This window comes from Cupriavidus sp. 01L46 (genome assembly GCF_056399905.1).
Genome location: NZ_JBFTSF010000018.1, coordinates 1 through 43,259 on the forward strand (window position 1 = coordinate 1; position 43,259 = coordinate 43,259).

Annotated in this window: 40 protein-coding genes and 1 pseudogene; 13 read left to right on the forward strand and 28 right to left on the reverse strand. The window is 63.8% G+C overall.

Features of this window, described 5'->3' with window-relative positions:
- The 10 genes from AC1DS3_RS05240 to AC1DS3_RS05285 all read right to left on the reverse strand — a co-directional run.
- A partial coding sequence (locus AC1DS3_RS05240) for an AMP-binding protein (RefSeq protein WP_477126787.1) occupies positions 1–1,267 on the reverse strand: 1,267 nt, incomplete at its 3' end.
- On the reverse strand, positions 1,260–1,808 hold the full coding sequence (locus AC1DS3_RS05245; protein ID WP_043355718.1) for a COG4648 family protein: 549 nt from the start codon (positions 1,806–1,808) through the stop codon (positions 1,260–1,262). The genes AC1DS3_RS05240 and AC1DS3_RS05245, both read right to left, overlap by 8 nt.
- Before the next feature lie 6 nt (positions 1,809–1,814).
- Positions 1,815–2,072, reverse strand: a complete 258-nt coding sequence (locus AC1DS3_RS05250; protein ID WP_477126788.1) for an acyl carrier protein — start codon at positions 2,070–2,072, stop codon at positions 1,815–1,817.
- A gap of 87 nt (positions 2,073–2,159) precedes the next feature.
- Positions 2,160–2,432 carry a phosphopantetheine-binding protein gene (locus tag AC1DS3_RS05255; protein ID WP_441637605.1) on the reverse strand — a complete coding sequence of 91 codons (273 nt, stop codon included), beginning with the start codon at positions 2,430–2,432 and terminating at the stop codon, positions 2,160–2,162.
- A complete protein-coding gene (locus AC1DS3_RS05260; RefSeq protein ID WP_477126789.1) occupies positions 2,419–3,195 on the reverse strand; it encodes a lysophospholipid acyltransferase family protein in 777 nt (258 codons plus the stop codon). The genes AC1DS3_RS05255 and AC1DS3_RS05260 overlap by 14 nt, the downstream gene beginning before the upstream one ends.
- Positions 3,188–3,916 carry a beta-ketoacyl synthase chain length factor gene (locus tag AC1DS3_RS05265; protein ID WP_441637601.1) on the reverse strand — a complete coding sequence of 243 codons (729 nt, stop codon included), beginning with the start codon at positions 3,914–3,916 and terminating at the stop codon, positions 3,188–3,190. The genes AC1DS3_RS05260 and AC1DS3_RS05265 overlap by 8 nt, the downstream gene beginning before the upstream one ends.
- 623 nt (positions 3,917–4,539) lie before the next feature.
- Positions 4,540–5,802, reverse strand: a complete 1,263-nt coding sequence (fahA, locus tag AC1DS3_RS05270; protein WP_477126790.1) for a fumarylacetoacetase — start codon at positions 5,800–5,802, stop codon at positions 4,540–4,542.
- A gap of 105 nt (positions 5,803–5,907) precedes the next feature.
- A complete protein-coding gene (gene hmgA, locus AC1DS3_RS05275; RefSeq protein ID WP_477126791.1) occupies positions 5,908–7,257 on the reverse strand; it encodes a homogentisate 1,2-dioxygenase in 1,350 nt (449 codons plus the stop codon).
- 16 nt (positions 7,258–7,273) lie between these two features.
- Positions 7,274–7,495, reverse strand: coding sequence for a DUF2783 domain-containing protein (locus AC1DS3_RS05280; protein ID WP_441637595.1), 222 nt, complete (start codon positions 7,493–7,495; stop codon positions 7,274–7,276).
- Positions 7,496–8,032: 537 nt separating this feature from the next.
- Positions 8,033–8,425, reverse strand: coding sequence for a helix-turn-helix domain-containing protein (locus tag AC1DS3_RS05285; protein ID WP_441637593.1), 393 nt, complete (start codon positions 8,423–8,425; stop codon positions 8,033–8,035).
- A gap of 343 nt (positions 8,426–8,768) precedes the next feature.
- On the opposite strand from AC1DS3_RS05285, the gene AC1DS3_RS05290 reads away from it, so the two are divergent.
- Entirely contained in the window at positions 8,769–9,299 is a 531-nt protein-coding gene (locus AC1DS3_RS05290; protein WP_441637591.1) for a TetR/AcrR family transcriptional regulator, read from the forward strand.
- A gap of 188 nt (positions 9,300–9,487) precedes the next feature.
- A complete protein-coding gene (locus tag AC1DS3_RS05295; RefSeq protein ID WP_477109288.1) occupies positions 9,488–10,459 on the forward strand; it encodes an alpha/beta fold hydrolase in 972 nt (323 codons plus the stop codon).
- Positions 10,460–10,626: 167 nt separating this feature from the next.
- On the opposite strand, the gene AC1DS3_RS05300 is transcribed toward AC1DS3_RS05295, so the two are convergent.
- From AC1DS3_RS05300 to oxlT (AC1DS3_RS05330), 7 genes are all read right to left on the reverse strand, one after another.
- Positions 10,627–11,643, reverse strand: a complete 1,017-nt coding sequence (locus AC1DS3_RS05300) for a zinc-binding alcohol dehydrogenase family protein (RefSeq protein ID WP_477126792.1) — start codon at positions 11,641–11,643, stop codon at positions 10,627–10,629.
- Positions 11,644–11,773: 130 nt separating this feature from the next.
- Positions 11,774–14,611 carry a formate dehydrogenase subunit alpha gene (gene fdhF, locus AC1DS3_RS05305; RefSeq protein ID WP_441637585.1) on the reverse strand — a complete coding sequence of 946 codons (2,838 nt, stop codon included), beginning with the start codon at positions 14,609–14,611 and terminating at the stop codon, positions 11,774–11,776.
- Entirely contained in the window at positions 14,608–16,335 is a 1,728-nt protein-coding gene (locus AC1DS3_RS05310; protein WP_477126793.1) for an NADH-ubiquinone oxidoreductase-F iron-sulfur binding region domain-containing protein, read from the reverse strand. Before AC1DS3_RS05310 ends, fdhF begins: the two co-directional genes overlap by 4 nt.
- A 242-nt stretch (positions 16,336–16,577) precedes the next feature.
- Entirely contained in the window at positions 16,578–17,894 is a 1,317-nt protein-coding gene (gene oxlT / locus AC1DS3_RS05315; RefSeq protein WP_477126794.1) for an oxalate/formate MFS antiporter, read from the reverse strand.
- Between the two features lie 673 nt (positions 17,895–18,567).
- Complete coding sequence (locus tag AC1DS3_RS05320) at positions 18,568–18,789, reverse strand: hypothetical protein (protein ID WP_441637579.1); 222 nt, start codon at positions 18,787–18,789, stop codon at positions 18,568–18,570.
- 133 nt (positions 18,790–18,922) lie between these two features.
- A complete protein-coding gene (locus AC1DS3_RS05325) occupies positions 18,923–19,834 on the reverse strand; it encodes a LysR family transcriptional regulator (protein WP_477126795.1) in 912 nt (303 codons plus the stop codon).
- A gap of 118 nt (positions 19,835–19,952) precedes the next feature.
- Positions 19,953–21,293 carry an oxalate/formate MFS antiporter gene (gene oxlT, locus AC1DS3_RS05330; protein WP_441637575.1) on the reverse strand — a complete coding sequence of 447 codons (1,341 nt, stop codon included), beginning with the start codon at positions 21,291–21,293 and terminating at the stop codon, positions 19,953–19,955.
- A gap of 211 nt (positions 21,294–21,504) precedes the next feature.
- Here oxlT (AC1DS3_RS05330) and AC1DS3_RS05335 point away from each other — a divergent pair, with 211 nt between their 5' ends.
- The 3 genes from AC1DS3_RS05335 to AC1DS3_RS05345 all read left to right on the forward strand — a co-directional run bounded on the left by AC1DS3_RS05335 (position 21,505) and on the right by AC1DS3_RS05345 (position 23,596).
- Entirely contained in the window at positions 21,505–22,446 is a 942-nt protein-coding gene (locus AC1DS3_RS05335) for a LysR family transcriptional regulator (RefSeq protein ID WP_441637573.1), read from the forward strand.
- A 115-nt stretch (positions 22,447–22,561) separates the two neighbouring features.
- Positions 22,562–22,873 (forward strand): LysR family transcriptional regulator, encoded by a 312-nt coding sequence (locus AC1DS3_RS05340; RefSeq protein WP_441637571.1) that lies wholly within the window; start codon positions 22,562–22,564, stop codon positions 22,871–22,873.
- Between the two features lie 153 nt (positions 22,874–23,026).
- Positions 23,027–23,596, forward strand: a complete 570-nt coding sequence (locus tag AC1DS3_RS05345) for a cupin domain-containing protein (protein WP_441637569.1) — start codon at positions 23,027–23,029, stop codon at positions 23,594–23,596.
- 104 nt (positions 23,597–23,700) lie between these two features.
- Here AC1DS3_RS05345 and AC1DS3_RS05350 read toward each other — a convergent pair whose 3' ends face one another.
- The 4 genes from AC1DS3_RS05350 to AC1DS3_RS05365 all read right to left on the reverse strand — a co-directional run bounded on the left by AC1DS3_RS05350 (position 23,701) and on the right by AC1DS3_RS05365 (position 29,888).
- Positions 23,701–24,474, reverse strand: coding sequence for a fumarylacetoacetate hydrolase family protein (locus AC1DS3_RS05350; RefSeq protein ID WP_477126796.1), 774 nt, complete (start codon positions 24,472–24,474; stop codon positions 23,701–23,703).
- Between the two features lie 139 nt (positions 24,475–24,613).
- Entirely contained in the window at positions 24,614–26,743 is a 2,130-nt protein-coding gene (locus AC1DS3_RS05355) for an acetate--CoA ligase family protein (RefSeq protein ID WP_477126797.1), read from the reverse strand.
- Positions 26,744–26,880: 137 nt separating this feature from the next.
- Positions 26,881–28,110 carry a formyl-CoA transferase gene (frc, locus tag AC1DS3_RS05360; protein ID WP_441637563.1) on the reverse strand — a complete coding sequence of 410 codons (1,230 nt, stop codon included), beginning with the start codon at positions 28,108–28,110 and terminating at the stop codon, positions 26,881–26,883.
- A gap of 23 nt (positions 28,111–28,133) precedes the next feature.
- Positions 28,134–29,888 carry a thiamine pyrophosphate-binding protein gene (locus AC1DS3_RS05365; protein ID WP_441637561.1) on the reverse strand — a complete coding sequence of 585 codons (1,755 nt, stop codon included), beginning with the start codon at positions 29,886–29,888 and terminating at the stop codon, positions 28,134–28,136.
- 465 nt (positions 29,889–30,353) lie between these two features.
- On the opposite strand from AC1DS3_RS05365, the gene sucC reads away from it, so the two are divergent.
- Positions 30,354–31,577, forward strand: a complete 1,224-nt coding sequence (gene sucC, locus AC1DS3_RS05370) for an ADP-forming succinate--CoA ligase subunit beta (RefSeq protein ID WP_477126798.1) — start codon at positions 30,354–30,356, stop codon at positions 31,575–31,577.
- Position 31,578: 1 nt separating this feature from the next.
- A complete protein-coding gene (gene sucD / locus AC1DS3_RS05375) occupies positions 31,579–32,463 on the forward strand; it encodes a succinate--CoA ligase subunit alpha (RefSeq protein ID WP_441637557.1) in 885 nt (294 codons plus the stop codon).
- Positions 32,464–32,798: 335 nt separating this feature from the next.
- On the opposite strand, the gene AC1DS3_RS05380 is transcribed toward sucD, so the two are convergent.
- Both AC1DS3_RS05380 and AC1DS3_RS05385 read right to left on the reverse strand, forming a co-directional pair.
- Positions 32,799–33,194 (reverse strand): VOC family protein, encoded by a 396-nt coding sequence (locus AC1DS3_RS05380; RefSeq protein ID WP_477126799.1) that lies wholly within the window; start codon positions 33,192–33,194, stop codon positions 32,799–32,801.
- Positions 33,195–33,271: 77 nt separating this feature from the next.
- Positions 33,272–33,688 carry a 4-oxalocrotonate tautomerase gene (locus AC1DS3_RS05385; protein WP_441637556.1) on the reverse strand — a complete coding sequence of 139 codons (417 nt, stop codon included), beginning with the start codon at positions 33,686–33,688 and terminating at the stop codon, positions 33,272–33,274.
- 147 nt (positions 33,689–33,835) lie between these two features.
- Between AC1DS3_RS05385 and AC1DS3_RS05390 the strand changes: the two genes are divergently transcribed.
- Entirely contained in the window at positions 33,836–34,435 is a 600-nt protein-coding gene (locus AC1DS3_RS05390) for a TetR/AcrR family transcriptional regulator (RefSeq protein WP_441637554.1), read from the forward strand.
- A gap of 260 nt (positions 34,436–34,695) precedes the next feature.
- On the opposite strand, the gene AC1DS3_RS05395 is transcribed toward AC1DS3_RS05390, so the two are convergent.
- Positions 34,696–35,034 carry a winged helix-turn-helix transcriptional regulator gene (locus AC1DS3_RS05395; protein WP_441635627.1) on the reverse strand — a complete coding sequence of 113 codons (339 nt, stop codon included), beginning with the start codon at positions 35,032–35,034 and terminating at the stop codon, positions 34,696–34,698.
- Positions 35,035–35,124: 90 nt separating this feature from the next.
- Here AC1DS3_RS05395 and AC1DS3_RS05400 point away from each other — a divergent pair, with 90 nt between their 5' ends.
- The 3 genes from AC1DS3_RS05400 (at position 35,125) to AC1DS3_RS05410 (ending at position 37,200) form a co-directional block, all read left to right on the forward strand.
- Positions 35,125–35,451 carry a nuclear transport factor 2 family protein gene (locus AC1DS3_RS05400; protein WP_441635629.1) on the forward strand — a complete coding sequence of 109 codons (327 nt, stop codon included), beginning with the start codon at positions 35,125–35,127 and terminating at the stop codon, positions 35,449–35,451.
- Entirely contained in the window at positions 35,451–36,230 is a 780-nt protein-coding gene (locus AC1DS3_RS05405; protein WP_477126800.1) for an SDR family oxidoreductase, read from the forward strand. Before AC1DS3_RS05400 ends, AC1DS3_RS05405 begins: the two co-directional genes overlap by 1 nt.
- A gap of 490 nt (positions 36,231–36,720) precedes the next feature.
- The gene (locus AC1DS3_RS05410; RefSeq protein WP_441635632.1) at positions 36,721–37,200 is read left to right on the forward strand and encodes a hypothetical protein; all 480 of its coding nucleotides are present in this window, start codon (positions 36,721–36,723) and stop codon (positions 37,198–37,200) included.
- A gap of 399 nt (positions 37,201–37,599) precedes the next feature.
- Here AC1DS3_RS05410 and AC1DS3_RS05415 read toward each other — a convergent pair whose 3' ends face one another.
- Positions 37,600–38,517 (reverse strand): LysR family transcriptional regulator, encoded by a 918-nt coding sequence (locus AC1DS3_RS05415; protein ID WP_441635634.1) that lies wholly within the window; start codon positions 38,515–38,517, stop codon positions 37,600–37,602.
- 139 nt (positions 38,518–38,656) lie between these two features.
- On the opposite strand from AC1DS3_RS05415, the gene AC1DS3_RS05420 reads away from it, so the two are divergent.
- Positions 38,657–39,883: an FAD-dependent monooxygenase gene (locus tag AC1DS3_RS05420; RefSeq protein ID WP_441635636.1), complete on the forward strand. Its 1,227-nt coding sequence runs from the start codon at positions 38,657–38,659 to the stop codon at positions 39,881–39,883.
- Positions 39,884–40,001: 118 nt separating this feature from the next.
- Here the strand turns inward: AC1DS3_RS05420 and AC1DS3_RS05425 are convergent.
- From AC1DS3_RS05425 to AC1DS3_RS05435, 3 genes and pseudogenes are all read right to left on the reverse strand, one after another.
- Positions 40,002–40,190: pseudogene (locus tag AC1DS3_RS05425) on the reverse strand (integrase); the annotation flags it as partial.
- 716 nt (positions 40,191–40,906) lie between these two features.
- Positions 40,907–41,338: an SMI1/KNR4 family protein gene (locus AC1DS3_RS05430; protein WP_441635638.1), complete on the reverse strand. Its 432-nt coding sequence runs from the start codon at positions 41,336–41,338 to the stop codon at positions 40,907–40,909.
- 181 nt (positions 41,339–41,519) lie between these two features.
- Positions 41,520–41,666, reverse strand: coding sequence for a hypothetical protein (locus AC1DS3_RS05435; protein ID WP_441635640.1), 147 nt, complete (start codon positions 41,664–41,666; stop codon positions 41,520–41,522).
- A 486-nt stretch (positions 41,667–42,152) separates the two neighbouring features.
- On the opposite strand from AC1DS3_RS05435, the gene AC1DS3_RS05440 reads away from it, so the two are divergent.
- Positions 42,153–43,208: a hypothetical protein gene (locus tag AC1DS3_RS05440; RefSeq protein ID WP_477126801.1), complete on the forward strand. Its 1,056-nt coding sequence runs from the start codon at positions 42,153–42,155 to the stop codon at positions 43,206–43,208.
- Positions 43,209–43,259 lie beyond the last annotated feature (51 nt).

Genomic DNA, 43,259 nt, shown 5'->3' on the forward strand with positions numbered 1-43,259 from the left:
CCACCACCGCGTCCACGGCATCCGCAAGGCGGGCGCGCAACGCGGCAAGCAGCGCCACGCGGCCCTGCCCGGCCAGCATGGCCGCGCCGCTCTCGCTGGGCACCAGCACGGCGCCAAGGCGCGTGCCGACATCCAGCTCCAGCAGTACCACACGCGCCTCCCGCACCAGCGGCGACGCGGCCAGCGCCTGCTCGACCTGGGTCAGCGATACGCGCTTTTCCTCGATCTTGACGATGCGGTCGGCCCGGCCCGCCAGGGTGAAGCCACCATCCGCGGCGGGCAGCACATGGTCCGCGCACAGAAACCAGCCGTCGTCCGGAAGGTGCGCGGAGCGCACCGCCAGGAAGCCGTCCTGCAAGCGCCATTGCACGCCCGGCAGCGGAGTCCAGCGGTCTTCGTGGCGGGCACGCTGCCGCCAGGCGATGCCGCCGGTTTCCGAGCTGCCGAACACTTCAATGGGGGCTTGTCCCAGGTGGCGCAGCGCGTCGGCCGCGGCCTCCGGCGGCAAAGGCCCGCCCGATGAAAACACGGCGCGCAGCACGCCGCGGGCGGCAGACCAGTCGAGCGCTTGCGGCATGCGCCGCAGGTGCGCCGGGCTGGTGACCAGCAGCACCGGGGCATCCCCGCACGCGCGCACGATTTCCTCATGGAACGCGAGCCGGTCCGCCGGCATGGCGCGCGCTGCCGCGAGCGGCCACAACACGCAGAACAACAGGCCGTAGATATGCTGGTGCGACACCGTTGCGAGCACTCTCAGCTGCGCCGGCAGCCCCGCGCCGAACGCGGCCTGCAACGCCTGCACTTCCGCGTCGAGCTGCGACAGGTGCTTGACGATGGCGCCGGGCGCGCCGGTGGAGCCTGAGGTGAACATCGTCACCAGCGTGTCGCTTGGCGCCAGCGCAGGCCAGTCCATGCTGCCGTTGGCCGGCTCGATCGATGCTTGCGGCCACAGGCCATCGGGCAACTCGCCGGCGCAGCCATCGGCGCGCTCGCGCAATGCCGCCAGCGTTTCGGCGCGCGTGTCGCCGGGCAGCACCACGTGCTTGCCCGCGTGCCAGGCGCCGAACAGCGCCGCCGCGAACTCGGCGGTCGATTCGATGTAGAGCGCCCAGGATTTCCCCGGCGCGGCAGCAAACGCTTGCCGCCAGGCGGCCACGCGCCGCACAAACTCCGGTGCGGTGGTAGCGCCGGCCGCGCCATGCGCGACCACGTGCGAGCGCTGGGCCAGCGCCGCCATCAACCCGCTTACGCCCAGCCACTCAGCCATGCCGCCCCCTTGCCATCACACGCTGGCGCACCAGCCATTCGCCGGCGAACATGGCGCCGATCAACCCGTAGGCGATACCGCCGTTATAGAGTGCCCAGATGCGGTCGCTGGCCAGCACGGCGGTCAGCGCGGCTACCGTGCCGTTGCACACGAAGAACACGCACCAGGCTTGCGTCACGCGGCGCGTGTACGCCACGCCCGAGGGCGGCAGGTCCGGCTCGCGCAGCCGCGCCAGCCGCTCCACCAGGCTGGGCGGGTGCCGCAGGCTCCAGCCAAACAAGCCCAGCATCGCGGCATTGACCAGCACGGGATACAGCTTGAGGGGCAATGCGTGGTTGGACGCGGCCACGATCGCGGCCAGCACGGCGGCGGCCACGGCAAGCAGGCGCCAGCCGGCCTGGCGGCTGGTCAGGGCGCGCAGCAGCGCCAATGCCACCAGCGCCAGCGCCATCACGCGCGGCGACCAATGCTGCAGGCCGAAGTAGATCGCCACCGGATAGCACAGCGTCAACACGCCGAGCAGCAATTTACGCACGGGCATGGGCGCTCAGGCSGTGGCSGGCGAGTCGATCAGCWRSGCCAGCGCCTGCACCACGTCCTGCACGGTGCGCACGGCCTTGAACTGCTCCGGCTTGATCGGCTTGTTCAGCATCGGCTTGAGCTTCACCAGCAGGTCGACCGCGTCGATGCTGTCGATGTCCAGGTCGTCGTAGAGACGGGCTTCGGGACGAATGCGGGCCGGGTCGATCTCGAAGGTTTCCTCGAGCACCGCGGCCACCCGCGCAAAGATTTCGTCATGGGTCATGATGGGCTTCCCCCTGTTCGGCTATGACCGGCTGTGGTTGCCGGCCTGGCAAGTGGTATGTGGATCCTTGGTGTGTCGCGCACGGGTTCAGGCAGAAGCCTGGCCAGCGCGCTGAGATGCKACGAACGTTGCCAGCGCTGTCACGCTGGCAAAGCGCGCGCGCATGTCTTCCTTGTCGCCGTTCATGGTGACGCCGTAGCGCTTTTGCAGCGCCAGCCCGAGTTCGAGCGCATCGATCGAATCCAGGCCCAGCCCTTCGATGAACAGCGGTGCGTCGGCGTCGATATCGTCCACGCCGATATCCTCCAGCGACAACGATGAAATGATCAGTTCCTTGATTTCTTGCTCAAGCGCCGTCACGGCGGACCTCCCAGGAAAAAAACTCAGATAGCGATTGGGTCAGGTGCCGTACCGCAAGCGCGTCGTCCAGTCCGGACGGCACCATCTGGGCGACACTGACATCCTCTCGCACGTCAATGATGAAACGAGGCCTGCGGGCCGGCACGCGATACCACTTCTCACCCTTGGTGAGCGTGGGCGGCTCGCACCGGATCACCACAGGCGTAAGCGCAAAGCCGCCGCGCACCGCGACATTGGCCGCACCCCGTTGCAGGCGCAGCGGGCCTTGCAGCGGCGTGCGCGTGCCCTCGGGGAAGATGACGAGATTATTACCMGCGCGMAGCGAGGCAATGCAGTCATCCACCATGCCTGCACCGGAGTCATTGCAGACGTAGCCGGTGGCGCGCACCGGGCCACGGGTAAACGGGTTGTGGGCCAGGCCGGAGCGCACCACGCAATCGGCCTGGCGCGTCAGCGCGATCAGAAAGACGACATCGATCAGCGACGGATGGTTGGCCACGATCAGCAAGCCCTGGCGACGCAGCCGCTCGGGATGCAGCACCTCGTAGCGGATCACCCCGACCGAGCGCATCAGCCACAGGAAAAGCCGGAACGCGTAATGCACCACGTTCTTGCAGACCCGCTGCCGGCGCGYCGAAGACCACAGCAAGACGGCAAGCAACGGGAACACCAGCACCCGCAGCACAAGCCCGCCGACGCCGAAGCTGGAGAAGCACAGCCCGGTCGCGCAGACGCGCCAGGCCCGGTCCAGGCGCTCAACCATGTCGCTGCCACCTCCAGCCGGCACGCTCCCCGGCGTGGCGCAACTCGGCGTCGCCCGACAGCATGAAGCGCAGCACCTCCAGCCCATGCGGCAGCGTCGCGCCGGCGGCGGCCGGCAGGGCCTCCCCCATCACCTCAAGGCTGAACACCGGTTGCCCCGCCCGCGGCATGCCGACCCGCCACGCCCAGCCGAACAGGCACTCCGGTTCGTCCGCGAAGACGGCATAGGCCTCGGGCAGCGGCGCCTCGTAGTGCACCAGCAAGACTTCCGGGGCGCCGTCGGCCAGCAGGCCGCACGCTTCCACCACTGCGGCCTCTACCGTATCGCGGCCCGCGGCCAGGGCTTGCAGGTTGCCCGGATCGCCCCGGTCGATCGAATACAGCGCGCCGATGGCGTTATGCACGGACAGGCCGAAGGCCGTGGGCGACAAGGGCTCGCCGCCGGCAAGGTCGCCAAGCATTTGCAGCGGGCGCAGGGTGTCGCCGTGGCGCGATGCAAAGATGACGGGAATGCCATCCACGCCCGGCTGGCAGGCATAGGCGGGGTGCAGGGCCGCGCGGCCCAGCGCGGTGATCCTGCGGCGCAGCATCGGAGCCATGGCGGCCAGCGTGGGCAATGCGTCGCCTTTAGGCAGCCAGGGCGCGCGGCTCCAGGCCTGCCAGGCTTGCTGCGTTTCTAGTTGTGCTGCACATGCCGCCCATGCGCGAATACCAAATTCCATTGCCGTGCCGTTCGCGTAGGGTGGATGAAAAGGCGGGTCGCCGCCGGCGCGCGGGTGATGCACACCGGCGCCAGCAGACACGCAGGCGTTTCGCACACATCACGAATCACACCCGTTGCCGAATTTTGTGGGCAGATACCGCCTGTTTGCCCGGGTTTTCCGCTTGATTGCTACTCGAATACTTGTCTTGCATTGACTCCGGGGCCGCTGCCGTGKCGGACATGGCTGCCTGCCGGCAAATGACGTTGCCCGTCTGCGAGTCGGGATTAAGTTGGTATTAAATCGGTGTTAACGACCGAAAACCCGCAAAACTGACCCCAGGCGACCCATCGGCGTCAGCCGTGGGACAATCAAAACATCATTTTTGGCAGGAATGCCGAACTTTGACTCGCCCATTTTGTCAGGGCCGAATTCTCGCACAAAGGCGCGGCAACAGGGGATGCAAGAAGGTTAAGAAGGTTGTCAATTGTAACGGCGCGCGCCAGCCGGCCATGCGGTGGCATAGCCATGCCTGTCAAGGCCGGGAGGGAAACGGGGGGATGAGAGTGAGGGGGCGTGCGAGCGGACTATCCCCCGCCTGGCGTAGCGGGCGGGGGTCCTTGGCAAAACGAGCCTGATGCGGCTTACAGCGCGGGCAGGATCTTTCCTCCCACCTCGCCAAAGCCGACGCGATAGCCGTCGCCCTGGCACCAGCCAGCCATGACCACTTCGTCGCCGTCCTCCAGGAAGCCGCGCTTGCCGCCGTCCGCCAGCGTCAAAGGTTCGGCACCGTTACGGGTCAGTTCCAGCAGGCTGCCATAGGAATCCGGCGTGGTGCCGCTGATGGTGCCGGAGCCCATCAGGTCGCCCACACGGACATTGCAGCCGGACACGGTGTGGTGCGCCAGTTGCTGGACCATGGTCCAGTACATGGCCTTGAAGTTGGTGCGGCAGACGGTGGTGGCCTGCGCCGCGCCTTCGGGGCGTAGCGAGACTTCCAGTGCGATGTCATAGGCATTGCGCTCGGGCTGCTGCAGATACGCCAGCGGCTCGGGCGATTGCACCGGATTGTCGCGGCGGAACGGCTCGAGCGCGTCCATGGTGACCACCCACGGGGAGATCGAGGTGCCGAAGCCCTTGCTGTTGAACGGGCCCAGCGGCACGTACTCCCACTGCTGGATATCGCGCGCGCTCCAGTCGTTGAGGATCACCATGCCGAACATGTGCCCGGCCGCCGCAGCGGTGCTGACCGGCTCGCCCAGGGTCGACGGCTTGCCGACGATGAAGGCCATTTCCAGTTCGTAGTCGAGCTTCTGGCAAGCCGTAAAGACCGGGCGCGGCGCGTTCGGCAGCTTGATCTGCCCCTTTGGGCGACGCAGTTCCGTGCCGCTCACCACCACCGAGCTGGCGCGGCCGTTGTAGCCGATGGGAATCTCCAGCCAGTTGGGCAGCAGCGCATTGTCCGGATCGCGGAACATGCGGCCGACGTTGGTGGCGTGCTCGCGCGAGGAGTAGAAATCGGTGTAGCCGGGGATGTCCACCGGCAGGTGCATGGTAGCCCAGGCCATCGGCACCAGGGCCTGCTCATGCAGGGCCGACTTGGGATGCAAGGTGGTGTCGTCCGCTGCCAGCAAGGACGTCAGGCGCTGGCGGGTTTCGGTCCATGCCGGCTTGCCGAGCGCGATGAAGGCATTGAGCGTGGCGCCGCCAAACACGCCTTTGACGGAAGCAGGCAGCAGGCCGGCCTCGTCCAGCACGGACAGGTCGAGAATGAAGTCGCCGATGGYGACGCCTACGCGCGGGCCCTGCCCGTTCGGGGAAAAGATGCCATAGGGCAGGTTCTGCAGCGGGAAATGCGTAACGCCATCATTGGCGGATTCGATCCAACTCTGCTGGACAGTGGTCATCGGGGGCTCCGGAGGGGAATGACAAGGGTGCCGGCGACATGCGCCGCGCGCGCACCCTGGAATCATGATGGTTGGCCGGACGAAGCCGGCCCTGGGACTTGAGGATCAGCGCTCGTTGGGGTTGAAATGCTTCTTCAAGCCTTGCCAGCACCTGTAGTAGTCGTCCTGCAACTGCGCCGACTCTGCTGCATACGGTGTCGGCCGGATCACGGCCGGCGTCTCGAACATGAACGCCATGGTATCGCTGATGCGGTGCGGCTGCGAGGTATCCGCGGCGGTGGCCTTGGCGAACGTCTCGGCATCCGGGCCGTGGCCGCTCATGCAGTTGTGCAGGCTGGCGCCGCCAGGCGAGAAGCCATCGGCCTTGGCATCGTAGACTCCGTCGATCAGACCCATGAACTCGCTGGCGATATTGCGGTGGAACCAGGGCGGGCGGAAGGAGTTCTGCATCGCCAGCCAGCGCGGGCCAAAGATGACGAAATCGATGCTGTCCACGCCCGGGGTGTCGGACGGGCTTTGCAGCACCAGGAAAATCGAGGGGTCCGGGTGATCGAAGCTGATCGAGCCGATGGTATTGAAGCGGCGCAGGTCGTACTTGTACGGCGCGTAATTGCCATGCCAGGCCACCACATCCAGCGGTGAGTGCCCGATCGCGGCACGCCACAGGTTGCCCTGGAACTTCGCCACCAGCTCGAAATCGCCCTCGCGATCCTCGTACCATGCATGCGGCGTGAGGAAGTCACGCGGATTGGCCAGGCCATTGGAGCCGATGACGCCCAGGTCGGGCAAGCGGAACAAGGCGCCGTAGTTTTCGCAGATATAGCCGCGCGCCTCGCCATCCGGCAGCTCCACGCGAAAACGCACGCCGCGCGGGATCACCACGATCTCCTGCGGCTCGACGTCCAGCAGGCCCATCTCGGTCGCCACGCGCAGCCTGCCCTGCTGCGGCACGATCAGCATCTCGCCGTCGGCGTTGTAGAAGAAGCGGTCCGTCATCGACCGGTTGGCCAGGTACAGGTGAATGCCGCAGCCCGACATGGCTTCCGGGCCGCCGTTGCCGGCCATGGTGACGATGCCGTCGACAAAGTCGGTGGGCTCCTTGGGCATCGCCGGCGGGCTCCAGCGCATCTGGTTGGGCGATGGCGGCACCGCATCGAAATGGCTGACGATGCGCGACTGCTCGACCCGCGTGAACGGCTCATGCATCGCCGCCGGGCGAATGCGATAGCACCAGCTGCGCCGGTTGTGCGCGCGCGGCGCGGTAAACGCCGTACCGGAAATCTGCTCGGCATACAGGCCATACGGCGCGCGCTGGGGCGAGTTCTGCCCCACCGGCAACGCAYCGGGCAGTGCCTCGGTGGCGAACTCGTTGGCAAAACCGGATTGGTAGCCTGGCGTGCCGTGGTCGGGCGCCTGCCCTTGCACGTTCACAACGTTCAATTGCGTCTGCGTCATATCTTGGGTCTTCCTCTTACGCTTGCGATTTCGCTTTCGATGAATCGAGCACGCCCGCGCGGGCTAGCTCCATGGCTTCCTGCAGAACAGCAAGATCGCCGATGTGATTGGCCAGCAGCAGGATCAGTTGCGCGTTGGCGGCCTGGCTCTGCGCGTCGGAGAGATCGCGATGCATGTCGATCAGCGCCTCGTAGAAGTCGTCCGGACGGGCAAGGTTGGGTTCGGTACTCAGCGGCATTGGCTTGTCTCCCTACGCCTCGGGCCACTGCCGCAGCGGGCATAGTGGCCGAGTGATCACACTAGCGGTGTCTTTTTGAACGCTGGATCGTGAATTTCCCAATCCGTAATTGATTTACCATATCGTAATCTCAGGTCTCGGACGTGTCAAACCMGTATCGGCCCTTATTTCGCCGTGGACGGCGAAAACCGGTGGACACTACGTTTGTAGGTTTGTAGGTTAGGCGCGAAGGACAGGCTGAGACAAAGACGTGACGCCAGACGGCACACAAGCGCAGGCAGCCCGAGCAAAGTCAGGCAGACAAGAGAGGCAAGACGAACTGGGAGAAAGCGACAGGCTCGACAGGCAAACGAACGACCCGGCCTCGGCACGGGGCCGAGGCCGTCAAAGACAGGCGCATGCCGCTAGGCGCGGCATCCGGCCATCCATGTAAAGCAGGCAAAACCCCAGCAGCAGGCACGTGGGGGCGTGCCCGCTGCCGGTATGACAAGCGCGCGCCAGTCCGGCCGCAGACCCGGCCGGAACCAGCACGAGTGCTCAGGCTGGCTTGTGACCTTCGCCCGGGCTCGACGCGAAGCCTGTGCCGACCGGGGTGGCCGGTGCAGGGCTTGCGGCGGTAGGCGTTGCGGCAGGCGGCTGCCCGGCCATGGAAGCGGCCGTGACGCCGCCATTGCGGCTGGCAATAAACGCGTTGACGTCGGCAGCAAGATGCTGGGGTGCCAGCACCACTTCCAGGCCTAGCGCCTCGCAAGCCGCTAGGAAAGTCGACATGCGGGGGTCGGCTTGACCCGATTCTGCCCGCAAGTAAGCTTCCCGGGAGATCCCGGCCTTACGGGCGACGTCTTCCTGCTTGAGCTTTCGCGCTCGGCGCAACGCCCGCAGTTGCCGGAACGGTTCGCTAGCGCCTCTAGGCACGGCTGTACTGTTCATGTCGGTCTCCAGTCACCAATGAAAAAAAAGTGCGCGGACGTGCATTCGAGTATAGAGCACGCAAAGCGTTCCGTATGTAATCAGGGCAACACTTTGTGCAGATTTCTTGTTGGCACCCTGCGCAGGCTAATCCTAGCCTGTCAATAGGTCCGATACAGCACAATTATCTGCCTCCGTGGTGACATAACGGGCGGCAGTGAAATAGGTTGACGAAAACGCACAAGCGCGAAGTTGACAATACGACCGGTCGTGCTATTCTTTCGACATGCAGAAAGGACAACTTACCCGCGCAGCCATCATCGAGCAGGCCCTGGACACCGCCGCCCAGGTCGGGTTCGAGCAATTGTCGCTCGCCACCTTGGCCGCCGACACCAGCATGTCCAAGAGCGGGCTCTACGCGCACTTCAAGTCAAAAGAAGCCTTGCAGCAAGCCGTTTTGGCGCTCGCCCTGGAACGCTTTTCGGACATCGTCTTCAGGCCGGCCATGCGCCTGCCGCGCGGCACGCGCCGGGTGCAAGCTCTCTTCGATGGGTACATGCTCTGGCTCGGTGGGTCCGTCAATAAAGGCCGCTGCCTGTTCATGGCGCTAGGCCAGGAATACCGCGACCGCCCTGGCGCCGTCAGGGATCAGGTGGTGCAATCGCTGAAAGACTGGCATAGCCTCATCGCCAGGGCCGTGACCGACGCGATCGAAGAAGGCGATCTTTCGCCGGCACAAGACGCGCGGCAGTTCGCCTTCGAGATGGTTGGCATCGGTATGTCCTTTCAACAGTCTTACAAGCTGCTGGGCCGTGAAGATGCCGAGACCATGGCCCGCCGGGCGTTCGAGGCACTGCTCCGCCGCGCCGAGCTTGCGCAGCCCGTGCGCAAGTAGCCAAGGATGAGGAGGCACCTGCGCGAGACGCCTCCCGCGAGACAGATCGGGCTGAATTTCAAGACGGCAGGATGTTGTCTTTTTTTGAAATAAAAAATAGCACGACTGGTCGGTCTTACCGGAGGGGTATCGCCCCTCCCCGAGGCCCCGGCCTGGAATGCCAGAAGTCTTCGCTAGAGGTGACCGCCGTGACGCAAGCGATTTACTCATCCACCAGAACCCGCCAGGCCGCGCCGGAATCCAGGGCGCCAATGCGCTTGGGGCGCCTTGGCTGGCAATTGGCCGAGCTGTTTTATCCGGCCGGCGTAGCGCGCGCGCTCGAGCACGCATGGTTCCGTCCACCCCATGGCAACGGCCCGGATGGCGCTGGCCGCGATCTGCTTGACCGTGCGCGCGCGGACTGGGCGCTCGTGACCGGCCAGGGAGCAAGCCGGCGTGTGCGCGTCTATCGTTGGGGCAATACCGGGCCGGCCGTCTTGCTGGCCCACGGTTGGGGTGGCCATGCCGCCCAGTGGCAGCCACTGGTTGCACCGCTGCTGGCGGCTGGCATGCGCGTGGTCGCGTTTGATGCACTCTCGCACGGCGGCTCCGACGCAGGTGCGCGCGGCGCGGGCCAGACTTCTGTTGTGGAAATGTCACATTCGCTGTTGGCCACGGCGTGGCACGCCGGCCCGGTCCACGCGGTGATTGCGCATTCGCTCGGCAGCGCCGCCCTGGCGCTGGCCGTGCGCGAAGGCTTGCATCTGCAGGCTGCCGTGATGATCGGCCCGCCGGCCGACATGCACACTGCCGCCGCTGCATTGGCCTGGCGGCTCGGCATTGGCCCCGGCGTACTGGCCCGCATGCAGCGCAACAGCGAGCGCTGGCTGGGCATGCCGTGGTCTGCCTTCAACGTCCCGGCCATCGGGCGCGCCCGCCCGGTGCCGCCCACGCTGGTGATCCACGACCGGCAAGACAAGGAAGTGGGCTGGGAGAGCGGCGCGGCCATTGCTGGTGCATGGCCTGGCGCGCAGTTGATGGCCACGGACGGGCTGGGCCATCGCCGTGTCCTGTACGACGCACAGGTCATTGCACGGACGGTATCGTTCATCCGCAGCGCTGCGGACGCACCCGGGCTTGCCGAGGCCACTCGCAGGATGCAAGCCCAGGCCAATGCCTGAGTCACGCCCAAACCCTGCTTGCGGCAGCGATGTTGTGGCATGCCACAACATCGCCGCTGGCGGTTGGGGTCGGGTCTTGGCGGTTAATTGCTGATTAAACGAGAAAGGAAGGCCGGCTGGCACCTCACCCGCCGGCCTCCTCCTTGGAGACGCGTCAGAACGCTGCGTTAGAACCCTTCCAGCACCAGCTTGCCGATGGTCCGCCCGCTCTCCAGCATGGCATGGGCGCGGCGCAGGTTGGCCGCGTCGATCCGCCCGAGGTTCTCGCCCAGCGTGGTCCGCAGCCGGCCGGCATCGACCAGCCGTGCCACCTCGTTGAGCAAGAGATACTGCTCGATCATGTCCGGCGTGCCGAACATCGAGCGGGTGAACATGAACTCCCACACAAAGGTGGCGCTCTTGCTCTTCAGGTCGCCCACGGCCAGCGGGCCGCTGTTCKCCACGATCGAGCAGATCTTGCCTTGCGGCGCAATCACGCTCGCCATGGCAGCAAAGTGGCGGTCCGTGTCGTTAAAACACAGGATGTAGTCGACCTCGGCAAACCCGAGCTTGCGCAACTGGGCCGGCATGTCGCCACGGTGATCGATGGTGTGGTCAGCGCCCAGCTCGCGGCACCAGGCAGCCGACTCCGGCCGTGACGCGGTGGCGATGACCGTCAGCCCCGCCAGCGTCTTGGCCAGCTGGATGCCGATGGAGCCCACGCCCCCTGCCCCGCCGATGACCAGCACGGAGCGCCCGGCATGCTCGCCCTGCGGCGAGACGCCCAGGCGATCGAACAAGGCTTCCCACGCCGTAATGGCGGTCAGCGGCAACGCAGCCGCCTGGGCAAAATCGAGCAATGCGGGCTTATGGCCGACAATGCGCTCATCCACCAGGTGGAACTCGCTATTGGCCCCAGGCCGGGTAATGCTGCCAGCGTAGAAGACCGGGTCGCCCACCTTGAACAGGGTGACATCCGGGCCCACCGCGGCCACGGTGCCTGCCGCATCCCATCCGAGCACGCGCGTGGCAGGCTCGACCTTGTCCTTGGGCGCGCGCACCTTGGCATCCACGGGGTTGACCGAGATGGCCGCCACCTTGACCAGCAGGTCGCGGCCTTCAGGCACAGGGGTGGCGATGTCCACGTCGACCAGCGATTGCGGGTCGTCGATCGGCAGGTAACGGGTCAGGCCAACGGCTTTCATTGCGGGTTCCACCAAGTCAATCAAGCAGGTTCTGCGGCACGGGATTGCGCCATGGCCACAGCGTAGTCCCGTTGCCGTACATTGATTAGCCGGAAAATCCAACAATCAATTTCCTGATTTTCCGGAAGATCTAGCCGTCTGCTTGTTTGCTGCCTGACGCAAGGATCTGTCCGCCGCCAAAACTAGACTGCCGCGGCACCTCGCCACCCAGCGCGATGCGGATCGCGCAGTACTTGAACTCCGGAATCTTGCCGAAGGGGTCCAGCGCCGCGTTCGTCAGCTTGTTGATGGCGGCCTCGTAGTAGCAGAACGGCACGAACACCGCGCCGCGCGGCGTGCCGTCGTCCACCCGGGCAAACAGCGATACCTGGCCCCGGCGCGATGCGAGCGTTACCACGTCGCCCGGCTGGCCGCCGATGGCGGCAAGGTCGAGCGGATGCACCAGCGCCACCGGCTCCGGTTCGATGGCATCCAGCACGCCCGCGCGCCGGGTCATGCTGCCGGTATGCCAGTGCTCGAGCTGCCGGCCGGTGATGAGCACGACCGGGTACTCCTGGTCGGGGCGCTCGGCCGCGGGAATGATGTCGGCCGGGACGAAGCGGGCCCGGCCAGAAGCCGTCGGAAACACATCCGTAAAGATGACCGGCTCCCCCGGGTCGCCTTCAGCGCGGCAGGGATAGGTCACCGCGTCCTCCCGCTGCAAGCGCTCCCAGGTAATGCCGGCGATGCTGGGCATGGCATGGCGCATTTCGTCGAACACGTCGGCCACGCTTGCGTATGACCAGTCCAGCCCCAGCCTGGCGGCCATCTGCTGGATAATCCACAGGTCCTGCCGCGCCTGCCCGGGCGGATCGATCGCCTGGCGGCCAAGCTGCACCGTGCGGTCCGTGTTGGTAAAGGTGCCCGTCTTCTCAGGGAACGCCGAAGCCGGCAGCACCACATCGGCGAGGTAGGCGGTCTCCGTCAGGAAGATATCCTGCACCACCAGGTGGTCCAGCGCCGCCAGCGCCTCGCGCGCATGCTGGGCATCGGGATCCGACATGGCGGGGTTCTCGCCCATGATGTACATCCCGCGCACTTCGCCCCGCTCGATGGCCTGCATCACTTCGACCACGGTCAGCCCCGGCTGGCGATCCAGCGGCATGCCCCACAACGACTCGAAGCGCGCAACAGCCTCGGGATCGTCGACACGATGGTAGTCCGGATACATCATCGGGATCAGTCCGGCGTCGGAGGCGCCCTGCACGTTGTTCTGGCCGCGCAGCGGGTGCAGCCCCGTGCCCGGCCGGCCGATCTGCCCCGTCATCAGCGCCAGGGCGATCAGGCAGCGGGCATTGTCGGTGCCGTGGATATGCTGGGAGATCCCCATGCCCCAGAGGATCATCGAAGCTTTGGAACTGGCATACAGCCGGGCCACATAGCGGATGGTGTCGGCATCGATGCCGCAAACCGGCGCCATCAACTCCGGGCTGTAGGCCGCCACATTGCGCTGCAGTTCCTCATAGCCGATGGTGCGGCTGGCGATGAAATCCTGATCGACCAGTCCTTCGGCCACGATCACATGCATCATGGCGTTGAGCAGCGCCACGTCGGTATCGGGCTCGAACTGCAGGAAGCGATGGGCGAAGCGCGCCAGGTCGGAGCGGCGTGGATCGGCCACGATCAGCTTGGTGCCATTTTTTACCGCGTTCTTGATCCAGGTTGCCGCCACCGGATGGTTCACCGTTGGATTGGCGCCGATCACGATCACCACCTGCGCGCGCGCCACATCCATTACCGGGTTGGAAACCGCGCCCGAGCCGATGCCTTCGAGCAGCGCCGCTACCGACGACGCGTGGCAAAGCCGCGTGCAATGGTCCACGTTATTGCTGCCGAAGCCGGTGCGCACGAGCTTTTGAAACAGGTAGGCCTCTTCGTTGCTCCCCTTGGCGGAGCCAAAGCCGGCCAGCGCGCGCTTGCCGTACGTGTCGCGGATGGCCGACAGGCTGGTGCCCGCCAGCGCAAGGGCCTCATCCCAGCTGGCTTCGCGGAACACGTCCATCACGCGCGCGGGATCCATCACGAAATCGCCACGCTTGGGGGCGCCTTCGCGCCGCACCAGCGGCACCGTCAGGCGGTGCGGATGCTGGGCGTAATCGAAGCCATAGCGGCCTTTCACGCACAGGCGCATCTGGTTGGCCGGCCCATCACGCCCTTCGACAAACAGGATGCGGTTGTCCTTGACGTTGTAGGTGAGCTGGCAGCCCACCCCGCAGTATGGGCAGACCGATTGCACCTGGCGATCCGGCACCGGCAACGCGGCGTCGCGGGCCGGCATCAGCGCGCCGGTCGGGCAGGCCTGCACGCACTCGCCGCAGGCTACGCAGGTGGAGGCGCCCATCGGGTCGCCCATGTCGAACACGATCGCGGCCTGGTCGCCACGAAAGGCCAGCCCGATCACATCGTTGACCTGCTCCTCGCGGCAAGCGCGCACGCAGCGGGTGCACTGGATGCAGGCATCGAGATTGACGGCGATGGCCGGATGGGACAAATCGGCTGGCACGGCGGCGCGCGGCGCAAAGCGCGGCTTGCCGACGCCCAGCCGGGCGGACCACTGGTCCAGCGCATTGTTGCGCGTGTAATGCGCCTCGGGCATATCGGACTGCAGCAGCGCCAGCACCATGCGCTGCGAGCGCAGCGCGCGCTCGGAGCCGGTCTGCACCTCCATGCCCTGCGCAGGGTAGCGGCAGCACGACGGCGCCAGCACGCGCTCGCCCTTGATCTCCACCATGCAGGCGCGGCAGTTGCCGGCGGTGTCCAGGCTGTCCTTGTAGCACAGGTGCGGGATGTCGAACCCCTCGCGCTGGGCCACCTTGAGCAAGCTCTCGCCCGGCCCGGCGCACACGTCCCGGCCATTCAGGCGGAACGTCACCGTGGTATCCGAGGAGGCCTCCACTTGCGCGCGCTCGGCGCGGGTCAGTGCACTCATATCGTCCTCGCGGCGCAGGCCAGTTCCTGGGGAAAGTACTTGATCACGCAATCCACCGGGTTGGGCGCGGCCTGCCCCAGCCCGCAGATCGACGCATCCCGCATCACCGCAGACAAGTCCGCCAGCGCGGCCAGGTCCCATGCCGGCTGCGCGATCACATCCAGCGCCTTGGCCGTGCCCACGCGGCACGGTGTGCACTGCCCGCAGGACTCATGCTTGAAGAAGTGCATCAGGTTGCGCGCCACGGCCACCGCACTGTCCTGCTCCGAAAACACCACGATGGCGGCTGACCCGATAAAGCAACCGTAGGGCTGCAGCGTATCGAAATCCAACGGAACATCGCCCAGGGACGCCGGCAGGATGCCACCCGAAGCGCCGCCCGGCAGGTAGCCATAGAAGCGATGGCCGTCCTGCATGCCGCCGCAGTATTCCTCGATCAGCTCACTCACGGTGATCCCCGCTGGCGCCACGTGCACGCCGGGCAGCTTCACGCGCCCCGACACCGAGAACGAGCGCAGCCCATGCCGGCCGTGGCGTCCCTGCGCGGCGAACCAGCTCGCGCCCTTTTCAAGGATCTCGCGGACCCAGTAAAGCGTCTCGAAGTTGTGCTCCAGCGTGGGCCGGCCGAACAAGCCGACCTGCGCCACATAGGGCGGGCGCAGCCTGGGCATGCCGCGCTTGCCTTCAATCGATTCGATCATGGCGGACTCTTCGCCGCAGATATACGCGCCGGCGCCACGCCGCAACTGGATCTGCGGCATGSCCGGGATCGGCGGGTCGGCCTGCAGGCGGCGCAGCGCTTCACCCAGCACGGCGCGGCAGCCTGCGTATTCGTCGCGCAGGTAGATGTAGATGGCGCTGACCTGGGTCACCGCGGCGGCGATCAACATGCCTTCGAGGAAGCGATGTGGATCGCGCTCCAGGTAGACGCGATCCTTGAAGGTACCTGGCTCGCCCTCATCCAGGTTGACGGCCATCAGGCGCGGCGCCGGCTCGGCCATCACGATCCGCCATTTGCGCCCGGTGGGAAAACCCGCGCCACCCAGCCCGCGCAAGCCGGAATCCTCCATCGTGCGCAGCAAGGATTCTGAATCGCGCTCACCCGAGGCCACTGCGCGCAGCAAGCGATAGCCCCCTTGCGCGCGATAGTCGTCATAGCCCAGATGGGCTTCGGGCGCGTGGTGCACGGCACCCGAAGCCACCGTATCCGCAATGGTTTGCGCGCTCGCAAAATCCACCGGGTTCTGCCCGACCAGCGCGGCGGGCGCGCGCTCGCAGCGGCCGATACAGGGCGCTGCCACCACCTTGACTTCGCTGCCCAGCAGGGCCGGCAGCCGGGCGAGCAGGTCGCGCGCCCCGCCCAGCTCGCAGGCGATGCCTTCGCACACGCGCACCGTCACGCCGGCCGGCGGCCGAATGCCGCCATCCGCATCCTCGCGTACCACATCGAAATGATGATAGAACGTGGCGACCTCATAGACCTCCACCATCGACAACCCCATCTCCTGCGCCAGCGCCACCAGGTGCGGGATCGCCAGCTGGCCGTAGTGGTCGTTGATGGCATGAAGGTGCTCGATCAGGAGATCGCGCCGGCGCGGCGCATCGCCCAGCACGGCCTGGACTTCGGCCAAGGCTGCCGGGTCAGGCTGCCGCCCCTTCGGCTGGCGGCGCTTGCGCGCTTTGCCGATATCCTGGACCGCGATAGGAATGACGACCTGGTTCATGGCAATCTCGAAAGCTGTCTCTTGCGGGGGCCGAATGGCAACGGGGCAAGCGCTACAAGTGCTTGCCCGCCGCTCTGGTCTTATCTTGCACTGCACGCGGCCTCGCTACATGCAGCGGGAGTCGCGGGAGGGTTTTCGTGTTCGCTTCCGTGTTCGTGTTCGTGTTCGTGTTCGCTTCCGCCTTCGATGATATCCCTATTCCCGCGGCGCATTGACCGCGCCGGTCCACGCCGGCAAGCCCCTCAGGTCAGGTCCTCCGGCACCGCGCGATATCCCATCGGCGCGGTGGTGTTGGCATGCACATATTTTTTGGCATGGGCTTCGCGCATTGGCTTGAGCACGAACAGGGCCAGGAAGGCGGAAAGCGCAGCCATGCCCGAGGCAAGCATGAAGACCGCGTGCCAGTCGCCGGTGGCGGCGGTGATGACGCTGGAGAACGGCACCAGCAGCGCTGCCGTGYCCTTGGCGGTGTACAGCAGGCCAGCATTGGTGGCGGCGAACCTGGGCCCGAAGGTGTCGCCGCAGGTTGCCGGGAACAGGCTGTAGATCTCCCCCCAGGCAAAGAACACGACACCGGTCAGCACCACGAATGCGATGGGATCCTGCCCGTACTTTGCCAGCAGCAGAATGCCCACCGCCTCGATCGCAAAGGCCAGGAACATGGTGTTCTCGCGGCCGATGTTGTCCGAGATCCAGCCAAAGAAGGGACGCGTCAGCCCATTGAGCACGCGGTCGATGGTGAGCGCGAAGGTCAGCGCGGGCGACGTCAGGCCTAGCAGCGAAACCGGCACGCCATCGAGGCCGAAATCCTTGGCGATCGGGCCCAGCTGGGCGGTCGCCATCAGGCCGCCGGCCGCCATCATCACGAACATGGCGTACATCACCCAGAAAATCGGCGAGGACAGGACCTGGCGCGGCGAGGCGTTGTAGGCAGCGCTCTTGACCGCGGACGTGACCTGGTTCAGCACCTTGGCCGAAGGCGGATAGAGCGCCATGCCCAGGAAGAAGACGATCAGGCCCTGGCCCAGGCCGAACCACAGGAACGTGGCCTCGTAGCCGCTGGTCTTGATCATGTTGGCAATCGGCACCACGGTCAGCGCCGAGCCCGCGCCAAAGCCGGCGGCGGTGATCCCCGCCGCCAGCCCGCGCCGGTTGGGGAACCACTTCAACGCATTGCCCACGCAGGTGCCATACACCGCGCCCGCCCCCACCCCGCCCACCGCTGCCGCGAAGTAGAGCATCGGCAGCGACGCGGCCACCGAATTCAAGGCCCAGGCAATCGCACACAGCAGGCCACCACCCACCACGACCGGACGCGGGCCGTATTTGTCCACGAGGTAGCCCTCGATCGGCACCAGCCAGGTTTCCGTAACGACGAAGATGGTGAACGCCACCTGGATCGCCGTGCGGCCCCAGTGGTACTTGTCGTCAATCGGGTTGACGAACAGCGTCCAGCCGTATTGCATGTTGGCGATCATCGCCATGCAGATCACGCCAAAGGCGAGCTGAACCCAGGGTGAGGCAAAGCGTGAATCGGGCGCGTTTTGCTGATGTTCCATGGTGTCTCCTTATGGCGGGCGGGGCCGCCTCATGTGGAAAGGGCGTCTTCGGACACCTCTTTTGGGACGGCACTGCTTGTGCTGTATCCCAGATGTTGTGGTCGTTTCAGTGCTATACAGTATGTGATATATCAATATAGTCAAGATGCTTTTAGCCCACTTGGCGGACCCCGAAACGGACTGGAAACAGCGGTGGCAATGCACCGGAAAGCAGCACGGAGGCTACTCGTGCGCCACGCGCATCAAAGCGGGCGAGCAGCGCAAGCCGGCTTGCTGATGGATCAATGACTTAGGGTGTTCCGCCGCATCAATGGCGCGCGCGGACAAGCGGCTATCGGGCAGTACAAATGGGTCCGGGGAACCGGCCGGCGCAGCGCCGCAAAGACGATCCTCGGGAAAGTCCCTAGATAAAGTCAGGTGGACTGGGGCATCAATGTACTAAATGTCTGTCCCTTCAGGACAGAAGAGCGGAGGGCGCGGAGGGCGCGGAGGGCGCGGAGGGCGCGAACAAGGAACTTGCGATCCGCAGAACAGCGAAAAGGTGTCCGGGGCGGCTTTGTGCAAGCGGACCCTGCGATCAAACCAAGGGGGGTCTGGCGGGGGGATGGCCCCTACTCCAGCGCAGCGGCAGCGATTGGTGGCCGGGCGGCCCGCCAATCGCACCACGCGAGCATCAGGCGCGGGCCAGGTTGGTTTGCGCGCTCACGCCGGGTGAAGCCGGGCTGGCGCGGCCAATGCCGGCGGTTTCCTGCGAGGCGCCAAGRCCGGCAAAGCGGCCATGTTCCTGGGCACGGACGAGCACAGGAGTCGGCACACGGGTAGCAATCAGGAAGGTAACGCCAACGCCGAGGGCAATCAGACCAAAGGCAAGACCGAGAAGAAGAGCGCTGTCCATCAGAAAACTCCGGTAGGGATGGTAGGTAGGAGTTTTCATTATATGYTGCGGCGCACTATGTGTAAATATCCTGTATGTAATATATCATGAGATTTTTTGCGCTGACGCAACAACCGTTCCCAGCGCCCTTCCCCTACCCCACGCGCGCCAGCAACGCCTGCTCATGCTCCATGCCGCGCAGCGCATCCCAGATGGCAGCGGCATTGGGCTTGAGCGACCGGCTCTTGCGCCGCACCAGCATCACCGAGGACGTGACCTGTGGCCGCAATGGCCGCATCACGGCAGCGTGGCTCAGCCCGGCCGCCTGGGCGCGCGATGGCACGATGCCAATGCCCAGCCCCAGCGCCACCATGCCGAAGATCGCGGCAAAGTGGCCAAGCAGCTGCAGCGAGCCGGCGYGCACGTGATACACGCCAAAGGCCTGCTCCACGGCCGGCTGGATGCCTGAGTATTGGTCCAGCATCAGCACGTTGGCGTCGTTCAGGTCGCCCCACCCTACCGTCTCGCGCGTAGCCAGTGGATGCTGCGACGGCAGCACCGCATGGAACGGATCGACGCACAGGGTTTCGCAGTAGAGATCGTCACCGGATTGCGGGTTCGTGGCGATGCCGAAGTCCACCTCGCCGCTGCGCACGCACTGCAGCACGGCGTCATGCGAGCGGTCTTTCAGGCTGATGCCGATGCCGGGCCAGGCCGCACGGCAACCCGCGAGCCAGCCCGGCAGGGATATCGAAGACAGCACCGGATCGGACGCGATCTGCACCGCGCCCTGGCACGGCCTGGCCGCGCCGTGGCTCTCGCGCAGCGTCTGCTCGACTTCCTCGATCAGGTGGCAGATGCGCTGCGACAGATGCTCGCCGGCGTCGGTGAGCTCGACCTGGCGCGTGGTGCGGTCAAACAGCCGCTGGTCGATCTCGTCCTCCAGCTCGCGCACGCTGCGGCTGATGGCGGACTGCGTCAGCCCGAGCTCAGCCGCGGCGCGGGTAAAGCTCCTCTGTCGCGCGACAGCCGCGAAGGCCTTGAGCTGGGGAAGCGAAATATTCATGATCACCTCTTCTGTATGCATTGGGCGCGCAGAGCGGCTTCGCCGTTCCCCGCGCTGTGCATCGTGATAGACGGCGGGCCCGGATTCGCGTCACGCGAGTCCGGGCCCGGCTGGTGATTCAGTCGCTCTTGCGCGCGGAGAGTCCCGCCAGGTACGCCGCGTGATCGGTCGCCGGCACCAGGGCCTCGGCATGCCCGGTGATAAACCGTCGTCGCATCGGGGCCAGCACGAACTTGGCGGACAAACCAGCCGCGATGGTCACGATCGCCGCCACCGTAAAGACGGCGTCCCACCCGCCACGCGCCGACAGGATCGAGGCCAGTGGCACCAGCATCGCCGCCGTGCCCTTGGCCGTGTACAGCGTGCCGGCATTGGCCGCGGCGAACTTGCTGCCGAAGGTATCGGCGCACAGTGCGGGAAAGATCGAGAAAATCTCGCCCCAGAACAAGAACGTCAGCGCCGCGAACGTCATGAACAAATAGGGGTTATGGCCGAACTCCATCAGGCCTAGCAGTGACAGTCCCTCGCCAATGAAGATAAAGAACATGGCGTTTTCCCGACCGATGCGGTCCGAGATAAAACCGCACAGCGGCCGCGTAAAGCCATTGCACAGGTTGTCGATCGACAGCGTCATGGTGAGCAGCGGCAGCGTGAACCCCAGCATCGTTACCGGCATCGACGCGAAGCCGAAGTCCCGTGCAATCGGACCCAGTTGCGCAGTGGCCATGATGCCGCCCGCCGCGACCGCCACGAACGAGGCGTAGATGACCCAGAAGACTGGCGTCTTCACCATCCGGCCCGGCGTGAACTCGATGGGATTGGTCAGCACCGCCTTGGCCGCCACCGCGCCCACAGGCGGACGCGGCTTGACCAGCAGCAAGGCCATCAGCAGGATGCAAACGCCTTGCAGGATGCCGAAGGTGATAAAGGCTTGCTCGTAACCCGAGCGCTGGATCATGTTGGCGATGGGGATCACGGTCAGCGCCGAGCCCGCGCCGAAACCAGCGGCGGTCAGCCCGGCAGCCAGGCCACGCTTGTCCGGAAACCACTTGAGCGCATTGCCAACGCAAGTCCCATACACGCCGCCAGCGCCGATGCCGGCGATCACCGCCGCCAGATAGAGCTGCGGCAGGCTGGTCGCGTATGCATTGATGACCCAGGCCAGCCCCGCGCACACCGCGCCGCATGCCACTACCGGGCGCGGCCCGATCTTGTCGACCAGCCAGCCTTCAAGCGGCACCAGCCAGGTCTCGGTCACGATGAAAATGGAGAAAGCKACCTGGATGGCCGACTCGCCCCAGTGGTGCTTGGCATTTATCGGAGTCACGAATAATGTCCAGCCGTATTGCAGATTGGCTACCAGCCCCATGCAGACCACACCGATCGCCAGTTGGAACCAGCGGTTGTGAAGCCAGCCCAGACGGCTTGCGGCCATCGCCGCTGAATTGTCGTGCGCCATGTCGTGTCTCCTGCATAGTGCGTGTCGCGCTCTGTGGCGCGACGGGTAGGCTTCTCGGGAAGGGGAGCCCTTGGTCACTACTTGATTGAGCGCGCCTGACATTGCGGCACGTGCATCCGTGGACTGATGCTAGTTCAAACTAAGTTCGGCACAGCTTAAAGTTTTTTATTATGATCATTCACGATCCTCTATACATGGGACGGACGAGTGCATGAAGAACGCCACGCTGCGCCAGTTGAAGGTCTTCGAGACGGTTGCCCGGCACCTGAGCTTCTCCCGCGCTGCGGAGGAGCTACACCTGACGCAGCCCGCCGTCTCGACGCAGGTGCGCCAGCTCGAGGGCCATGTTGGCCTGCCGCTGTTCGAGCAGCTTGGCAAGAAGATCTACCTCACCCCGGCCGGCATCGAGATGCTGCACTACAGCCGCAGCATCATGCAGCAATTCCGCGAAGCGGAAGACGCGATGTCGCAGCTCAAAGGCATCTCCGGCGGACGGCTCAATGTGGCCGTGATCAGTGCAGGCGACTACTTCTTCCCGCGGCTGCTCGCGGAATTCATGCAGCGCCATGACGGCGTGACGCTCAACCTCGCAGTGCACAATCGCGAGGAATTGCTGCACCAGCTCGCGGGCAACCTGACCGACCTGGCGGTGATGGTGCGCCCCCCCGAAGGCATGGACACCGTCAGCGAATCCTTCGCGCCCCACCCTTATGTGATCGTTGCCGCGCCCAACCACCGGCTGGTGGGCGAGCGCAACATCCCGCTGGCGGCGCTGGCCGACGAAGCCTTCGTCGCGCGCGAGAAAGGCTCCGACACCTGGAACTCCATGCAGGAAGGCTTTGCCGGGCGCTTGTCCAACCTGCGCATCGCCATGGAGATCAAGAGCACCGAGACCATCAAGCAGGCCGTCATCGCCAACATGGGCATCGCGTTCCTGTCGGCACACACCGTCGGGCTGGAACTGCAGACGGGCAATCTCGCCGTGCTCGATATCGAGGGCTTCCCGGTCATGCTCAACTGGTACGTGGTGCATCGCAAGAACAAGCGCCTGCCACCGGTGGCGCTGGCCTTCAAGCATTTCCTGATGGAAGAAGGCGCCACCCTGATCCAGCGCATCACCGGCGTGGACAACCTGATAAAACATAAACGATAAGTTATGGTTATTCAGTCAAACTTTAATTATCGTTAATTGATCGGCAAACCTATCCTCGTCTCAGGCCCAACCTTTTCAGGCCCAACCCTTCACTGAGAGCCCGAGGAGTCCGATCATGAACCAGGTCCAGTTCGAAACCCGCACCCGTTCCCATGCCGACACCGCTGCCAGCACACCGCGCGGGGTCGATGAATCGCAACTCGCCGCCTACAACGCCGCGTTCAGCGAGCTTGGCCTGCGCTTTCGCTGGGACAGCGAGATGTACGCCTGGCTATGCGGCATCGAATGCGAGCACAGCCGCATCGCGCGCTACATCGAGCAGTATCACGCGCACTTGCTCAAGGCTTACGATGCCGGCTTCCTCAGCCGGCTGATCCTTGACAAGAAGGCCGACTACCTGCGTGCCATGGCGCTTCAGGCTAACTGAGCAACTGAGCAATTGCGCAACTGCGTAACGGCTCCTCTTTCCCCGGCGGGCCTGCGCCATGCACCAAAATCGCGCCGAAGGTGCGTTACCGCACATTTCAGGGATGCCAGGCTCGCTAATGTCTGCCTACCAATCAAAGGCAAGGAGGCAGCCATGGGGTCACAGACGATGTTCGGCGCCGGCGCGCCGGCCGGCACGCTCGCGCAACAGCGCGAAGGGGCGTTCGCCAGCACCGGCGATCTGCCGATGCAGAATTGCCCGATCGAACCCACCTGGATCCGCACCGGGGCCCCGCAATCACGCGCCGCACAGCATTCCCGCGCGATCGACGGCCTGGCGTCCACCAATGTGTGGGAATGCACGGGTGGCACGTTCGAGTGGTACTACGGCTGGGAGGAGACCGTGCTGATCCTGGAAGGCCAGGTCAAGGTCACCAGCGCCACCGGGCGCGTGCATGTGCTGCGGGCCGGCGACATCGGCTATTTCCCCGCCAACACGACCTGGTTCTGGGAGGTCGATGGCTATGTGCGCAAGGTGGCGTTCTGCCGCAAGCAGGTTCCGGTCACGCTGCGCTTTGCCACCCGCGTGCTGGCACGGCTGAACTTCACCAACCGCGCTGGCGAGGCCTGCGGTGCCGCCACGGCTGCCCTGCGCCGCGCGATGGCGCGGATCGGCCTGCGCGATACGTCCGCCCTCACCTTGTTGATGACGCTGCCGCTCTGACCCGCAGAAGAGTTAGTGCAAAGGCAACAGCAAGCACCGGCGAGCACAGGCGAGAACCGGCGCTTGCCTTGTCCGTTGCTGGATGCCAGCGCCCGGACTATCGACTAGCCGCGCATGTGGTTGACCAGCGATCCGATGTCCTCGATCGTGATCTCCACCACGGCGCCATCCTTCATCGAGCCGACGCCGATCGACGTGCCGCAGGCCATCACATCACCGGGCATCAGCGTGAGATCCTGCGAAATCAGGCTGACCTGCTGCTCGGGCGAGAAGATCAGGTCGGACAGCGGATAGTTCTGCCGCTGCGCGCCGTCGAGCCGCGTCACCACGCTGGCGGCGCGCCAGTCGAACTCCGTGACGATCACGGGGCCCAGGCAGCCGAACGTGTCGAAGCCCTTGGCACGGCACCACTGCGGGAAATTCGGGTCTTCCGCGATCAGCTCGCCGGCGGTGACGTCGTTGACCACGGTGTAGCCGAAGATATGCGCCGCGGCATCGTCCGGCGCCACGTTGCGGCATCGGCGGCCGATCACGATGCCAAGCTCGCCCTCGTAGACGACCTTGCCGCTGTAGCTGCGGGGCCGCAGGATGGCATCCCCTGGCCCCGCCAGCGAACTTGCCGGCTTGATCAGGAATAGCGGATGCGCCGGCACCGGCTTTTCCAGCTTGCGCGCCAGCGCATGGAAGTTGTTCCATAGCGCAACGATCTTGCCCGGCTCGCACGGGCTCAGCAACCGCAGGCCCTCGCGCGGCAAGGTCGCGCCGGTGGGCTCCGGCCACGCGTGGCCCGGTCCGTCGTACTCGATGACATGATCGCCCTCGATCCGGCCGAAGCCGACCTCGCCGTCACCGGTCTGGAAGCGAATCCACGTTTGCATCGCAAACTCCTCTGGCACGCCTCTGGCGGGCGCGCCAAGGTGCCCGCGTCCGCGCTTGTGCCGCATTGTCGAGAAACTGGCCCGCGCATGCGTGCATGGCGGGCCCGGTTTTACCGCATGGCGTTCAGACCAGATCAAATCAGATCTTGCCGGCGCCGCGAGCCCACTTGTACTTGGCCCCCAGCACCGCGACCGGGATCTCGGTCGAGTACGCGTAGGACGGCACGCCGTGCTCGTACAGGTATTCGGCAGCCTCCTCCACCTGTACGTCGCCCGCCAGCGAGGCCACGATCGGCTTCTCGATGCCGCGCGCCGCCATCTCCTCTTTCACCTCCACCACCAGCTTGGCGAACACCATCGGCGGCGTGATGATGGTGTGCCAGTAGCCCAGGATGATGGCGYGGATACGCGGGTCCTCCATGCCCAGGCGCAAGGTGTTCTTGTACGTGGCGGGCGGCTCGCCGCCGGTGATGTCGACCGGATTGCCCGCCGCGCCAAAGGGCGGGATGAACTTGCGGAATGCCGCGTCGAGATCGTCCGGCATGGTCATCAGCGACAGGTTGTTGTCCACGCAAGCGTCCGACAGCAACACGCCCGAGCCTCCGGCGCCGGTGATGATCACGACGTTCTCCCCCTTGGGCGTGGGCAGCTTGGGGATGCCGCGCGCGAACTCCAGCAGGTCGCGCAGCGAGCGTGCACGGATCACGCCGCACTGCTTGAACACGTCCTCGTAGATCTTGTCGTTGCCGGCCAGCGCGCCCGTGTGCGAACTGGCGGCGCGTGCGCCCATGCTGGTGCGTCCGGCCTTGAGCACAACCACCGGCTTCTTCTTCGAAACCCGTTTCGCCGCTTCGGCAAAAGCGCGCCCGTCCTTCAGATCCTCGCAGTGCTGCGCGATGATCTCAGTGTTGTCGTCCTGCTCGAAGAACGTCAGTAGATCGTCTTCATCGATATCCGACTTGTTGCCCAGCCCGACGATGGCCGACACGCCCATCTTGGCCGAGCGCGAGAAGCCGATGATGGCCATGCCGATGCCGCCGGACTGCGACGACAGCGCGGCCTTGCCCTTGACGTCATACGGCGTGCAGAAGGTCGCGCACAGGTTCTTGGGTGTGTAGTAGAAGCCGTAGATATTCGGCCCCATCAAGCGGATATCGTGCTTGCGCGCGATGGCGACGATCTCCTCCTGCCCTTGCACGTTGCCGGTCTCGGCAAATCCGGACGGAATCAGCACCGCACCCGGGATGTGCTTCTTGCCCACCTCTTCCAGCGCCCCGGCCACCAGCTTGGCGGGAATGGCGAACACCGCCACATCCACCTCGCCCGGCACATCGAGCACGCTCTTGTAGGCGGTCCTGCCCATGATCTCGCCGCCCTTGGGATGGATCGGGTAGATCTTGCCCTGGTAGCCGCCGTTGATCAGGTTCTTCATCACCGAGTTGCCGATCTTGCCGTCCTCGTTCGAGGCGCCGATCACGGCCACCGAATCGGGACGCATGATGCGGTTCATCTGCCTGACGATGTCTTCCTGGCTGGGGCGATAGCGCTCAGGCTGCGGCGCGAAATCCACCACGATGCGCACGTCCGCGGCGATGGCGCCGTCCTTGCTGGCAAACACCGGGTTGAGGTCAAGCTCCGAGATTTCCGGGAAATCGCTCGCCAGCTCGGAGACCCGCTGGATCATGCTGGCCAGCGCTTCGCGATTGGCAGGATCGGCGCCGCGCACGCCCTTGAGCACTTCGGCTGCGGCGATGCCATCGAGCATCGACAGCGCAACTTCCTGGCTGGCCGGGGCCATGCGGAAGGTGATGTCCTTCAGCACTTCCACCAGCACGCCGCCGAGGCCAAAGGCCACCAGCTTGCCGAACGACGGATCGGTGACCGCGCCGATGATCACCTCCTGCCCGCCGGCAATCATCTGCTGCACCTGCACGCCGACGATATTGGCCTTGGCGTCGTACTTCTTCGCGTTCTCGATGATGGCCAGGTAACCGCTCTCCACATCCGCCGCGCTCTTCAGGCCCACCAGTACCCCACCCGCCTCGGTCTTGTGCAGGATGTCGGGCGACACGATCTTGAGCACCACCGGGTAGCCCATCTTGTCCGCCAGCTCGACCGCACCGGTGGGTGACTTCGCCACGCCCTCGCCCGGCACCGGGATGCCATAGGCGTCGCAAACCAGCTTGCCCTCGGGCGCCGTCAGTGCGTTGCGGCCTTCTTCCTTCACGGCGGCGAGGATCTTCCGCACCGCGTCCTTGTTGTATGCCATGTCAGGTCTCCATCTTCCATCTGTTCATGGATTGCGTAGGGATGAGCCGGTCCGCGCCCTCGCGTGAAACGCGAGGGCGGGCGGCTTGTGAACTCAGTTCGGGAGGTGCTTGAAGTCATGCAGGGACGCCCAGGGCATCAGACCGCCCCGGCGGCGCGCAAGGCTGCGATCTGCGAGGGTGTGCGGCCCAGCCAGTCGAGGATTTCCTCGGTATGCTCGCCCAGCAGCGGCGAGCGCTCCACCTCCACCGGCGACGCCGACAAGGTGATCGGGCATCCCAGCTGCACGTACTGGCCGCGCTCCGGGTGATCCAGCTCCACCAGGTAGCCGCGCTCGTACATCGACTTGTCCTCGATCAGGTCTTTCATCGACAGGATCGGGCCGCATGGCACGTCGACCTCGTTGAGCGCTTCCATCACCTCGAACTTGGTGCGCGTGCGCGTCCATTTCTCGATGATGGAGAAGCACTCTTCCAGGCATTTGAGGCGGGCTTCCGGCGTCGCGAACTGCGCATGCGTGATCAGGTCTTCCCTGCCGCACAGGCGCATCAGCGGCTCCCAGCCTTGCGGCTGGACGATGACGTAGACGTAGTCGTTGGCCCCGCCCGGGGCACAGCGCAGCGCAGCGCCGGGCTGGCCACCGCCCGAGGCATTGCCGGCGCGCGGCACGAAGTCGTCGAACGCCTGGCTGGGATACTCGCGCATCGGGCCGGCGGCCAGGCGCTGCTGGTCGCGCAGCTTGACCCGGCACAGGTTCAGCACCGAATCCTGCATCGCCACTTCCACGCGCTGCCCGCGCCCGGAATGTTCACGCTGCAGCAACGCGGCAAGGATGCCCACCACACAGTGGATGCCAGTGCCGGAGTCGCCGATCTGCGCGCCGGTGACGGTCGGCGGGCCCTCGCTGGAACCGGTGGTGCTGGCCGAGCCGCCCATGCACTGGGCCACGTTCTCATACGCCTTGCAATCCGCGTACGGCCCCGGACCGAAGCCCTTGATCGACGCGTAGATCAGCCGCGGGTTCAGCGTCTGCAGGCGGTCCCAGTCGAAACCGGCGCGGTCCAGCACGCCGGGGCCGAAGTTCTCCACCAGCACGTCGCAGCGCTGCACCAGGTCCTCCAGCAGCGCCTTGCCTTCCGGCGTCTTCATATTGAGCGTCAGGCTGCGCTTGTTGGAGTTGAGCATCGTGAAGTAAAGGCTGTCGGCGTTGGGCACGTCGCGCAGCTGGCTGCGCGTGATGTCGCCGCGCCCCGGCAACTCCACCTTGATCACATCGGCCCCCAGCCATGCCATCAGCTGGGTGGCCGAAGGGCCGGCCTGCACATGGGTCATGTCCAGGATCCGCACACCTTCGAGTGCCTTGTTCATGGTCTTGTCTCCTCGCACCGGGGTTACTTGTACATGGTCTGGTTCTTGGTGCCCGGCGCGTACTCGCGCGGATCCACCCAGATATTGATCACGGCCGATTTGCCGGTACGCTGGACCGCCTCGCGCCCGCGCTGCAGCGCGCCGGCGATCTTGCCCGGGTCGCGCACTTCCTCGCCGTAGCCGCCGAGCATTTCGGCGAACTTGGAGAACGGCACGTCTGACAGCAGGTTGCCCACGTTGCCGCGCGCCTCGCCGTACTTGGCAAGCTGGCCGTAGCGGATCTGGTTCATCGCCGAGTTGTTGCCGATCACCGCCAGGTACGGCACGCCGAAACGGTTGGCGGTTTCCATGTCGAAGGCCGTCATGCCGAAGGAGCCATCGCCGTAGTAGCAGAGGATCTCCTTGTTCGGGTTGGCGAGGCCAGCGGCAATGGCAAAGCCGGTGCCGACGCCCAGCGAGCCCAGCGCGCCCGGGTCCATCCACTGCCCGGGACGGCGCGGGCGCACCGCTTGCGCGGAGATGGTCACCACGTCGCCGCCGTCGCCGATGTACACCGTGTCGTCCGAGAGAAACTCGTTGAGTTCATAGGCCACGCGGTACGGATGGATCGGCGTGTTTTCCGATCGGAACAGCGGCATCAGCTTCTCGGCCGCCACGGCCTCGGCTTCGGTCAGCTGGCCCATCCATTTCTGGCGCGCCTGGCGCTTGTCGCTCTTGATGCGCCCGCTGGCAGCCTGCAGCACCGCGCCGAGGATGGCGCCGGGGTCGCCCACCAGGCCAAGATCGATCTCACGGTTCTTGCCGACTGTGCGGTAGTCCATATCGATCTGCACCAGCGTCAGCTCCTTGCTGATGCGCTTGCCGTAGCCCATGCGGAAGTCGAACGGCGTGCCCACGATGACCAGCACGTCGGCATTGGCAAAGGCCTGGGTACGGGTGCGGTCGAAGTGATGCGGATCGCCCGGCGGCAGCAGGCCGCGGCTGGCGCCGTTGAAATAGCCGGGAATATCCAGGCCCTTGAGCAACGCGATGGCCTCTTCATGGCCACGCGCGGTCCAGACCTGCTGACCGTAGAGGATGGCCGGGCGCTCGGCATTGACCAGGATGTCGGCCAGGCGCTCGATATCCCTCGGGTCGCCGATGGATTTGGTGGAGGCGCGATAGTGGCCGGGGCGCGGAATCACCGCGCGCGACACATCGACTTCGCGGTCGAGCACGTCACGCGGGATCTCCAGGTAGGCCGGGCCGGGTGCACCGTTGAAGCATTCGCGCGCCGCCATCGAGATCATGTCCGCCACCCGCTCGGTACTCGGGATGGTGGCGGCGAACTTGGTGATGGCCGACATCATGTCCACGTGCGGCAGGTCTTGCAGCGAGCCCATCTTGTGCTGGGACAGCGCGCCCTGTCCGCCGATATGGATGATCGGGCTTTCCGAGCGGAAAGCCGTCGCCACACCGGTCACGGCATTGGTGCAGCCCGGGCCGGCGGTGGTCACCACACAGCCCAGCTTGCCGGTCTGGCGGGCGTAGCCGTCCGCCGCGTGCGCGGCAACCTGCTCATGGCGCACGTCGATGATGCGGATGCCCTCGTCCACGCAGCCGTCGTAGATGTCGATGATGTGGCCGCCGCATAGCGTGAAGATAGTGTCGACGCCTTCGTTCTTCAGGGCCCGCGCTACCAGGTGGCCGCCGGAAATCACGCCGGCATCGCGGGTTTTCTGCTTCAGGGTGTCTTCGGCCGTGGTGGATTCAGGCCGCGTGGGTGCGACTGCAGACATGTCTTGGTCTCCTCGTTGACTGGGTTGCGACAGGCTGTGACGCGGACCTGGCCCGTTGTCACGACATCCTTTCGCCCTTTGCTGCTTGGCTGCCTGGCCGATGCCTGCCCTGCTTGTCACCTGGCCCTGCGATGCTATCGATCCTTTTCGCGGGATCTTGATGACATACGGTATGTGATATATCAACGAAGCTCAAGGGAAATTTCGCTCTTGGGAGAGGTGTTTCAACGACGCGATGCAGCAATTCAGCTAGAAAAAGACGATGGATAAGCGGAATTACTGAGTCGATGTGCATTCATTCCAATTCCTCACGGGTCGGATCGGCTCGCCGCTTCATTCTGCCTCTGCAGGGAAAAGGACCTTGTTTATCGTTGATATATTACATACCATATTTCACAGCGCACCTTGCCGGACCTTCCGGTTCCGCGGCACGCCGGCACGCGCATTACCGAGAGCGAGGAGACTGTGAACATTCACGAATATCAGGCCAAGGAATTGCTCAGGCGCTTCGACGTGGCCGTGCCACGCGGCGCGGTCGCCTTCACCCCCGAGGAAGCCGTCAGCGCGGCGCGCAAGATCGGCGGATCCACATGGGTGGTGAAGTCCCAGATCCATGCCGGCGGCCGCGGCGCCGGCCGCTTTGCCGGCGACCCCGACGGCAAGGGCGGCGTACGCGTGGTGAAGTCCGTCGACGCGCTGCGTGCGCAGGCCGAGCAGATGCTCGGCAAAGTCCTGGTCACCAAGCAGACCGGAGAGGCCGGGCGCGAGGTAAGGCGCCTATATGTGGAGGAAGGCTGCGAGATTGCCCGCGAGCTTTACCTGGGCATGCTGATCGACCGCGCCACCTCCCGCATCACGCTGATGGCCTCGACCGAAGGCGGCATGGAGATCGAGGAAGTGGCGGCCCGCACGCCGGAGAAGATCCTGAAGGTTGCGATCGACCCGGCCAGCGGCATCCAGCCCTTCCATGCGCGCCGCCTGGCCTTTGGGCTGGGGCTCGCCGGCAAGCAGGTGAGCGCGGCCTCGCGCTTCATCTTGTCCGCCTATCGCGCCTTTACCGAACTGGACGCGTCGGTCGTGGAAATCAACCCGCTGGTCGTCACGCGCGCGGGCGACGTGATCGCGCTCGACGCCAAGTTCAATTTTGACGACAACGCGCTGTACCGCCATCCGGATATCGAATCCCTGCGCGACGAGACCGAGGAAGATCCCGCCGAAGCGGCAGCCGCCCGCCACGGGCTGAACTACGTCAAGCTCGACGGCAGCATCGGCTGCATGGTCAACGGTGCCGGGCTGGCGATGGCTACCATGGAMATCATCAAGCTCTACGGCGGCGACCCGGCCAATTTCCTCGATGTGGGTGGCGGCGCCACCAAGGAGCGCGTGACGGCAGCCTTCCGCCTGATCCTGGACGACCCCAAGGTCAACGGCATCCTGGTGAACATCTTCGGCGGCATCATGCGCTGCGACGTGATCGCCGAAGGCGTGGTGGCCGCCGCGCGCGAGATCGACCTCACGGTGCCGCTGGTGGTCCGGCTCGAAGGCACCAACGTGGAACTTGGCAAGGCCATCCTGCGCGACTCGGGCCTGCCGATCCTGTCGGCCGATCATCTTGCCGACGCCGCCGAAAAAGTGGTCAACGCGGTCAAGGCCGCGCAAGGTCACGTTCAAATACAGGGGGGGCACTGACATGGCCGTACTGATCCATCAAGACACCAAGGTGATCTGCCAGGGCTTTACCGGCGCGCAAGGCACCTTTCACTCCGGGCAAGCGATGGCCTATGGCACGTGCATGGTTGGCGGGGTGACGCCCGGCAAGGGTGGCGAGACGCATCTGGGGCTGCCGGTGTTCGACACCGTGGCCGCGGCGGTAGCGCGCACCGGCGCCGACGCCTCGGTCATCTATGTGCCGCCACCCTTCGCCGCCGACGCCATCCTGGAAGCCGTGGATGCCGGCATCGGCCTGATCGTGTGCATTACCGAAGGCATCCCGGTGATCGACATGGTGCGGGTCAAGCGCGCGCTCTGCGGTTCGGGCAGCCGCCTGGTCGGGCCCAACTGCCCAGGCGTGATCACGCCGGGCCAGTGCAAGATCGGCATCATGCCAGGCCATATCCACCGCCCCGGCAAGATCGGCGTGGTGTCCCGCTCCGGCACCCTCACCTATGAGGCCGTGGCGCAAACCACGGCCGCGGGACTCGGGCAAAGCACCTGCATTGGCATTGGCGGCGATCCGGTCAATGGCACCAGCTTCATCGATTGCCTGGAAATGTTCCTGGCCGATGACGACACCGAAGGCATCATCATGATTGGCGAAATCGGCGGCTCGGCGGAAGAGGAAGCGGCGCAGTTCCTGCAGGACGCGCGCAGCGGCGGGCGCGTCAAACCCGTGGTGGGCTTTATTGCCGGCACTACCGCCCCGCCTGGGCGGCGCATGGGACATGCCGGCGCGATCATCTCAGGCGGCATGGGTACGGCCGAGGCCAAGATCGACGCCATGCGCGCTGCCGGGATCCGCATCGCGCGCTCTCCGGCCGAGCTGGGCAAGACGATGGCGGAGGCGATGGGGGTGTAGCGGGTGGCTGCCTGATAAAGAACGGCGGACGATGTCCTAGCCGCTAACAAAATCTGTTGAAACGCAAAACGGGTCCGGTCTTTCAGATGGGGCCCGTTTTTTTGCCTGTAAGCAAGCGGTTCCGCGCTGGAGAAAGCCACCCCTTCCTCGCATGAGGTGCAAGACCGAAACGTGGCGTTTGCTGCACACGCGCTTTGCGGCTTGCGCAGTTGCCTTCGTATGAGGTCTGAGCGTCGCTGAACGGACCCACTGCGGACCTTCGACCTGCTCCGAAGGAGACATTAACCAAGAAATTGGCACTCAACAGCAGTCTTGGACAGGGCGCGCGAACAATCTCACTCTGTGCAGTTCAGCATCCACTGAACGCCGAAACGATCGGTCAACTTGCCGTAGTAGTCCCCCCAAGGCYGTATGCCCAAGGGAGTTGTGATTGTCCCGCCAGCAGCCAAGGCTTGAAAGAGCTTGTTCGTGGAATGTCGATCGTCCATCGCCAGTAAGTGCGCTGAGCCCCGCATGGGCTCAGCGTCATCGTTGTCTGAGGCATAGAAGATCAGGCCTGGCCCCTCGAATTTGGCGTGCATGACTCGTCCGCGCATGGCCTCGTTCTTTGCAGGCATGCCATCAACACCGTAGCGCAGCACCTCAACGACACGGCCGAGACCGCATCGCGTATAGAAAGCCAGTGCTTGATCACAGGTCGTGGTGAAGAATAGATAGTTCGATAGTTGCATGATGGTGTACCTAGAAGGAACCAGGCTGCGACACTGTCGTCCTCGCTCCGAGAGATCGCCTTGCTATCCCGGCTATGTCAGGTCGCAGCAGCAACGTCGCCAAGCTGCGCATTGGTAAGGGCCATCCCAGCAATGCCCCAGGTCCCATCGACAGCGTGCACCACATTGACCCAAATGCGTTCCTTCGGGTGCTGCGCACCTGACAGCTCATGGATGATGCGCGTGGCTTCGTCGATGTACCCGACTTGAACCTCGCGGTCGGCAAATACAAAGGACGGAACCTTCCATTCGACGAAGGCGACGGAGGCCTCCTTCGATCCGGAGTACGTATGTTCTTTCGGCAATACGTGGATCGAACCTACGATGTTGGGCGTCATCGACTCATTTCCCGATAGTCCGTGCCACTTGAGCATGGCATCGGACAGGCGGCGGAACGCGACTCTTTCTTGGCCTTTGGGAAGAACGCCCTCGGTGAGGGTGAGCGTTAGCGGCATGGGCTACTCCAGGTAAAGGAATGGGCGTCGCACTCGCGCGCTGCCTGCGGCAGGGCTATTTCAAGTAACGATCGTTATCCTATAATAAATAACGATCGTGTTCTGAGCAACTACAATCGTCAGCTTCTCAAGTTGGAGGAGTGCCTCATGGTGTCAAGATCCGAGCAAAAAGTTCAAACGCGGCAGCGCATCCTTGAGGCGGCAGGGCGCGTGTTCCGAAAGGGTGGATTCGACGGGGTCGGGGTAGACGGCTTGGCAAAGGAAGCAGGCGTGACGTCGGGAGCGTTCTATGCCCACTTCGACTCCAAGGCGGAAGCGTTCCGGGAATCGGTGGCGCTGGGCATGGCTGAATTGCGCGGCGGCGTGCAGTACTTCCAAGCGCGGCATGGACGCACTTGGTGGACAGAGTTCGTGCGGTTCTATCTGAGCGCCAAGCGTACGTGCGATTTGACGGAGAGTTGCACGCTGCAGACCATGCCGACTGAATTGGCGCGATCGGATGAATCCTCTCGTGCATCGTTTGAGACGGCTTTGCGTGACGTTGCACAGGCGATCGCCGATGGTCCCACCTCACCGGGTGCACCGCGCGACATTGGAGCGGCTTGTGCAGCACTCGCTTCGCTTGTCGGTGCCGTCACGCTGGCGCGTGCTGTGGGGAGTGAAGCCTTCGCTGATCAGATCGCTCTAGGCGCAGAACACGCATTGCTCCGGGGGGGCGGCAGGAAGCGATCAATCAAGGTCGCCTAAGCGAGGACTCGAAGACGCACGTTCGGGGTACATCGAGACCCGGCCGAACGTTGCTTTGTGGGCGAACTCCGCCGTCGGCTCAGCGTTCGAGGACCGACTGCGGTCATCGGCGGGTGCCGACCCAGTGGTGCCCCTCAAATGAGTTTTACGACCGTCAGGTTCCGGCGCGACATGAGACGGTCGCGGATGAGACCACGTTGCCGACTTGCGAAATTGGGGTTCTGGATGACAGGCTGCTAGCCGCACAAGCTCGGCGCAGCCTACGGAAAGTCTTCACGGCGCTCCGCCCATGTCAGGATCGCATCCAGTGCCGGGCACAACGCCTGGCCCCAATCAGTCAGGCGGTAGTCCACCTTCGGCGGCACCTGATGATAGACCGTACGCRTCACGATGCCGTCCGCTTCGAGGCAGCGTAGCTGCTGGGCAAGCATCTTCTGTGTGATGCCGGGGATCAGTCTCTCGAGGTCCGAAAAGCGCTGTACCTGACCACCGAAGAGGTGAAACAGGATCACCAGCTTCCAGCGGCCTTCCAGCAGCTTGAATGCGGCTTCGACATCGATTGCGGCAGTCGCGGGGGTGTAGTTTTTTCGGTTAGCCAAGGGYTACTTACTTTTTTGTGCGTTCTTGCGATACGGTAACTGTAGCGCCATGATTGGGGCATGCAAACCTTCACKTTGAGGTGAACCCCGATGAACATGATGCTGCCTCCGCCACTGGATGCCTATCTGCTCGCGGAAACCGTCACCGACTCCGCCCCTCTCTCGAACTGCTTTACCGCCGATGCCGTCGTGCGGGACGAAGGCCGCACGATCAAGGGGCTGGAAGCAATCCAGGCCTGGAAGAAAGACAGCAAAACCAGGTACCRGTACAGCATTGAGCCGTTGGACGTATCCCAGGACGGCGCTACWGTGACGATGCWCGCACGACTCACGGGCACATTCMCCGGTAGCCCAGTCGAGCTGACTTACACGTTCGTCCTGGCCGGCGGCAGGATTGCGTCGCTGGAGATTCGCTAATGAGCTCCGCACCCGAACTTCTGGGGCTTCGGGCGCTCGTTACGGGCGGAACCAAAGGCGTCGGCAAAGCCGTCGTCGCACGCCTTCGCGAGGCAGGTGCGAACGTTCTGACGACGGCGCGTTCCCGTCCCGATGAACTTGCCGAAGAACGGTTCATCGGGGCGGACATCACGACGGCCGAGGGCTGTAAAGCTATTGTCGACGCCGTGCTCGAGCGGTTCGGTGGCGTCGATATAGTCGTGCACGTCGTGGGCGGCTCATCTGCACCGGCCGGTGGCTTCAGCGTGCTAGATGACGATGAATGGAACAAGGCATTGAGCCTGAACCTATTCCCGGCAGTGCGCATCGATCGCGCGCTGTTGCCCTCGATGGTCGAGCAGCGTTCGGGCGTCATTATCCACGTCACGTCGATCCAGCGGCAATTACCGTTGCCGGAAGCGACGATTGCCTATGCCGCCGCCAAGGCTGCCCTGTCAAACTACAGCAAAGCCTTGTCCAAGGAGGTCAGTCCCAAGGGCGTTCGCGTCGTGCGTGTCTCCCCGGGCTGGGTCGAGACGGATGCCGCCGCAGGTCTCGTTGCCGAGATCGCCCGACAACGCGGCATCGACATGGAAGGCGCCCGCAAGATCATCATGGATTCGCTCGGCGGCAYTCCTCTTGGCCGGCCATGCTCACCCCGGGAAGTGGCAGAACTCATTGGTTTCCTCGTCTCTGGCCGCGCCAGCGCCATCACCGGCACTGAGTACGTCATCGACGGAGGAACTGTTCCGACTGCGTGATCTGAGCCGCTTGCCCGGCCGCGCTGGTGTCGAACGTGTCTGCCTACGGACAGGCGGCCACGACCAAGCCTCTTCTGGGAAACAGGGCTTCTGTTCGCGATCGCCGCAACGGTCGACGAGCCGAAGGTCACAGCATCATTGACGACCGTCTCTTCTCGGTCCGGGAGCGGGCAGTCGTAAATCTTCTTTGACCGGTTGAATCCGCAGCCGTCAAGCGCCTGATCGGCCCAGAGGTCCATACGCCGGCGCCAGCCGGCAGGAGTCGACCCTGAACGGCCCTTCGCGTTTCCCAATAGCGGACGTTCCCCACCTGTGCACAAAAGGGCCAGCAGGCTACCATGCGCATATCCTCCATCGCACGCAGGCCGTAGATGCCCATTGGATTTCCTCGAAGTCCGGTGGGTGTTCTCGTTGGCGAGAGAATGAAAGGACGCGTGATATCGTTGTGGCATCCCAATCAAGCCACGGCCTAATGGCCCCGGAATTAGCCATGCAAAATCCACTAGTTGTTTCCGCAGTTGCAGCGGCCGTCGGCGATGCGCTTTCTGCTGCTTCAGTGCCCGGCGGCAATGTGGCGGGTGTAGCAATATCCGCAATCTTCGCGAAGCGCCTCACTGCGGCGCGTGAAGTCCTTCTTTCCGAATTGGCTGCCGGCGAAAAGACGCTCAACAATTCCGAGGTGGAGGAGTCCGCTGCGATCGTCTATCGGTACCTCAAGGCCGCGCGGGAAGGCGCAGCTCGGCTCAACTTGCGACTACTTGCCGCCGTTTTTGCAGGCCAAGTGCGGGGAAGCACGATCGTTTCCGACGAGTTTCTCTACTACGCTGATCTTCTCTCGTCTCTGCGGCGAGACGAGATCATTCTGCTCGGGACCCTTGAACGATTCGCTGTGGAAGTTCGCAATGAAGGTTCGGCTCCGACAATGACGAATTTGCCAACCAAGTCAGCATGCGAACACGGCATGCACTAATTCCGTCGCAGTTCCAAGATGAGGGGCACTATGCCGCTGTCGCAGGCGCGCTACTCAGGACCGGGCTCGTTGTCGGTCTGTCCGGCTGGGGCACAATGGTCTTTATCCCGTCGAAGCTCATGGCCGAGCTAAGTCAACTGGTCGAAATTGAGGGAGTTATCCAGCGAGATCATGCAGCGCAGCAGTCTGCGGCCTAGTCTCGTGATCTCTTCAAGCAGGCCTGTGTTGTCGCCACGATACAGGCCTCATTCTGAGCTCATAGGCTTTTCTCGTTGGTGGCGATATTGGTAACGCGGTCGAGCGTCTCATACTGGCCGGAAGGGACCACAGCCGGTCGCGAGCGCGTCGGCTCTTGCCGACCCATTGCAGACATTCGGCGATTCAGATGCATCGCGCATTTCACCTCGCGAGGTTGCCCAATTCGCCTAACCTCATCTGAATTAATTCCAGCAATGCCCGCACACGCGCTGTTACGGAATGCCGGTGGCTGTAGGCACCAAGCAATCGCAACGGCGCAGGACATAGGTCCAGTGTCACCTCTTGCAATCGGCCTGCGGCAAGATCTTCCTGACATGGGTAAGCCGCCACAATCGCGAAACCGATGCCTTGCCGTGCGCCTGCCACGGCCAGTTCTCCGCTGTTGACGCGGTAGCGGCTACGGACCGGCACCTTGACGATTTCGCCCGCAGCGTCCTGAAACTGCCAGGGCTGGCCCTTCAGTGCACTGAGGGTGGTGATGCAAGGCAGAGATTTCAGCTCACGCACGTAGCGTGGCATTCCAGTCTTGGCAAGCAAGGAGGGAGCGGCGACCACGATGCTGGGCAGTGTGGCGAGTTCGCGGGTGATGAAGGCACTGTCCTCCTGATGACCCCGATGGAAGACGATAGAAAGGTCGACGTCCTCTCGAAGCACTTCCAGTCCGGTCATCCGGGTATCGCATTCCAGCTCGATGCCGGGATGGAGGCTACAGAAGTCGGCGAGGATGGGAGCCAGCAGCCTTGGCGCTTCGCCAGGCATGCACATCTTCAGAGGACCGCGCAATTCGCGCTTTACCACGCCAAGCTCTTCCTCCGTGGAGAGCAAGGTGTCGAGCAAGGGCTTTGCGCGCTCGTAGAGCAGCCGGCCGGCTTCCGTCATGCGCAGATGGCGGGTACTTCGCTCCAGTAGGCGTACACCGAGTCTGCGCTCCAGTGCTGCGACGTGGCGGCTGACATTCGACGAGGGCATGGCCAACAGGCGTGATGCGCCAGCGAAGCTCTGCTCATCGACGACTGCCGCGTAGACACGGACAGTATTCAGATCGAGTGCATCGCGCATTGATTATCCCGTTTGAGGTATGAAATCTACCCATTTTTGCACACTAGCTCTCCGCGTTGGTGGAATCTAAGATGCCCTTCTTGTCCGATGAGTCACTCTTGGCCGTGCATCAGGACAGCTTGAGAAGGAGAGCTTCAGCGTGGAAATTGGAATACTTGGCGGCGGCATTGCGGGGCTGAGCGTGGCACTAGCCTTGCACAAGCAGGGGTACCGTCCCCGTGTCTATGAGCGCCGGGCGGAGCCCGCAACTATGGGAGCTGGCGTGACGCTCTGGCCCAATGCCGGCTTTGTACTGAAAGAACTGGGATTGCTGCGAGACATTGAGGCTGTTGGTGGCCGGCCTGTGATAGCGCATCGCTACGATGACGCAGGCAACGCTCTGGGAGGCGTCGACATTGCATTACTGGATCGGATGATGGGGTATCCGACCCATACGGTGCTGCGCCGGGACTTGCAGGAGGTGTTGCTGAAGCATGCGGCGCGGGCAGGCATCCCGGTGGAGTTCGGACACCGGGCGGCGGCCATTGATCTGGATGCCCATGGCAGGGCCGTGGCCCATTTTGAGAACGGCGTGAGCATCCGCCCGGACTTGCTCATCGGGGCCGACGGCCGTATGGATTCAGTGGCGCGCAAATTTGTTGCGGGTGACAACACGCCGATCTACCAGGGCTTCGTGAACTGGATCGGCGTGGCGCAGGGACAAAGTGCGCTGGTCGACGACATCGCGATTCAGGACTTCTGGGGGGCGGGCAAGCGCTTCGGATGCGTGGCGATCCGGAGCGATTTGCTCTACTGGGCAGCAGCGCAGGCGCGGCCATTGCCTGGGGAAACCTCCACCTCAAAAATGCGCAAGGAGATGGAGGAACTGTTCGCCGGATGGCCCGAGCCTGTCGCCCGCATCATTCGGGCCACGCCTGCGCGTGCCATCCGGCTGATTGCGGTGCATGACCTGGAACCACTGCATGCATGGAGTCGGGCAAATGTGCTGCTGATTGGAGATGCAGCGCATGCGCATTTGCCGACATCGGGGCAAGGTGCCTGCCAGGCACTGGAAGATGCATGGCATCTGGCTCGGTGCCTGGAGGGCGCAGGCGGTAGCTTGGACGAAGTCTTCCAGCAATTCACAGAGATCCGCAGTCCCAAGACGACCAAGCTGGCCGAAAAGGGACGGATCTTTGCACGCGCCCTATTTGCGACTGACCCAGAAACCTGTCGCATCCGCAACGAGCGGGCCAAGGCATCCAATCCTGTCCGTGATGTACAGATATTGGCTGAGGGATGGGCGCAAGGATTGCCCATGCCACTCCATGCAGGCGGCATGCCTGTGGATGGTGCCGGAGTCAGCAGTCTGTACGCTCCTGAATGACCGCGCCAAACTAAACAACGGTTGGAGTCTCCAGCAGTGAGACTCCTCGCGGTGAACTGTTGGCCTGTATCTTTCACACTAGCAGAACCAGATGGCCTTTGGCAGACGGATCGTTGCAAATGTCTGCTCTTCGCAGCTTGCTGTCGATCGCGAGGTTGAACATTGCCAGTTCACGCATGTTCGATGCCATCTGAAGCCTTGTGCGAATCGCCCAGATCTCTCGAAGCTTCAACGGGGGCTTCTGCCCGGTAAGTTTGCCCTTGTTCCAGGGCATACGATGACCGGTGGTCAAGTTCTCGGATTTCATGACAATCTCCTTTCAATCGAAGGGAGATCCAGTGTGCGCTCCTTCGGGCGGTCGCTAACCGACCCACAAAGGACAGTTGCAGTTCTCTGAAGCGGCCATTCGCGGGGAGGCTCGCGTTCCGGTGACCGGGTGCTCGGGGCTACTGATTCTCGGTGCGTCTCTCATAAACTCCCAACCTCTCATAGACGATAGCGAAGCGGTCGCCCAGTTCCCGTTGAAGATGGTCACGCATCGCGATCGCAGTCGCTTCAAAGCGCTCATACTCGTGCGCGTCCCATGGCCCAGGATCTCGAGGGTATTCCCAGTTGAGCGATAGGTCATGCCAAGCAGTCATTTCCCCAAGCTTCCCACGTGTCTCATCAGCTAGCGGCAGAAAGTCCTCAATCGGACCAACTCCATACGTGCTACGAGTTGCGTCGTCCCCCGCCCAAATACAACCACCGCCCCATTCGAACATGAGCCTGAGTCGATATGTTTCAATCATCACAAGCGTCCGCATCTGGAATAACCTCAAGTTCGGATAGCACGACCTTGAAGAACTCTTTCGAAAGCGTGTAATAGTCCGCGGATTCGGGACTCCTTGCCGGGAATTCGTGCATGAAACTCCTGCCTCGGTCGATAAGAATGGTGATCGGGATTCACGCGCTTGCGTGATTGTCGACGATCCGCGTCAGGAGGTCGAGCGACCGCTCCTGGCCGCATGGAGACAATGCCGCTCACTCTTCGAGAAACTCTAGGACGCGGTCCTGCACCCAAGCTGCGAAGCTCTCAAACAGCTCGGCATCCCCGGGGCGGGCTTCTACGCTTTGCAGGCACCCTGCGACACGCCAATCCGCCCAGATCACGGGACTAGACTCACTGGACGTGTCAAGGAGCACGACGCCCGCATCCCCCATATCGTTCAGCACAACGTATCGAGGATCGATGCCGACTGCAGCACGGAACCGGAGAGTGTCTGTGGTCGATTCCCGAATGTTTGATATCGCAAGCACAGGACCGTACCCGCATGCCAGAAGCAGCCATCTCACGTCTTCCGGCAAACGAACCCCCAGCGCGGTTTCAACAGCCCGCAACTCTGCTTCCGTCTCCTTCTTCTGGCCCATCAATAGATCTGGATGCTGCTCTATAAGTTCGCGCAGTGATGCCATAGGTGCTCAGATATGTCTTGGTATTGAAACCAGTTTCCTAGCGGTGGCGTTCTTGAACGCCCCGAATGTCCCTAGTTGGTGGTAGCCGGTCCTGCGGCGATCTCGTACAGACCGACACACCGACTCCCTTGCGCATCGGAAGCGGGTGCTCAGAACCCACAACCATGCGGAGCCAGCCATCTCACAGTTTGGCCATGCTCCTGTCCTCGCGGTAGAACCGCCTGAGTTCGGCCGGATAGTTGAGCGTCTTGGCCGGGCCGCCGAACTTCGGCACAAAGTCCACGAGGTGGCCGCTTGCGCAGCAGGTGCGGGTAGAGGACGCGCGCACCGCCCCAGATGCTCAGTTGGAACGGTTCGCAGGCGACTACGGTGCCGTTGTCGTCCACGGTCCACGACAGGAAGTCCTGTCCGTGCTCTTCGAAATAGATGCACGCATCGCTTACTCCTAGGTTGTGCCCACTACAGGGGCATCGGTTTGAAATTGATCTTGCAGAGCAAACTCAAAGCGGCCTCCTCGGCCTCGGCAAGCGAAGAGCTGTCACAGAAACCAGAATTGCTGGATGAAATTAAGGCAATTGAATATCGCGATCGCCGTCTCCCCTGTTTGGGGGATGCGGGACAGACACGGAATGCTGTCCAATTCCGTCCACGACAATGGCCTTGTCACGCTTATTCGACGGTCCGTAGAACTGCGTGAGAACAGCCTATTGGTACGTTCGGTGCGGCTTGCTCAACTTTTAATGATGGACCGGCACAATCACGGCCCCCTATTTCCTATTAGGCCTCGAAGAAGGGTCCAGAAGCCCTAGGAGAAATGATGAAATTCATTGGTGAATCTCGTTGCAGTTCTGCGGCGCTTTCGCTCAGCATGGCTGTATTGGTGCTGGGACTCCTTCCCGCGCCAACGCGGGCCGGGACCGTCCAAACCGCCGAAGGTTGTGCTGTGGTCGTCTCACCCACTGCCAAGCAGACACCGAAACTGCCCTCATGGTCCGGAGGATGCTCAGGTGGATTGATATCTGGCGTTGGTCGTCTTCGCAGTCATTACTTCGATTCCAATGGCAATGTTCAGGAGCAGGAATCCTGGTATGACGCGAAAGAGGGCACTTTCAAGCTTGAACACAACCCCTACTATTTCCAAGGCATTTCCGCCGAGTTGACTAGTTATTGGCGCAGCAGACCCGGCGGCTACAACGACCGAATCAGCGAGGCGGAGTGCAAAACGTTGCCCGATTGCAATCGAATACTGGAAGCCCGCGTGGCTCTACTAGGCGCCGCGCAGGCCGCCAAGCAATCTACAGACGGAGATGCAGCCCTTGCAGCGGAACAACGTGAGCAAGCAGCCATGTCACAGGGAAAGACGGTGGACTATGCCGCCGCGCTCGCACGCGCAGCCACAATCGGTGCTGCCGGGATACGAGGCGCGACCACCGGTACGGCGTCAACGAGTCAGAACACCTACGCCGCAAGTTCGCGAGGCGCGAATGGCGCGAATGGCGCGAATGGCTCGAATGGCGCACATGCGTCCGTCGCGTCAGGTGCCAATCCCTCCCCTGGAGCGGAACCCCGCAACACCGGGCCTGAGTTCACAAACATTCCATCCCAAACGGGCTGCTTGAGCGTCCATCGAGGACCTGAGGATAAGTACTACTATCGTTACGAGATCCAGAATCGCTGCGCCAGCACCGTAAAGGCGCATTGGTGCTCTACCCCGGGCTGCCGACGCGCGAACACGGAGTGGACTATTGCCTCTGGAGACAAATTTTCCGCTGCGACGTCGAAATCGTCGGGAGGATTCGAGATCGGTGTGCTCCACGGATGCCAATTGAAGAGTGGCCCCTATCCCGTGCAATGGCGCTGTTCAGGTTAAGCGTGGATAGCTGCTAGACTTTGGTCGTTGATATGACGAGAGCAGTCGATG

Coding starts and splice junctions, on each gene's coding strand:
- AC1DS3_RS05245 (WP_043355718.1), bottom strand. CDS start 1,808: ATGCCCGTGCGTAAATTGCTGCTCGGCGTGTTGACGCTGTGCTATCCG.
- AC1DS3_RS05265 (WP_441637601.1), bottom strand. CDS start 3,916: ATGGAATTTGGTATTCGCGCATGGGCGGCATGTGCAGCACAACTAGAA.
- AC1DS3_RS05280 (WP_441637595.1), bottom strand. CDS start 7,495: ATGCCGCTGAGTACCGAACCCAACCTTGCCCGTCCGGACGACTTCTAC.
- AC1DS3_RS05285 (WP_441637593.1), bottom strand. CDS start 8,425: ATGAACAGTACAGCCGTGCCTAGAGGCGCTAGCGAACCGTTCCGGCAA.
- fdhF (WP_441637585.1), bottom strand. CDS start 14,611: ATGAGTGCACTGACCCGCGCCGAGCGCGCGCAAGTGGAGGCCTCCTCG.
- AC1DS3_RS05335 (WP_441637573.1), top strand. CDS start 21,505: ATGAAGAACGCCACGCTGCGCCAGTTGAAGGTCTTCGAGACGGTTGCC.
- AC1DS3_RS05340 (WP_441637571.1), top strand. CDS start 22,562: ATGAACCAGGTCCAGTTCGAAACCCGCACCCGTTCCCATGCCGACACC.
- AC1DS3_RS05345 (WP_441637569.1), top strand. CDS start 23,027: ATGGGGTCACAGACGATGTTCGGCGCCGGCGCGCCGGCCGGCACGCTC.
- AC1DS3_RS05350 (WP_477126796.1), bottom strand. CDS start 24,474: ATGCAAACGTGGATTCGCTTCCAGACCGGTGACGGCGAGGTCGGCTTC.
- frc (WP_441637563.1), bottom strand. CDS start 28,110: ATGAACAAGGCACTCGAAGGTGTGCGGATCCTGGACATGACCCATGTG.
- AC1DS3_RS05365 (WP_441637561.1), bottom strand. CDS start 29,888: ATGTCTGCAGTCGCACCCACGCGGCCTGAATCCACCACGGCCGAAGAC.
- sucD (WP_441637557.1), top strand. CDS start 31,579: ATGGCCGTACTGATCCATCAAGACACCAAGGTGATCTGCCAGGGCTTT.
- AC1DS3_RS05385 (WP_441637556.1), bottom strand. CDS start 33,688: ATGCCGCTAACGCTCACCCTCACCGAGGGCGTTCTTCCCAAAGGCCAA.
- AC1DS3_RS05390 (WP_441637554.1), top strand. CDS start 33,836: ATGGTGTCAAGATCCGAGCAAAAAGTTCAAACGCGGCAGCGCATCCTT.
- AC1DS3_RS05410 (WP_441635632.1), top strand. CDS start 36,721: ATGCAAAATCCACTAGTTGTTTCCGCAGTTGCAGCGGCCGTCGGCGAT.
- AC1DS3_RS05415 (WP_441635634.1), bottom strand. CDS start 38,517: ATGCGCGATGCACTCGATCTGAATACTGTCCGTGTCTACGCGGCAGTC.
- AC1DS3_RS05430 (WP_441635638.1), bottom strand. CDS start 41,338: ATGGCATCACTGCGCGAACTTATAGAGCAGCATCCAGATCTATTGATG.
- AC1DS3_RS05440 (WP_477126801.1), top strand. CDS start 42,153: ATGATGAAATTCATTGGTGAATCTCGTTGCAGTTCTGCGGCGCTTTCG.